This window comes from Mesorhizobium sp. P2_C7, from assembly GCF_056404515.1.
Window position 1 is genome coordinate 1 of sequence record NZ_JBFUDW010000013.1, and the last position, 55,277, is coordinate 55,277.

Below are 55,277 nucleotides of genomic sequence, written 5' to 3' on the forward strand. Positions count from 1 at the left end.
CGCAGCGCCTGCGGCGCCGGCAGCCGCACCGGCAGCCGCGGCGGCCGCGCCTGCGGAAACCGCGTTGCCGGTGGGCCAAAAGGCAATCTTCTATGAAGAGCGCACCAGCACCGCCCAGGGTTCGGCGGAGCCCGGCAGCATCGTCTGGTCGCTGGTGCAGGAATCGCCCGGTGGCGACCTGCCACCGGAACCGGCGATCCGTGCTGAGGCAACCATTCCCGGCAAGGACATCCAGTTGCGCATGACCATCCGTCGCAACACCGACCAGACACTGCCGGCCAGCCATATCATCGAGATGATCTTCCTGACGCCCGACGGCTTCGAAGGCGGCGGTGTCGACAACATCCTGCGCGTCGCGATGAAGAGTTCAGAACAGGATGCCGGCAGCCCGCTGATCGGCATTCCGGCCAAGATCGCCGACGGTTTCTTCCTCGTTGCGCTCAACGACACCAAGGCCGATGAGGACGCCAACATGACCTTGCTTCGCGGGCAGGACTGGATCGACGTGCCGGTCGTCTACAAGACCGGACGGCGGGCGCTGCTGACCATGGAAAAGGGCATCCCTGGCGAGAAGGTGTTCGACGAGGCGATCAAGGCCTGGCAGGCGAAGACGGCGGGCTGAGCAGGGTGTCGGGCGCGGCGCCCGCTGTCTCAAAAGCCCTGGAACAGCATGTCGAGCGCGGCGACGATGACGTCGTGGTGCATGGAAAGATTCCCCTCGGCACCCGGCAGTTCAGAGGCCGTCAAGGCTGACATGAACTGCGTGACCATCACATGATTTTTGCCATCGATAGCGAAGGTCGGGTTTAGCCGGCGGCCCGGAACCGGGGCTATGTTGGGCGGCATCAACGGAATGACGATTCTCGTGCTCAGCCCTTCAAGAAGGTCGGACTGAACATCGAGAAGGTAACCTTTGCCCTCGGTATTCCGATAGAAATCGTAACGTGCCATCAAAAGAGCCGGTGTCTGGCCAATGGCAGTCCGTTGCGCTCGACATATTCGTTGGAGCTTTTAATGGCTTCCTTGTTTTCTTCTTGCCATCGACGCGTCTTTTCCGCCGCAATCGCTTTCGCGATACCCGCCTCGGCGGCGCGGGAGATGTTAATACCCAGCGCCTTCGCGTCGTTGATCAACTGAGAGTCAATGGACGTGTTGACGGACTTGCGCTGAGGTTTTGACGTCGATTGGAGCATGGACATAGCCTCTTTTATGCGCATAATATAGGCGCATAAAAGCCCACAAGCAAGCGAAGGCGGCTTAACGCCTCCGTTGCGGTCCGGTGCTCCTCACCCTTCCATCTCCTCGCGCAGCATCTCCAGTTCCAGCCACTCTTCCTCCAATGCGGCCAGCGTCGCGCGCTCCTTGTCGAGGGCGGCAATGGTCTTCTGGAACGAGGCCGGATCGCGCTCGTAATAGGCCGGATCGGCAATGTTGTTCTCAAGCCTCGAGATCGACGCCATCACAGCCTCGATTTTCTTGGGCAGGGATTCCAGCGCAAATTTCTGCTTGAACGACAGTTTCTTCGCCGGCCCCTTTGGCGCGGCGGTGCCATTCTTGGTCGCGACCGGGGCTTCGCCGGCTTCGGCTTTCACCCGCGCCTTGCGGTCGTCGAGCCTGGTGCCGCCGCGCTGTGCGAGCATGTCGGAATAGCCGCCGGCATATTCGATCCAGCGCCCGCCGCCGTCCGGCGCAATGATGCTGGTTACGGTGCGGTCGAGGAAATCGCGGTCGTGGCTGACCAGGATGACGGTGCCGGCAAAGCCGGCAACCAGTTCCTGCAGCAATTCCAGCGTCTCCATGTCGAGATCGTTGGTCGGCTCATCGAGCACCAGAAGGTTTGCCGGCCGCGCCAGCACGCGCGCCAGCAAGAGCCGCGCCCGTTCGCCACCGGAAAGCTCGCGCACCGGCGTGCGTGCCTGCTCGGCCTTGAACAGGAAATCCTTCATGTAGGAGACGACATGGCGCTGCTCGCCATTGATGACGAGGTTCTCGCCGCGTCCGTCGGTGAGATATTGCGCCAGCGTCTCCTGTGGATCGACCGCTTCGCGCTTCTGGTCGAGCGTGGCGATCTCCAGATTGGTGCCGAGCCGTACCGACCCGGCGTCGGGCTTCAACTCACCGGTCAGCATCTTCAGCAGCGTCGTCTTGCCGGCGCCGTTCGGCCCGACGAGGCCGACGCGATCGCCGCGCTGGATGCGGGTCGAGAATCCCTTGACCACGGTGAGGTCGCCGAAGCTCTTCTCGATGTTTTTCGCCTCGATCACCAGCTTGCCGGATTCGGCGGCGTCGCTCGCCACCATGGTTGCCGAGCCTTCGGCGCCGCGATGGCCACGAAAGCGCTGGCGCATGGTCTGCAATTCGCCAAGGCGGCGCATGTTGCGCTTGCGCCGCGCCGTCACGCCGTAGCGCAGCCAGTGCTCCTCGCGCACGATCTGGCGGCCGAGCTTGTGCTGTTCGCGCTCTTCCTCTTCCAGCACGAGGTCGCGCCATTCCTCGAAATGGCCAAACCCCTTGTCCAGCCTGCGGGTCTGGCCGCGGTCGAGCCAGACGGTGGCGCGCGATACGCGCTCGAGGAAGCGGCGGTCGTGGGAGATGACGACGAGCGCCGAGGAGGTGCGGACGAGCTCCTCTTCCAGCCATTCGATCACCGAGAGATCGAGATGATTGGTCGGCTCATCAAGCAGGAGAATATCGGGCTCCGGCGCCATGACGCGGGCGAGTGCCGCGCGCCTTGCCTCACCGCCGGAAAGATCGTTTGGCCGCTCCTCGCCCGACAGGCCGAGATGCTCCATCAGATAGCTGGCGCGATATGGATCGTCGGCAGGCCCGAGTCCTGCTTCGACATAGGCGCGCACCGTCGCAAAACCCTCCATGTCGGGCATCTGCGGCAAATAGCGGATTGTCGCCGAAGGCTGGCGGAATACCTCGCCGTCCTGTGGCTCGATCAGGCCGGCGGCGATCTTCAGCAGCGTCGACTTGCCAGAGCCGTTGCGTCCGACCAGCGCGATCTTGTCGCCGGCAGAAGCGGTCAAGGCGGCGCCATCGAGCAGCGGCGTGCCACCGAAGGTCAGTTTTATCCCGTCGAGATTGAGAAGGGGCGGGGCCATGTCAGCTTTCAGGTAGTGGATAAGGGTGGGCGAGCAACAGCGCGCGGCCCTGGCCGAGTGTGATTTCGAGGCGGCCCTTGACCTCGTTGGAGATGGTCAATGACGACCCGAACGCCACCTTGACGCGGTCGAGCGGCCATTTGGCGCCGGCAACGGTCAGGCCGGAAAGATCGGAAAAGCCGAGCACAGAAAACAACGTGCCGTCGGCATAGTCGAAGCCAGCTTTGGCGTGCAGCAGCGGGACGCCTTCTTGCGCGCCACTGGTCAAAAGTATCGCTGTTCCGGCTTCGGCCAGCCGCAGGGCAAGTGCCAGATGCAGGAAGGCGTGGTCGGCGCGCTTGCCGCCGAATGCGCCGGCGAGCACCAGGCTGGTCGCGCCGCGCTCCAATGCGGCGGCGACCGCCAGTTCGCCATCGGTCTGGTCCTTCTCCGTCGGAAAGGTCCGGCGGGGCACGGCGGCGAGGTCATCCGGCAGGTTGGCCGGCACGGAATCGAAATCACCCACCCACAGTTCCGGGACAAGGCCCAGCAGACGCGCATGGCCGATGCCGGCGTCGGCGGCGATAACGCGGGAGCCTTCGACCTGGTGGTCGAGCCGCGGCGTGCGGACGAGATCGCCGCCAAGCAGGATGGTGAAAGTGCTCATATCGTGTGGCCCTTACCAGCCCGGCACGGGAAACGGAAGGCCGGCAAACTGCCACTTGCGTGAGGGATCGGCCCGGCCTATGTCTCGAAACGCTCTAACGGGGTGCCGGACGCGATCTTCGCGGACCGGCTGAGAGGCAATCTCGCCAACCCGCTGAACCTGATCCGGTTTGTACCGGCGGAGGGATTAGACGTTTCGGACAGTCCGGCGCCTCAATTCCTTTCAATTCGAACGAAGGAGGCGCCGATGCGCACGCTTTTCTACTCCCTTGCCTCAGCTATGGTTGTGGCCCTGTCCGGACCTGCCTTGGCCAAGGACAAGCTCACCGTCTACACCTATGAGAGTTTCACCGCCGACTGGGGTCCAGGTCCCGTGGTGAAGAAGGAATTCGAGGCCGAATGCGGCTGCGATGTCGAGTTCGTCTCCGTCGCCGATGGCGTCGCACTGCTCAACCGCGTCAGGCTGGAAGGGGTATCGACCAAGGCCGACATCGTGCTCGGCCTCGACACCAATCTCACCGCCGATGCTAAGGCCACGGGCCTGTTTGCACCGCATGGCGCGGTGTCCGACGTCAATGTGCCGGGCGGCTGGAGCGACGATACTTTCGTGCCTTTCGACTATGGCTATTTCGCCGTCGTCTATGACACTGAAAAGCTGAAGAGCCCGCCGAAGAGCCTGAAGGACCTGGTCGAAGGCAGCGCCGACGACAAGATCGTCATCCAGGATCCGCGCACCTCGACCCCGGGTCTCGGCCTGCTGTTGTGGGTCAAGTCGGTCTATGGCGACAAGGCGCCGGAAGCCTGGGCCAAGCTCAAGTCGAAAGTGCTGACCGTGACGCCGGGCTGGAGCGAGGCCTATGGCCTGTTCACCAAGGGCGAGGCGCCGATGGTGCTGTCCTACACCACCTCGCCGGCCTATCACATGGTCGCCGAGAACACCGAGCGCTACCAGGCAGCGTCGTTCGAAGAGGGCGAATATCTGCAGATCGAGGTTGCCGGCATCACCACGACTGGGGCGAAAAACCCGCTTGCGGAAAAGTTCCTGGCCTTCATGACCGGGCCGAAATTCCAGGATGCCATCCCCGAGACCAACTGGATGTTCCCGGCCGGCAAGACCGACAAGCCGCTCAACCCGGCCTTCGACAAATTGGTCAAGCCGACCAAGACCTTGCTGTTCAGCCCCGAGGAGGTCGCCGCCAACCGCAAGGCCTGGGTCGATGAATGGCTGGCGGCGATGAGCAAGTAGGATTCAAGCTTCGCCATATGTTTGTGCCAAGTCACCCCCCTCTGGCCTGCCGGCCATCTCCCCCGCAAGGAGGGAGATCGGCAGCTCTGTCGCCTCGCTCATTCCTGCCATTTTGGAAATTGGCCTGGGTGGCGAAACGAGCAATCTCCCCCCTCGCGGGGGAGATGTCCGGTAGGACAGAGGGGGGTGGGCGGGAACTAGACCTTAGCCAAGCATTTCAATCAATTGACACCCATAACAGTGTTGGGTAGCGCGACATGCCCAAGCGCCATCCAGCTGACCCCCGCATCACAGCCGGCATCATCGCGCTCGCCGCCATCGCGCTGCTGATCGGCGGCGCGTTTGCCGGGTTGCTTTTCGAAGGCGCTCACGACTTCTCCGGCGCCTGGGCAGCCTTCGATCCTTATCTGCTGCGCGTCGTTCGCTTCACGCTCTGGCAAGCGGCGCTCTCGACGCTGCTTTCGGTCGGGCCGGCGCTGTTGGTGGCGCGCGCGCTGTCGCGGCATCCGCGCTTCCCTGGCCGCGCCTTCATCCTGCAGCTGTTCGCCGTACCATTGGCGCTGCCGGCCATCGTCGCGGCACTCGGCATTCTCGCTCTCTATGGCCGTGCCAGCTATTTCGCCGGCGTGTTCGCGGTAATCGGCGGTGGGAGTTGGCCGGGCATCTATGGCCTGTCGGGCATCCTCGTCGCGCATGTCTTCTTCAACCTGCCGCTCAGCGTGCGGCTGTTCCTCGAGGCATTGCAGACCATTCCCGCCGATCAGTGGCGGTTGGCCAGCCAGCTCGGCATGGGCGCGCGGCCGGCGTTCCGGCTGATCGAATGGCCAACGCTGCGCGCGGCGTTGCCGGGTGTCGCCGGGCTTGTGTTCATGCTCTGCATCACATCCTTCACGATCGTGCTGACGCTCGGCGGCGGGCCGGCCGCGACGACGCTCGAGGTCGGCATCTACCAGGCGCTGCGCTTCGATTTCGATCCCGCGCGGGCCGTCACGCTGACCTTGCTGCAGATCGCCTTGACGTTTGTCGTCGTGCTGGCGCTGACGCGGCTTGGCGCCAATGTGGTCGGCGACACCAACCTGCCGGTGGCGCCGCGCCGCTACCTCTCCGTCAATGGGACCGAGACCTTGCTGAACGTCGTGCTCATCGTGCTGGCGTTGCTGTTTGTCGTCGGACCGATGGCGGCCACGGTGATGGCCGGGCTTGGCGCCGATCTCGGCCGGCTGGCCGGCGAGGCCGTCGTGCGGCAGGCGACGCTGACCAGCGCGGTGCTCGCCTTCCTGTCGGCACTGCTTTCCGTGACGCTGTCGCTGGCGCTGACCATGGCGCGCCGGGCGCTGGCGCTGAACCGCCGCTCCGGCACAAAGACGATGCTCGAACATGCCGCCGATACCGGCGCCGGTTTTGTCCTCGTCGTGCCGCCGATCGTCGTCGGCGCCGGCTGGTTCCTGTTGCTGCGCCATGTCGGCGATGTCTTTGCCATCGCCCCGGTCATGGTCGTCACCGTCAACGCGGTGATGGCAATGCCGTTCGCGCTGCGCGCTGTCCGTCCCGCCTATGATGCGGCGAGCGAGCGTCACGAACGGATCTGTGCGCAGCTCGGAATCACCGGCTGGAACCGGTTGATGCTGGTCGACTGGCCGTCGCTGCGGCGGCCGCTCGCCACCGCCTTTGCTTTCGCCATGGCGCTGTCGCTCGGCGATCTCGGCGTCATCGCGCTGTTCGGCAGTGATTCCGTGCAAACCTTGCCTTACCTTCTGTTGGCGCGCATGGGCAGCTACCGCACGCAGGACGCTGCCGGCCTCGCGCTGCTGCTCGGCCTCGTCTGCCTCGCGTTGATCATGGCGGCGCACTGGCTGGGAACGGAGAAGGACCGGGATGCCTGACGGGGTGGCCATCAGGACTGCAAAGGGCGCCCCGGTGCGGCTGGACCAGGTGTCGTTCAGCTATGGCGAGGCGCCGCTCGTTTTCGATGTCGATTTCGCCGCGGCGAAAATCACCGCCATCATGGGGCCTAGCGGTTCTGGCAAGTCGACGCTGCTCAACCTGGTGGCGGGGTTCGAGACGCCGCGGTCGGGCCGCGTGCTGATCGGCGGGGCCGATGTCAGCGCTGAGCCACCGTCCGCGCGGCCCGTGTCGATGGTGTTCCAGGAAAACAATCTCTTTGCCCATCTCTCAGTGGAGCAAAATGTCGGGCTTGGCCGCTCGCCATCCTTGCTGCTGACCGACACGGACCGCGCCGCGATCGCCGAGGCGCTCGAACGCACCGGCCTTGCCGGCAAGGAAAAGCGCCTGCCGCGCGAACTCTCCGGCGGTGAGCGCCAGCGCGTCGCCCTGGCCCGGGTCCTGGTGCGCGACCGGCCAGTGCTCCTGCTCGACGAACCCTTCGCCTCGCTCGGACCGGCGCTGCGCGACGACATGCTGGATCTGGTCGCCGCGGTGCATGCCCAACGAGGCATGACGGTGCTGTTCGTCACCCACCAGCCGGAGGATGCCCGCCGAATCGGCGAGCACGTGGTGTTTCTGGACAATGGCGTTGTCGCGGCAACCGGCAAGGCGGACGAATTCTTCACCGGGGCTGGCCCGGAAGTGTTCCGGCGCTATATCGGCACGGGTGCCGGGGATGCCGTATCACGAGATGTTGCCCGGAAGCGGACATAATTTACGGTCAAACCGGCTCCAGGCGATGCGGCGCTTGCTTGCCATGGCTGGAGGAGTGTGGCTAGGTCCGCCCTACTGGTCCGGCACAGGCCGTGATTTGCCTGCAGCATCCGCCGCTCGCCCCCGAGGGGACGCGCGACGGATGCTGCAGCAGTTTGAGATAGCGCATGACATTTTCCGAAGATCGCCCCCGATTTTCGTGGTCATGCGCCGGGACCCGAAAGGAAGCCGTTCTGGCGATCGGCGTTGACAAACTACGAATGAATCCGCTGGCGCGCTTTCTCACGCTGGCCGGCTTTGCCGTGGCGCTGGCGAGCTGTCAGATGTTCACGCCTCCCGAGGTTCAGGAATCCGGCTTCCAGCCTTCCGACAGGCCGATCACTGTCGACAATGTCGCTGCCAACAGCAAGCTCGCCGAACTGGCCAAGGCGCAGCATCCGCGCATCCTGGCCACCTATGGCGGCGAGTATTCCGATCCCAAGCTCGAGCGCATGGTCGCCAAGGTGGTCGGCAATCTGACCGTCGTGTCGGCCAATCCGACGCAGACCTATCGCATCACCATTTTGAATTCGCCCAACGTCAATGCCTTCGCGTTGCCGGGCGGTTATCTCTACATCACGCGCGGTCTGCTGGCGCTGGCCAATGATTCGGCCGAGCTCGCCGCGGTCATCGCGCATGAGATGGGCCACGTCACCGCCAACCATGGCTTGCAGCGCCAGCAGCTGGAAGCCGAGGAAGGCCTGGCGACCAAGGTGGTTTCGGATGTGCTCGGCGACAGCCCGACCGCCAAGGCGGCCTTGATCCGCGGCAAGCTCAGACTGGCGCAATTCTCGCGCAACCAGGAACTGGAGGCCGACGCCATCGGCATCAAGTCGATCGGCGAAGCCGGCTACGATCCTTTCGCCGCCGGCCGCTTCCTGCAGTCGATGTCGGCCTATACCGATTTCCGCTCGATCAGCGGCGCCACCGACGCCAGCCTCGACTTCCTGGCCACCCACCCCAACACGCCGCAGCGCATCGATCTGGCGCAGCGCCATGCCCGCCAGTTCGGCGCGCCCGGCTTCGGCACGCGCGACCGCGATTCGTTCCTCGCCGGCATAGACGGCCTGCTCTATGGCGACACGCCCGAGGAAGGCTATGTGCGCGGCGAAACCTTCCTGCATCCGGGCCTCGGCGTGTCTTTCTCGGTGCCTCAAGGCTTCATCATCGACAATTCGGCGGCGGCGGTGACGGCAACAGGGCCTGGTGACATGGCGATCCGCTTCGACGGTGTTTCGATCGACAAGAACCGGGCGCTCACCGACTATATCCGCAGCGGCTGGGTGGCTGGGCTGGACGACAGCACCGTCAAGCAGGAAACGATCAACGGCAACGAGGCGGCGACCGCGCATGCCGGTGCCGAAGGCTGGCAGTTCGATATCGCCGTGATCCGCGCCGGCGGCCAAGTCTACCGGCTGCTGACCGCGGCGCCGTCGGCCAGCACGTCGCTGGATGCGGTGGCGCGTTCGGTGAGCGGATCGTTCCGTATCCTCAGTGCCGCGGAAAAGGCGGCGCTGAAGCCGCTGCATATCCGCGTCGTCACCGTTCAGCCCGGCCAGACGATGGGTTCGCTTTCCGCCCAGATGGTTGGTGTCGATCGCAAGCTCGACCTGTTCCGCGTGCTGAATGCGCTGTCGCCAGGTGCCGCAGTCTCGGCCGGCGACAAGGTCAAGATCGTCACCGACAAGTAAGACGCCTGCCGCGGGTCAGGCGGCAGTCGCCAGAAATTCCGGATTCTGCTTCACCAGCGCCACCTTGAGCTTTTCCATGGCGCGCGCCTCGATCTGGCGGACGCGTTCCTTGGAGATGCCAAGCGTCTCGCCAAGCGCTTCCAGCGTTGCACCTTCGTCGCTCAACCGGCGTTCCTCGATGATCCGGAGCTCGCGGGCGTTGAGGGCGGCGAGCGCCGCTTTTAACCACACGGAGCGGCGCTCGACATCGATCGTGTCGCCGACGACCTCGTCGGGCAGAGGATCGTCCGAGACGAGGAAATCCATGCGCTCGTTCGAACCCCCGTCATCGGCAACCGGCATGTTGAGCGAGGAGTCGGGCGCCGACAGTCGCGAATCCATCATCGCCACGTCGGCCTCGGAGACGCCGAGCGCCTGCGATACCTCGCGATAGAGCGTTGCGTTGGACAGCGGTTCGGTGCCGTTGGCCAGCCGCGCGCGCAAGCGGCGCAGGTTGAAGAAAAGTGCCTTCTGCGCCGAGCTGGTGCCGCCGCGCACGATCGACCAGTTGCGCAGGATGTAGTCCTGCATCGAGGCGCGGATCCACCACGTCGCGTAAGTCGAAAACCGCACCTCGCGTTCAGGCTCGAAGCGGGCGGCCGCTTCAAGCAGGCCGACATGCCCTTCCTGGATCAGATCGCCGAGCGGCAGACCGTAGTGGCGGAATTTGGAAGCCATGGAAATGACCAGCCGCATATGCGCAACGGTGATGCTGTGCAGCGCGTTCTGGTCGTTGTCTTGTTTCCAGAGCAATGCGAGCCGGTGCTCTTCTTCACGTTCGAGGTAGGGAGCCCTCATTGCCGCGCGGACCATGATCCGTCCTGCAGTGTCTTCCATCATGAGGCGCTCCCTGGCTCAGGCGATGCGGATGACTTTGCAAACTTGGCAGGGCGCCCGGGTTGAAATCGCAGCGTCGTGCCCTAGAAATCCAGAACGTGCCATGCAGGAAAATGGTTCCGTAGCCATTGGCGGCCGGATTTGTTGCCGGAGGGATTTCGGCGATGATCGGCGACCCTGTCGATTGCGGCCAAAAGACACTATTTCGAGAATCTGATTTCAGAAGTTGGCTGTTTTTGAAATCCTGTTCCTTATTTTTTCGACTTGTATCTGTCAGTTTCCAACCCTCACAACATGCCGGACAGCCGGCCAAGGACGGGATCACAGAAAAATGAAATGGCTCAAGTCGCTTATCATCGCCGGAACGCTGCAGGCTCTGGCTGTCACGTCGGGCCATGCCGGCGCCAATCTCGACCAGATCAAGCAGGCGGGCGTCATCAAGATTGGTACGGAAGGCACCTATGCGCCGTTCACCTATCATGACACTTCGGGCGCGCTGGTCGGCTTCGACGTCGAAATCGCCAAGGCCATCGCCGGCAAGCTCGGCGTCAAGGCCGAGTTCCTCGAAGGCAAGTGGGACGGGCTGATCGCCGGTCTCGACGCCAATCGCTATGATACCGTCATCAACGAAGTCGGCATCACCGACGCGCGCAAGGCCAAATACGACTTCTCCGATCCCTACATCGCCTCCAAGGCAGTGCTGATCGTGCGCGGCGACAACACCGACATCAAGACCTTCGCCGATCTCAAGGGCAAGAAGTCGGCGCAGTCGCTTACCTCGAATTTTGGCAAGCTCGCAGAGACCAACGGCGCCGAACTCGTCGGCACCGACGGCTTCGACCAGTCGATCCAGCTGCTTCTGACCGGCCGTGCCGACGCCACCATCAATGACAGCCTGTCGTTCCTCGACTTCAAGAAGCACAAGCCCGACGCCAATGTGAAGATCGCCGCGCAAGAGGAAAACGCCGACTATTCCGGCGTCATCGTGCGCAAGGGCGATCCGGAACTGGTTGCGGCGATCAACAAGGCACTGGCCGACATCAAGGCCGACGGCACCTATAAGAAGATCGCCGACACCTATTTCGGCCAGGACGTTTCGAAGTAATCTACGCGGCGAGGCCGGTCACCGGCCCATGAGATATCAAGCGGCGAGCCGTCTTTGACGGTCCGCCGCTTTTGTCGTGACATGTCGAGCGCATTCGCGCCTGATCAAGCCGCCTCGACCATCTGGAGGGTCTTACGTGCCGCACTGGCTGCAACTGATGCTGGAGTCGCTGCCTTCGCTCTTGTGGGCGGCCCTGATCTTCACCGTGCCGTTGACACTGCTGTCCTTCGTTCTCGGCTTGACGGTCGGCCTCGGTGCAGCGCTTGCCCGGCTGTTCGGCCCGAAGCCGCTGGTCGCGCTTGTGCGCTTCTATGTCTGGATCTTCCGCGGCACGCCGTTGCTGGTGCAACTGTTCCTGATCTTCTACGGCCTGCCGTCGGTCGGCATCCTGCTCGACGCCTTTACCGCCGCGTTGATCGGCTTCACGCTCAACATCGGCGCCTACACGTCGGAAATCATCCGCGCCGCAATTGGCTCGGTGCCGAAAGGCCAGTGGGAGGCCGCCTATTCGATAGGCATGACCTGGAGCCAGGCGATGCGGCGCACCATACTGCCACAGGCCGGACGGGTCGCGGTGCCGCCGCTCTCCAACACCTTCATCTCGCTTGTCAAGGATACGTCGCTGGCCGCCGCCATCACCGTTCCGGAAATGTTCCAGGCCGCGCAGCGCATCGTCGCCACCACCTATGAGCCGCTGATACTCTATGTCGAGGCGGCGATCCTCTATCTGGCGATGAGCTCGGTGCTGTCGGCCTTGCAGACGCGGCTGGAAGAACGACTCAACCGCTATGGCGGCTTCCTGGAGGCGCGCTCATGATCGGCCTCACCAACATCGAAAAGCGCTTCGGCGACAATCTCGTGCTGAAGGGCGTGACGGTCACAATCGCCGAAGGCAGCGTCACGGCGCTGGTCGGCCCTTCGGGCGGCGGCAAGAGCACGCTGCTGCGCTGCATCAACCTGCTGGAGATCCCGACATCCGGCACGGTGCGGATCGGTGACGAGACGCTCGAATTCCGCCCCGGCGGCAAGGTTCCGGCCAGGGATATCCAGCGCCTGCGCCTGCAAACCGGCATGGTCTTCCAAAACTTCCAGCTGTTTCCGCATCGCACGGCGATCGAGAATGTCATGGAAGGGCTGGTGACGGTGCTGAAATGGCCAACGGAGCGGGCGCGCGAGCGAGCGCTCGCTTTGCTGGAAAAGGTCGGCATGGCACACAAGGCCGATGCCTGGCCGGCAACCCTGTCGGGCGGCCAGCAGCAGCGCGTGGCGATCGCTCGCGCGCTCGCCCCGTCGCCGAAAGTGTTGCTGTGCGACGAGCCGACCTCGGCGCTCGACCCGGAACTGGCGCAAGAGGTGGTCGACGTGCTCGGCAAGCTCGCCAGCGAAGGGACGACCATGGTGATGGCGACGCATGATCTGCGCCTCGCCTCCAAGATCGCCCAGGAGGTGGTCTTCCTCGATGCCGGCGTCATCGTCGAGAAAGGCCCGGCGGCCCTGCTGTTCGGCAATCCGGAACACCAGCGGACCAGGCGTTTCATTGCGACGCTGAAGCAAGAGGCGGAGAGGGAAGGCGGCGGCGAGGCGTAGGCGGCCACACGCTTCAGCCTATCGTCCCAGAAACAAAAAAACCCGGCGCGAGGCCGGGTTTTTCATGGATTCAAAGGTGAAAAAGTTCAGGCAGCTTCTTCCTGCTCGGCTTCCTCATTATCGGCCTTGGCGCCCCGCTTAGGGCCCTTGTTGAGGTTGACCTCGATCAGGCGCACGGCTTCGGTTTCCGACATCCGGTTGACGGCCGCGATCTCGCGGGCCATGCGGTCGAGTGCCGCCTCGTAGAGCTGGCGTTCGGAATAAGACTGCTCGGGCTGGTTGTCGGCGCGGTAGAGGTCGCGCACAACTTCCGAGATCGAGATCAGGTCGCCGGAATTGATCTTCGCATCATACTCCTGGGCGCGGCGCGACCACATGGTGCGCTTGACGCGGGCGCGGCCCTGCACGACTTTCAGTGCGCGCTCGACATAATCCTCTTCCGACAGCTTGCGCATGCCGATGGAGGTCGCCTTGGCGACCGGCACCTTCAGGCGCATCTTGTCCTTCTGGAAGTCGATCACGAACAGTTCCAGCTTGTGCCCAGCGACTTCCTGCTCGTCGATCGAGACGATCTGGCCGACGCCATGCGCCGGATAGACAATGTACTCGCCGGTCTTGAAACCGTGACGCGCAGCGGTGGACTTCTTCTGCGGGGTTATCGTTGCCATTGCGCCCTGAACTCCTTGTTGTGGTACCGGCGTCCTGCCGGCCCGAACTCGCGCGATCGGGGAAACCGATCGTTAGCCGCACAACAGATGAACCCATCCGGAAAAGCCGGGACCGGCAAACCGCAATAGTGCGACCGCCTGGCCCAGATCGCTCTGGTCCGGAATGAGATTTTCACCTTTCAGTGATTTGGGGCGTCTGCGCCATAAATCGACGTTGTGTCACCGGCATGTTTGGCTGATGTAACACAAAAAGTCGGAAGAATCAAGGTTTTGCTGCATGAGCGAAGGCCACAGTTAAGCGCCGCCTGTCAAGGCGCTTTATGTGACCTGTCTCTTACCCAACGTAATACCAGCCTTTGCGGACCTGTTGTCAATCGCCTTCGCCGGGCTCGGCCGAGAAGTATTTCTCGAACTTACCGGCCTCGCCGTCGAAGGATTTGGCGTCGGCCGGAGGTTCCTTCTTGGCAGTGATATTGGGCCATTTCTCGGCGTATTCGGTGTTGATCTGCAACCATTTGTCGAGCCCTGACTCAGTGTCGGGCTTGATCGCGTCGGCCGGGCATTCCGGCTCGCAGACGCCGCAGTCGATGCACTCGTCGGGGTGGATGACGAGCATGTTCTCGCCTTCGTAGAAACAATCGACCGGACAGACCTCGATGCAGTCCATATATTTGCATTTGATGCAATTGTCGGTCACGACATAGGTCATCGGTCGGCTCCGGGACGTCCCATTTTGTTGGGCTTTTTCCGTGAGGTAACGCCTTTGCCCGCCGCTTGCAAGGGCAGCCATGCCTGGTGGCATCGGCGTTTCCGAAATGGAATTCCAGACGGCAGGCCCGGTAGGGATCGGTCAGGTCGCGCGAAGTGCCTTGTTTGCCGGGTTCAGGGTTCGTTTTGTGCGTCTCGTTGCCCCAAAATCGTCACGCACTTTTTGGCCGACACATCAGTCATCACCAAGCAAGCGGTCGGTCTGGCGGCGTTCCTTCTTCGTCGGGCGGCCGCTGCCGGCCTCGCGCAGCGCCGGAATTGCATCGGGAGGGGCTTCGCCCGTCGGCGCGGGCGGCGGCGAGATATCCTCGTACAGCGTGCGTGCCTCCTCGGCCGGACCACGCCGCACGCCGGCGGTCAGCACCTTCCAGACGAAGATCCGACGATCAAGTGTGATGGTCAGGACGTCTCCAGGCTTGACCAGATCGGAGGCCTGCGCTGCTTTGTCGCGATTGATGCGAACCCGGCCGGCGACCACAAGTTTCGCCGCCAGCGAGCGCGATTTCACGGCGCGCGAGAAGAACAGCCATTTGTCGATGCGCTGGCGGTCTCGGGCAGCCGTTGGGGCAACCATCGACGCGAGCCCTGAGTCTACTTCTTCAACTGGTCGCGCAAAGCGGCGAGCTTGGCGAAGGGCGAGTCCGGATCGAAGCGCACCGGGCGCTCCTCGCGCGGCTTCGGCTGGAAGGTCGGCTTTCCGCCGCCCTTGCCTCGATCGGGGCCGCCACCCTTGCCATCCGGCCTGCCGCCCTTCCAGTCGGGCCGACCTTCGCGTCGGTCGGGGCGCTCGCCTTGTGGGCGGCCTTCACGACGCTGCTCGCCCTCGCCCTGCGGCTTGGGCTTGAACTTCGAGCGGTCGAAGCGCGGCTTGCCGGTGCCGTCGCGTCGCCCCTCGTGAGCAGGACGTTCTCCAGGCGTGGCTGGGGCCGGTGCTCCGGCAGCATCCGCCGGTGCATCGCTTCGGCCGCGCGCCTGTCCGTTGCGCGAGCGATTGTTGCGGCCGGGATGGCGGGGGCGCTGTTCGAAACGGCCCTGACGCCACAACAGGATCGGCTTTGGCGCCTCGGCTTCCGGAGCGGGCTCGCTGGCGGCTGCATCGGCCACCACGACAGGCTCGTCCGACGTCACTTCCGCCGCGGGCGCAGCTTCGGAAACTGCCTCTGCCGATGCGGTCGCGACAGGTTCGACTCCCGTCTTTGGCTCGGCAGCCAGCACGGGTTCGGCGACCACTTCGGCGACGGCCTCCGTTGCTGCTTCTTCCGTGGCTTCGGCAGGCGCTTCGGGTTGTTCTTCCGCGACCGGCTCGGCCGCCGCTTCCGCTATGGGTTCGACAGGAATTTCGGCGGTAGCCTCGACTGCGGCAGCCGGCTCCGAACCTTCGACCGGCGCCTCCGCGGCCGCGTCGACCGCCGCGGCTTCCGCTGCCTTGGCCTGCTCGGCCCGTGCGGCCTCTTCAGCCGCGGCCTTCGCCGCCGCCGCTTCGCGCGCGGCATTGTCCTGCGCCTCGAGCCGCGCCTTGACCTCGACGGCCGGCTTCGGCTCGGCACGGTAGCCGAGACCTTTCAGGATCTCTTCCATGTCGTCGGCGGTGGCGCCGAGGATCGACATCATGGGCGGCGTCACCATGAAGGACTGGCCGTCATAGGCGCCGTCCGGCCGTTGGCCGAGACCAGGCTTCCAGTTGGTCGCCGGGCGGATCAAATCCGCCAGCCGCTCCAGAATGTCGATGCGCACCGCGCGGCGGCCGAGATTGCGGTAGCCGGCAAGCTTGTAGAAGCTCTTGTCGAAAGTGGGATCGATGACCACCGAGGTGCGGCCAGAGGCGAGTGCATGGACCACGTCGCCAAAGCCCGGCTTGTCCTTGCCGTCGTTCTTCAGCGCCCACAGCAGCGTCACCAGTCCGGCTGGCGCCGGCTTGATCAGCGCCGGCACGAAGACATGGTAGGCGCCGAAGCGCACGCCGAGCCGTCGAAGGGCTGCACGGCCCTCCTGGTCGAGCGACTTCATCTCCTCGGCAATGTCGCGGCGGTTGATGAGGCCGAAATTCTCGACCAGCTGGAAGGCGATACCGCGGCCGATGCCGGCAATCTGATCGGCGTTCTTCAGGTCGACCAGCGGCTTCAGCAGCAACTCGATCTGGAAATTGACGAAACGTTCGGCACGCGCCGCGACCTTGTCGCGCGCCGGGCCGGTCAACTGTTCGTCGGCCAGCAGCACGAGGCGCGGCTTGAGCGTGTCTTCGCCGGCAACCAACGTGCCGATCGGCGCGCCGATCCAGCGCAGCGTGCCATCCGAGCCAAGTGCGATGTCGCCATTGGCGCTAGCACCGAAGCGTTCGGCGCGCGCTTCGAATTCGGCGGCCAGCGCCTTCTGGGCGGCGGTGCGCACAGCCTTGGCGTCTTCGCCGCCGGCGGTCTGGTCGGCGGTGAAGCGGAACCCTTGCAACTCGCCGACATGATGGCCTTCGACAAGGACGGTTCCGGTAGGACTAATTTCGGCTTCAGGCATGGTATTTTCTCTAAGGCGCCGCATGAGGACGGAAGTCCTGCGGTCTACGAAGCGTTTCGTCAACCGCTCATGCAGCGCATCCGACAATCTGTCTTCGATTTCGCGCGTCTTTTCCTGCCAGTGTGCCTGATCGGCCAGCCAGCCGGGCCGGTTCGACACGAATGTCCAGGTGCGGATCTGGGCAATGCGATGCGACAGCGTATCGATGTCGCCTTCGGTGGTGTCGGCGCGGCGCACCTGCTCGGCCATGTAATTTTCGTCGACATGGCCATGCCGGGCTAGGTCCGTATAGATCGAAGCAATGAGGTCGGCATGCTGGGCCGGCGCGATCTTACGGTAGTCGGGCAGCGCGCAGGCTTCCCACAGCAGCGCCACGCGTTTGGCATTGGTGGCGAGTGCGCGGATATCCTCGCCGCGCGACAGGTGCTCGAGCGCCTGCGCATCGACGGCAGGCAGTGCCCGTGTCAGCCCCTCGACCGGGGCGTTGGTCTCGATCGAGCGTTTCAGCGCGTCGAGGCTGGCGAAGTCGAAATGCGCGGTGCGCCACTGCAGCACCTTCACCGGGTCGAAGTCGTGGCCTTCGATCTTCTTGACCAGATCCTCGTCCAGCGGATCGACCTGGCCGGTGACGCCAAACGTGCCGTCGCGAAGATGCCGGCCGGCGCGGCCGGCGATCTGGCCAAGCTCGGCCGCCGTCAGGTTGCGATACTGATAGCCGTCGAACTTACGGTTCTGGGCGAAGGCGACATGATCGAGATCAAGGTTGAGACCCATGCCGATGGCGTCGGTGGCGATCAGATAGTCGACGTCGCCCGACTGGAACAGCGCCACCTGGGCGTTGCGGGTGCGAGGCGACAGCGCGCCGAGCACGACGGCGGCGCCGCCCTGCTGGCGACGGATCAGCTCGGCGATGGCATAGACCTCGTCGGCGGAGAAGGCGACGATCGCCGTGCGCCGCGGAAGCCGCGTCAGTTTCTTCGAGCCGGCATAGGCGAGATGCGACAGCCTTGGCCGCGTCACCACCGAGACACCCTTCAGCAAGCGCTGGAGGATGCCGTGCATGGTGGCCGCACCCAGCAGCAGCGTTTCCTGGCGGCCGCGCAGGTGCAGGATGCGGTCGGTGAAGATGTGGCCGCGCTCGAGATCTCCGGCCAACTGCACCTCGTCGATGGCGACGAAGGCGGCGTCGGTCTCGCGCGGCATGGCCTCGACGGTGCAGACCGAATATTTGGCGCCGGGCGGCTGGATCTTCTCCTCGCCGGTGATCAGCGCGACCTTGTGGGCGCCGACCTTTTCGCAGACGCGGCCATAGACCTCACGGGCAAGCAGCCTGAGTGGCAGGCCGATGATGCCGCTCTCGTGCGCCACCATGCGCTCGATGGCGAGATGGGTCTTGCCGGTGTTGGTCGGCCCAAGCACGGCGGTCACGTCACGGCCCGACAGGATCAGCGGCTCGGTATGTTTCGACTGGATGTTCATCGACCTGGAAATAAGGCTTTCTGGTCTCTCGTTGTCGGGAGCGTGCCTCAAGTGGCGCGTATGACAGGCGACACATAAGGATTTCGAGCGCGAAGCGAAAGCGGAATGTTCCACCGGTGGCTCGAAGTCGTCTCCTGTCAAGCTCCAGAATGGTTGCGGATTAACAGTTGGAACGAGTCTGGAACGAATCGGAGACGAATCAGTGACTCGACCAGATTCAGCTTTTGTTCACGGCTACATATGGATTTTGTGACCATGAGTCTCACCACATGCTGAATCAACGAACTGGCCCGTTTCATGCAGGGCGAGCTCTGTCGTTAACCTTTGCCGGCGAACGACTGGAATGCCTTGGCCAACCTCATCCAAGATTATGAAATTGTTGATCTTTCTTAAGCTCCGTTAAGGATTTGACGGGCGATTCCAGCTGTCGTCGTTAACACTCCGCTCAAAGCCGGAACGAATCGGCTACGAATCGGCGATGCCAGAATATTCCCGTTTTGTTCACCCCAATATCTTGTGTTGCGAACAGCTTATCCACCGAGAATCCACAGGTTGCAAAGCCACTTTTGCACTGGGCAGCCGGTGGTTGTTAACCTCTGCGTGCCGTAATGGGGCAGCAGCCGGCGTGGGGCAGGTCGAAGGCATAAACTCGCCGGCGAATGACGGACCGGTTTGCCGGTCCGTCGATCTCTCCACCCACACCGGCGCTTCTGCCGTGGACAGAAAACCGCTTCACACTTTCCTGGCATGCTTCAGGCGAAGTGAGATGCTTCAGGCGAAGTATTGGCCGCCATTGGCTGTGATGGTCGAGCCGGTGATGAAGCCTGCATCTTCGGATGCGAGGAAGACGACGCAGCGCGCGATCTCTTCCGGCTCGCCGAGGCGACCGATCGGGATCTGCGGGATGATGCGCTCGTTGAGCACCTTCTCGTCGATCGCCTTGACCATTTCGGTGGCGATATAGCCGGGGCAGATGACATTGACGGTGATGCCGGCGCGGGCCCCTTCCTGGGCGAGTGCCTTCGAAAAGCCGATGTCGCCGGCCTTGGCGGCGGAATAATTCACCTGCCCGGCCTGGCCCTTCTGGCCGTTGATCGAGGAGATGGTGATGACGCGGCCGAACTTGCGGTCGCGCATGCCGCTCCACAGCGGATGCGTCATGTTGAAGACGCCCGACAAATTGGTGTCGATGACCTCTTTCCACTGTTCGCGCGTGATCTTGTGGAACATGGCGTCGCGGGTGATGCCGGCATTGTTGACCAGCACCGAGACCGGACCGAGATCAGCCTCGACCTGCTTGATGCCGGCGGCACAGGAATCGTAGTCGGCGACCGACCATTTGTAGACCGGGATACCGGTCTCGGCCTTGAATTTCGCCGCCGCGTCGTCGTTGCCGGCGTAGTTGGCGGCAACCGAATAGCCGGCGTTCTTCAATGCGATCGAGATCGCCGCGCCGATGCCGCGCGATCCGCCTGTGACGATTGCTACCTTGGTCATGCGTTTCCCCTATTTTGATATCGCCCTGTTGTCGGGCTTGGCAGGCACTGCATACCGACCGGGCGGCTCGCGCCGCCCGTTCAGGTGATATCCCTAGAGCGCTTCCACGCACATGGCGACGCCCATGCCGCCGCCGATGCATAGGGTGGCGAGGCCTTTCTTGGCGCCGCGCCGGCGCATCTCGAAAACCAGCGTGTTGAAGATGCGGGCACCCGAAGCACCGATCGGATGGCCGATGGCAATGGCGCCGCCATTGACGTTGACGATCGAGGGATCCCAGCCCATGTCCTTGTTGACGGCGCAAGCCTGGGCGGCAAAGGCCTCGTTGGCCTCGATCAGGTCGAGATCGCCGACCGACCAGCCGGCCTTTTCCAATGCCTTGCGCGAGGCCGGTATCGGACCGGTGCCCATGATCTGCGGGTCGACGCCGGCGGTTGCCCAGGACACGATGCGCGCCAGCGGGGTGATGCCGCGCCTCACCGCTTCGGCTTCGCTCATCAGCACCGCACCGGCGGCGCCGTCATTGATGCCGGAGGCGTTGGCGGCGGTCACCGTGCCATCCTTGTCGAAAGCCGGCTTCAGCTTGGTCATGGCGTCGAGCGTGGCGCCGTGGCGGATGTACTCGTCCTGGTCGACAATGGTGTCGCCCTTCCTGCCCTTGATGGTGACGGCGACGATCTCGTCCTTGAACTTGCCGGCCTTCTGCGCCGCCTCGGCCTTGTTCTGCGAGGCGAGCGCGAACTGGTCCTGATCGTCGCGGGTGATCTGGAACTGACGAGCGACGTTTTCGGCGGTGTTGCCCATGTGGTAGCCGTTGAAGGCATCCCACAGTCCGTCCTTGATCATGGTGTCGATCAGCTTGAAGTCGCCCATCTTGACGCCGGTGCGCAGGTGCTGGGCATGCGCCGAAAGCGACATCGATTCCTGTCCGCCGGCGATGACAACCTTGGCATCGCCGGTGGCGATCTGCTGCATGCCGAGCGCAATGGCGCGCAGGCCCGAGCCGCAAACCTGATTGAGGCCCCAGGCCGTGGTTTCCTTGGGCAGACCGGCATTGATCGATGCCTGGCGGGCCGGGTTCTGACCCTGAGCGGCGGTCAGCACCTGGCCGAGGATGACCTCGTCGACCTCGCTTGGTTCGACACCGGCACGCGACAGCAGTTCCTTGATGACGATAGCACCGAGCTCATGCGCCGGGGTGGTGGCGAAAGCGCCGTTGAAGGAGCCGACCGGCGTACGCGCCGCACTGGCAATGACGATGGAAGCGGACATTTTCTTCTCCAGACTTCAAGGGTGTTGTTCTGTCGTTGAGGACTTTTCTTGCCCTTTCCAGAACCCAAGTCAAACCGGAAATGGGCATGGCGCCCATGCGCTGCAAGCACATCGCGCCTTGCGATGGCGCTACTCTGTCCGTTGCTGCGCAGCATATTTTGCCTGCTATGCAGCATTTAATGATGCCGCAGTGCACAAACTGCTTGGAATTGTGAGGCTTTTGCGCATATCCTCAAAAAAGGCACAATCGTTACCGGCGGCTTACTCGGGGGCGCCGGTGTCCCGGGGAGGATGCAGATGGCCGCGAAAGACGATCCGATCATCATCAAGAAATACGCCAATCGCCGCCTCTACAACACCGGCACCAGCACCTATGTGACGCTCGAGGACCTCGCCGAGATGGTCAAGAAGGGCGAGGAGTTCACCGTCCAGGACGCCAAGACTGGTGACGACATCACCCATCCGGTGCTGACCCAGATCATCTTCGAGCTGGAGAACAAGGATGGGCAGAACATGCTGCCGATCCCGTTCCTGCGCCAGCTGATCGCCTATTACGGCGACCAGATGCAGATGATCGTGCCAAGCTTCCTCGAACAATCCATGCTCGCCTTCTCCAAGGAGCAGGAACGCTTTCGCGAGCAGATGAAGGGTGCGCTCGGCAAGTCGCCGCTGGACATGATGAAGATCACCACGCCGATCAAGGCGCTGGAGGAGCAGACGCGCCGCAACATGGAAATGTTCCAGAATGCGATGCGGCTGTTCACTCCCTTCCCGCCGGCGGGTTCCGCGCCAACCGCGGCCCCGGCCGAGCCGGCCAGGAAGGAAACACCGGAAAAGCCCGACGACCTTCAGGATCTGAAGGACCAGATCGCCGCCATGCAGCGCAAGCTCGACACGATGTCGTGAGCGATTTCGGATCGAAAGATCCGCTAGCCGGCGCATAGTGCTATCGCGGCAGCAATCCCTCATAGCGGCCGCGTGGCCTGATGACACTTCCACTTGTCAATTGTTCGATCGTGTGCGCGGCCCAGCCGACGCTGCGTGCGAGTGCGAACAGGCGGAACGGTGCATCGCGCGGCAAGCTAAGGCCGCGTGTCAGCACGGCCAATGCGAAGTCGATGTTCGGGCGCGTGCCGGTCGCGGCAAGGGCCGCATCACGCAGCGATTGAGAGAGATCATCGATGTCGATCACGCTCAGCAATGCCGCCGCGCGGGGATCGCCGTCGGGATAGAGCGGATGGCCGAAGCTCGGCAGAGGCCGGTCATGGCTGAGCCAGCGCCGGATCGCCGCCTCGGCACCGTGCCGCCCCGCATCCTCGGCCAGTTGCATCACCGCTTCGCCGGCGCCGCCATGGCGAGGGCCTGACAATGTCGCCAACCCAGCGAGCAGGCAAGCGGCCATCGGCGCTCCGGTCGAGGCCGCGACACGGGCGGCGAAGGTCGATGCATTGAGTTCGTGGTCGGCGAGCAGGACGAGCGCGCGGCGGATCGCATCGGCTCCCGCTGCATCCACCGACCAGTCCCGCGCCAATCGCCGATGAACTGGGTCCGATCCCGCCGATGCGCCCAAGGCGCTGGCCAACACGCCGACCGCGTGCGCGGCATCGGCATGCAGCGAGGTGGCGCTGCGCCCGAGTGAAGGCCGCCCCTGGCCGGCAAGCACGGCAAGTTGCGCAAAGGCCGAGGCCCGGCCGGGTTGGTGGGCCGCATCCGGCGCCGGCGCTCGGAAGGCCACCGGTTCAGGCAGCGCCCAGAGCACTGCTGCTATTTCTTCCAGCGTGGCACTCGCTGAAAGCGCAACGGCGTCCTGGCCACGATAGACAAGATGACCGTGCAGGACGGTCGAGATCGAGGTGACGATCGACGGTTCGCCCCAGGCAATGGCGCTTTCGGCGATGGCCGACGGGCTGCGTCCTCGCGCCCTTCGCGTTGCCAGTGCCGCTATGTCGTCGGCACGATATTGGCTGCGGCGCGGATCGGCGCGGTCCGGTTGCATGCCGATGCGGCCACGGCTGACATAGGCGTAGAGCGTCTGGGGCCGCACCTTGAGCCTTTCCAGCGCCTCTTCCCGCGACAACCACTCGGACATATCGAACTCTGATATTGATTATATTGATCAAGATTGATCGGCAGATTGCCTAGCCTTATCTCTGATACGGAAATGGATCAAGGAGGCAGGCTATGGCGAATGGGCTCGACGACGTTGTGGCGGCTGAAACCGTCCTCTCCGACGTGGATGGTCTTGGCGGCCATCTGACCATCCGCGGCCATTCCCTGCGGGACCTGGCCGGACGCTGGAGCTACGCGCAGGTGGTCAGCCTGCTGCTCGATGGCTTCTTCGAAGATCTTCCCCGCGATGCCGAAATGGCGCGAGCGCTGGGCCATGCGCGCGCAGAAGTGTTCGAGCGGCTTTTGCCCTCATTGCCCTTGTTGACTCCGCTCGACGTCTACAGCGCCATGCGCGCCGGCATGGCGCTGCTGCCGGACGGCGAGACTTTGCCGGACGCGCTGCGGCTGGTTGCGGCGCCCGCGGTGCTGACGCCGGCCTTGCTTCGCCTACGGCGCGGTGAGGCGCCCATCGCGCCGGACAGCGTGTCCGATCATGCCGCCGACATGTTGAGGATGCTCAGCGGTCGTGCCGCCTCGCCGGCGCTGGCGAAGGCGCTCGAAACCTATCTGGTGACCGTCTGCGATCATGGCCTCAATGCCTCGACCTTCGCCACCCGCGTGGTCGCGTCGACGCAGGCCGGCCTGACATCGTCTGTGCTGGCCGGGCTCGGCGCGCTCAAGGGGCCGCTGCATGGCGGCGCGCCCGGTCCGGTGATCGAAATGCTGGATGCGATCGAGGCGCATGGCGATGCCGCCGGCTGGCTGCGCGACGAGGTCGCGCATGGCGAGCGCATCATGGGCTTCGGCCATCGCATCTACCGCGTGCGCGATCCGCGTGCCGACGTGCTGAAGGCGGTCGTGCGGCAACTCGGCGGCAAGAGCGAAACCGGTCGCCGGCTGGCCTTCGCGGAGACAGTGGAGCAAGCCGCGCTCGACGTGCTGCGGATCGCCAAGCCGTCGCGCTCGCTGCAGACCAACGTCGAGTTCTACACCGCGCTGGTGCTGGAGGCGGCGGGTTTCCCCAAGGAGGCATTCAGCAACGTCTTCGCCGCCGGGCGTGTCACCGGCTGGATTGCGCACGCCCGTGAACAGCAGACGACCGGACGGTTGATCCGGCCGCAGTCGCGCTACGTCGGGCCGGTGCCGGACCTCGTTGCCTGAGGCTGTCTGCCTGTTTCGATGGATGCCGCCTCCTCCGCTCCGAAGCGGCGAGGCGGTTCTCCATGACCGAAATTTCATGTGATCACGCGACCGTGTTCGTGTTCTTGCCTTGGTCAGGACTTATATGCTGCACTGCAACATAGGTCCGCTGTAACCGAACCGCCCCGATCCTCGGGCGTGATGAGGCCTGCAGCATCCAAAACGACAGGAACGCCATGACGAAAAACGGCAAGGCGGAGGAAACCAAGAAGATCAACATCGCGCTTCAGGGCGGCGGCTCGCACGGGGCCTTTTCATGGGGTGTGCTCGACCGGCTGCTGGAGGATGGCAGGCTGGAGATCGCAGCGGTGTCCGGGACCAGCGCTGGCGCCATGAACGCGGTGGCGCTAGCCGACGGCTTCGTGCGTGGCGGCGTTGAGGGAGCACGGCAAAAGCTCGATGATTTCTGGCGCGCGGTGGCGGCAAAGGGCCGGTTCAGCCCGGTGCAGCGCATGCCGTGGGATGTCGCCTGGGGCAATTGGTCGATCGAGAACACGCCGGGCTATGTCTTCTTCGACACCATGTCGCGGGTATTTTCGCCCTATGTCGCCAACCCACTGGGCCTCAACCCGCTGCGTGACGTCGTGCAGAAGGAGATTAATTTCGCCAATGTTCGCGCTTGCAAGTCGATGGAACTGTTCATTTCGGCGACCAATGTCGAAACCGGGCAGTTGCGCGTCTTTTCCGACGGCGAGATCGATCTCGACACGGTGATGGCCTCGGCTTGCCTGCCGCAACTGTTCCGCGCCGTCGAGATCAAGGGCGTGCCCTATTGGGATGGCGGCTATGGCGGCAATCCGGCGCTTTATCCGTTCTTCAAGACTGCAGCGACCGAGGACGTGCTTCTGGTGCAGATCAATCCGGTGGTGCGGGAAGGAACGCCAAGGAGCGCCAACGAGATCCAGAACCGCATCGACGAGATCACCTTCAACGCCGGGCTGTTGCGCGAATTCCGCTCGATCGCCTTTGTCAAGGAACTGATCGCCGCCGGCCGCCTGCCGCATGGCGAATACCGCGACATCCGTATGCACCGCATCGATGCCGACGAGGCGTTCAAGGACCTGTCGGCGTCGTCGAAGGTCAATGCCGAATGGGCGTTCCTGAGCTATATGCGCGATCTCGGCCGCACCGCCGCCAGCGACTGGCTGGAGGAGAATTACGATGCGGTCGGCAAGCGCCCGACGCTCGATCTGTCAGGCGAGCTCGATGACGGCTTCAAGCCGGTGCGTGGTCCCGCACCTGGCCGGCGGGTCAAGGAATTCCTCGCTGTGCGCAAGAACCCGGAGGCAGAGCGCCGTCGCGCCTGACCCGAAAATCGGCACAGCCTGGCTTCCTGTCTTCATCCAGCTTTTAGGGTCAGGTCGATCACCCTGATCAGGGCGGCAGCGGCCTGCCGCTGCCCGCTGGGATCGCTGATCCGCGCCTTCATGCCTTCCAGCCCGTCGAGCAGCATGTCGGCAAGCAGTTGCGCCGACAGGCCCTTGGCGGTGAGATCGGCGCCGTTCCTGGCAGCCTCGCCCTCGATCGCGGCGGCGATATGTTCGACAAGACCGCCGCGCCAGCAGCCGACCAGATCGCCAAGGCTCGATTTCATGTCCAGCAATTCGGCGCCGTGCGGCGAGGCAACGACCGCGCTCATCATCGAGATGAACGCCTCGTCGATGGCTCGCGTCATACGCTCAGTGAAAGCGCCATCGCCGGCCAGAGCCATTTTCGCCGACTCGACCGAGCGCGACAGCACCATCATGGCGATGGCGCGGAAAATGTCGGTCTTGTTCTTGAACAGGAGATAGAGCGCCGGCCGCGACATGTCGGCGGCGCGGGCGATGTCGTCCATGGTGGTGCGGGAGAAGCCATAAGCCAAAAACACCTTCATTGCGCCATCCAGGATACGGACGCGTTTGGGGTCAGCGGTGGCGATGTCTTCGATCTGATTCATGGGACAACATTATCCTGTAAAATCTTAATTGACAAAATGACGTAATTTGTCAATCTGTATAGAAATGAAGCGACCGAAGGGGACGCTTCGCCATTGGGCTGTGGACGACAACAAAAGGGTATCCCCATGCGCCTCATCGTCGATGGGCAGTCATTCGACATCAACGCCGATCCCGACATGCCGCTGCTGTGGGCGTTGCGCGATCTCATTGGCAAGACCGGACCGAAGTACGGCTGCGGCATCGCCGCCTGCGGCGCCTGCACCGTGCATGTCGACGGTCAGCCGGTGCGCTCCTGCTCGCTCCCGGTCGGCGAGGTCGGCGGCGCCGTCACCACCATCGAAGGCATCGGCACGGCGGACAAGCTCCATCCGGTGCAACAGGCATGGCTGGAGGAACAGGTCGCGCAATGCGGCTACTGCCAGGCCGGCCAGATCATGAGCGCGGTGGCACTGCTCGACGAGGTCGCAGATCCCAGCGACGCCGACATCGACAACGCCATGGGCGGCAATCTTTGCCGCTGCGGCACCTATCCGAGGATCCGCTCGGCCATCAAGAAGGCCGCCACGCTCAAGACGGCGGGGCTCTGACCATGGCCAGTGTCGGAAAGATTGCTCGCCGCACGTTCCTGATCGGCGCGGCTGCCGTGGCGGGCGGCGTGGCCGTCGGCTACTACTATTATCGCAAACCGTTTCCGAACCCGCTCGAGACCGACCTCGGCAAGGGCGAGGCGACGTTCAACCCTTATGTGAAGATCGGCGCCGACAACACCATCACCATCGTGGCGCCGCGCGCCGAGATGGGGCAAGGCATTTCGACGACGCTGGCCGTCATGGTCGCCGAAGAGCTCGATGTCGGTCTCGATCAGGTCAAGGTCGAGCCCGGCCCGGCCTCCTATGCCTATTACAACGCCGCGATCCTCGAAGAGGGCGGCCCGTTCGCCTTCTTCGACGAGAGCATGACCGCGCAGGCGGTGCGCTCAGGTCTCGGCGTGGTCGGCAAGCTCCTTGCTGTCCAGGCCACCGGCGGCTCGGCTTCGGTGCGCGACGGTTTCGACAAGATGCGCCAGGCGGGCGCCGCAGCCCGCCAATTGCTGATCGCCGCGGCGGCGCAGAAACTCGGCGTTGCCGCCGCCGATCTGGAAACGGCCAATGGGTCGATCCTGCATAAGGCATCTGGGAAGTCGCTGACCTATGGCGCGGTTGCCGCGGCTGCCGCCGCCATGGCGCCGCCGGCCGAAGTCAGGCTCAAGGACAGGGCCGACTGGAAACTGCTGGGAAAGCCGCAGAAGCGCATCGACATGCTGGCCAAGGTCACCGGGGCACCGATCTTCGGCATCGATGTCAGGCTGCCAGACATGCTCTACGGCACGGTCAAGATGAGCCCGCGCTTCTGGGCCAAGCCGGTCAAGGCTGATCTCGCCAAAGCCGAGAAAATGCCCGGCGTGATCAAGATCGTAGCGCTCGAGACGAATTACGGTCATGGCTTCGGCATCATCGCGGAAAATACCTGGGCGGCCTTCAAGGCGGCCGATGCCATCGACGCCCAGTGGGCGGATCCCGAATATCCGCTCAGCAGCGCCGCCATTTCCGACGTGCTCAAACAGGCGCTCGGCACCAAGGGTTCGGCGATGCGTGACAATGGCGATGTCGATACCGCCTTTGCCGACGCGCCACGCGAAAGGATGGTCGAGGCAGACTATGCGGTGCCCTATCTGGCGCATGCGACGATGGAGCCGATGAACGCCACGGCGCGGTTCAAGGATGGTGCCCTCGACATCTGGTGCGGCAACCAGGCGCCGACCCTGGTGCGGCAGCTTTGCGCCAACGCGGTCGGCATCGAGCAGGACAAGGTCATCGTGCACACCACCTTCATGGGCGGCGGTTTCGGCCGCCGCGTCGAGATGGACTACGCGCTGTGCGCCGCACTGATGGCGAAGGCGACAGACGGGCGTCCGGTCAAGGTGACGTGGACGCGTGAAGAAGACATGCGCCACGACGCCTACCGGCCGGCCGCGGTCGGCAAGTTCCAGGCGCGGCTCGGCGACGACGGCATGCCCATCGCCATCGACATGAAGATCGCCTCGCCATCCATGATAGCCAGCACCTTGCGCCGGCTGTTTCCCTCGATCTCGCCGCTTGGACCCGACAAAAGCATCGTCGACGGCGCCTATGACCAGCCCTACACCATCCCGAACTATCGGGTGAGTGGTGTTGCCGCCCCCGTCTCCATTCCCGTCGGCTCCTGGCGATCGGTCGGCAGTTCGATCAACGGCTTCTTCCATGAGAGCTTCATGGACGAGATTGCCACTGCCGGCAAAATCGATCCGGTCGAGATGCGCAAGAAGCTGATGGCCGCCTATCCCGCAGCGGTGAAGGTGGTGGAGAAAGTCGCAGCGATGGCGAAATGGGGTGAGGCGCTGCCCGCTGGCAAGGCCAAGGGCATGGCCTTCACGCTGTCCTTCGGCAGTTGGGTCGGCGAGATCATCCAGGTGGCGGATACGCCGGCCGGCATCCGCATCGAGAAGGTATGGATCGCGGCCGATGCCGGCACCGCGCTTGATCCGGGCATCATCGAGGCGCAGCTGATTTCCGCCGCCATCTACGGTCTTTCGGCGGCCATGGGACAGGAGATCACCTTCGCCGACGGTATGGTCGAACAGTCGAACTTCCACGATTTCGACGCCATGCGGATCTTCCAGTGCCCGGTCTTCGAAGTCGCCATCCTGGAAAATTTCCACAAGATGGGTGGCGTCGGCGAGGTTGGCACTCCGCCGGCCGCACCGGCGCTGGCCAATGCCATCTTCGCGCTCACCGGCAAGCGCATCCGCACGCTGCCTTTGTCGAAAACGGTGGCCTTCGCATGAAGAGGCTCCTCATCATGCTGACGCCTGCTGCCATGCTCGTCTTTGTGGCGTCGTTCGCAACCGCACAGGAGAGCCAAACATCACCGAGCCAGGCGGTCGACATGACCAAGGGCCTGTCCGAATGGGACAAGATTTATGCGGTGTTCTCACACCCGCGCTGCGCCGATTGTCATGTCGCGGACGGCCGACCGCGCTGGTCGGGTGCGCATTATGGCGGCACGCGCGTGCACGCCTTCAATGTCCAGCGCGGTGACGACGGATCGGGCTTCGGCAATCCTGGTCTGCGCTGCACGACTTGCCATTTCGCAAGCAATTCCAATGCATTGCATGGACCGCCCGGAGCCGAGAACTGGCGCCTGGCGCCGGCCGAGATGGCCTGGTTCGGGAAATCCTCCGCCGAAATCTGCGCCCAGATCAAGGATCCGGCGCGCAATGGCGGTCGCAGTTTGGACGATATCGCGCTGCATGTTCGCGACGACAGGTTGGTCGGCTGGGGCTGGGCGCCGGGGTCGAACCGTGAGCCGGCTCCGGGTTCGGCCGAAGCAACCTTTGAAGCGATCGAAAACTGGTTGGCGGTGGGTTCACCTTGCCCTGTGCCGTAATGGTCTTGCAACTTTAAGGCTATATCGCAGTGCAACTTTGATGTAGAAGCGCGCTTCGCCGATCACGGCAAATTGAAGATGGCCTGGCGCGCACCCATATCGGCGACGCGCCCGCGTTATGAGGACGCTGGCCGAATCCGCAGTGGAAAAAACGACGATGAGAATCAGGTTTCACAAGCTTGCAGCCGTTGTTGTGCTCATTGGTTTCGCGGCCTGGATGGCGACAGGCGAGTTTTCGTCGGTCGGCAGCGTCGCCGCCAACAAGGCCAAGGCTGCCGAAGTCGAGCAGGGCAAGGCACCGGACGCGAACAAGCCCAAGGCTGCTGAAGCCGAGCCGAAGGCACCGATGCGCACCGTCGCTGTGGTGACGCCGCCGCGCAAGACCTATGCGCGCGCCATCCGCGTTTCCGGGTTGACCGAAGCCGACAAGCGGGCCGTGCTGGGGACGCGCGTTGCCGGTGTCATCGACAAGTTGCCGGTCAAGCAGGGCCAGCACGTCAAGACCGGAGATCTGGTGCTGATGCTTGCGGCCGAAGAAAAGATCTCCATGGTCGACAACGCCAAGCAATTGGTAGTGCAGCGCCAGGCTGAGTTGGACGCAGCTCTGCGACTGATGAAGTCAGGCAATTTGCCGAAGCTGCAGCTCGATACAGCGCGCTCGAACCTGACTTCTGCGCAGTCGATGCTGGAAACGGCACAGGCCTTACTCGAGCGCAATGAGGTGAGGGCACCTTTCGACGGCGTTATCGACCGGGTGCCGGTGGAACTCGGCAGTTCCATCATGGAGGGCGGCGAGGTGGCAACCATCCTCAAGCTTGACCCGGTGATCGCCCGCGGCGAAATCAGCGAGCGCGACCTCGGCTACCTCAAGCTCGGCGACAAGGCCAATGTCCGGCTGGTCAGCGGCCAGACGGTCGAAGGCACCGTGCGCTACATCAGCCGCGACGCCTCGTCGGCGACCCGCACCTTCCGCGTCGAGGTGGCGATCCCCAATGGCGACGGCTCCGTGCCCGCCGGCATGACGGCGGAAATCGCGCTCAACGCTCAACCGACCGACGCGGTCGTGCTGCCGCGCTCGGTGGTGACGCTGGGCGACAAGGGCGACCTCGGCATCCGTGCCGTCGGTAAGGACAACAAAGTGGCGTTCTTCCCGATCGACCTCGTCGACGACACACCGACCGGCCTCGTTCTCGGCGGCATCCCGGCCGACGCGCGCATCATCGTCGCAGGCCAGGAACTGGTGAAGGAAGGCGATGAGGTCAACCCGGTCGAGGCCGACCAGGCGACCCTCCGGAAGCTGCTGGGCGAGGCGACCGCCGGGACGCAATAGAAGGGGTCGCGACGGACCGGCCCTGGGCGGGGAGAATCGGCTGCGACGCAGCTCCTGAAATTCGAAAACAGGCGTTAGCCATGGATATCGTCAGACTCGCAATCAACAATGCCCGCCTGACCATCTCGGTCCTGGTCTTCCTTCTGCTCGCAGGCTGGGTTGCTTATCAGTCAACGCCAAAGGAAGCGGAACCAGACGTTCCGATTCCGATGATGTATGTCAGCCTGATCTATCAGGGCATTTCGCCCGAGGATTCAGAGCGCCTTCTGTTGCGGCCGATGGAAAGCAAACTGAAGAGCCTGAAGGGCCTCAAGGAAATGCGCTCGGCCGCCTTCCAGGGCGGCGGCTACGTGCTGGTCGAGTTCCAGCCGCAGACCAACCTGGCGACGGCACTGCAGGACACGCGCAGCAAGGTGCAGGATGGCAAGGCCGACCTGCCGCAGGCGGCTGAAGAGCCTGTTGTTACCGAGGTCAATATCTCCGAATTTCCCGTCCTCGTCGTCACTCTGTCAGGCGAATTGCCCGAGCGTGTGCTGACCGCTGCCGCGCGCGAACTGCGCGACCGCATCGAGGAAGTGCCCGGCGTTCTCGAAGGCTCGCTGCAGGGCGCGCGCGACGACCTCGTCGAGGTCGTCATCGACCCGATGAAGCTGTCTTCCTACGGGCTGCAGCTCGATCAGCTGATCGGTGCGGTCGGCAACTCCAACAGCCTGGTCGCCGCCGGCAATATCGAGGGCTCGGAGGGCAAATACGCCGTCAAGGTGCCGTCACTGATCGAGACGCCCGAGGATGTGGCGGCGCTGCCGGTGGTCGCCGGCCCCAATGCCGTGGTTCAGGCCAAGGACATCGCGACGATCCGCTCCACTTTCAAGGATGCCGAGACGGTGACCCGCCTCAACGGCAAGCCGGCCATTGCCATCGAAGTGAAAAAGCGCATCGGCGCCAATTTGATCGACACGCTCGCCAAGGTCAGGGAGGTCTCCGACGCCTTCGTCAAGACCATGCCGCAAGGCATGAATGTCACCTACACGCAGGACAAGTCGGTCTTCGTCAACCAGCTGCTCGGCGATCTGCAGAACCATGTTATGATCGCCGTCATCCTGGTGTTCATCGTCATCCTCTACGCGCTGTCCGGCCGTGCCTCACTGTTGATCGGCCTGGCCATTCCATCATCGTTCCTGATCGGCATCCTGTTGCTTGCGATGATGGGCTACACGATCAACATGATCGTGCTGTTCAGCCTGATCCTGGCGGTTGGCATGCTTGTCGACGATGCCATCATCGTCACCGAATTCGCCGAGCGGCGCATGGGCGAGGGCATGCCGAAGGCGGAAGCTTTCGCGCTTGCTGCCAAGCGCATGGCCGGCCCGGTCATCGCCGCGACGATGACGCGCATCGCCGCCTTCTCGCCGCTGCTGTTCTGGCCGGGCATCATCGGCGACTTTATGAAATACATGCCGATCACGCTGATCGTCACGCTGTCGGCGTCGATGCTCTACGCGCTGGTGTTCGCGCCGACGCTGGGGGCGATCTTCGCCAAGGCACCCGAGCACCATGCGGATGACAATCGCGACGGCTGGTACATGGCCGTCGTCAAGCAGGCGGTGCGGTTCCCCATCACCGTGCTGGTGCTGACCGTGGCGCTGCTGTTCGGCGTCGGCTTTGCCTATTCGAAATATGGCGCCGGTGTCGAGTTCTTCCCCAGTGTCGAGCCAGACTACGGCCTGCTCTACGTGCACGCCCGCGGCAACCTTTCGCTGGCCGAAATGGATACCGCGACCAAGACCGCCGAAAACAGGCTGCTCGGCTGGCCCGGCATCAAATCGGTCTACACCCGCGTCGGCAAGACGCAAGGCGGCGGGCAGGATGTTCCGGAAGACGTGGTCGGCGTCATCCAGTATGAATTCATCGACTGGCGCGAGCGCAAGTCGGCGAACCAGATCCTGGACGAGTTGCGTGGCGTCATGGCCGGCATTCCCGGTGTCGATGTCGAGGTTCGTGTACCTGAAGCCGGTCCGCCAACCGGCAAGCCGATCCAGATCAGGCTTTCGGCGATCGATCCCAAGGGGCTCGACGACAAGGCGCGCGCCGTCGCGGCGCGCATTGCCAAGGTGCCCGGCGTCATCGATATTTCCGACGGCCTGCCGCCGCCCGGCGTCGACTGGGCGCTCGAGGTCGATCGCGCCAAGGCGGCGCAGTACGGCATCAGCCCGACTTCGGTCGGAACGGTGGTGCAGCTGGTGACCAATGGCCTGAAGCTCTCGGAATACCGGCCGGCAGGTGCTGACGATGCCGTCGACATCCGGCTGCGCCTGCCCGAAGACCGGCGCACACTGTCGACGCTCGACGAGTTGAGGGTGCAGACCTCGCAAGGCTCGGTGCCGATCTCGAATTTCGTCGTGCGCAAGCCCGAGCCGACGGTTGGTATCCTCAACCGCATCGATGGCGCCCGCACGGTGGTCGTCCAGGCAAACGTCGCCGCCGGCACCCAGGTCGCGGCCGTGCAGCAGGAGGTCACCAAGGCTGTCGCCGATATGGATCTCGGCAGCGGCATACGCTGGAAGCTGGCCGGTTCCAACGAGGACAGCGCGGAGGCCAGCGCCTTCCTCGGCAAGGCCTTCGGCGCGGCGATCTTCCTGATCTTCCTCGTGCTGCTGATGCAGTTCAACAAATTCACCAGTGTGCTGATGGTGCTGTCCTGCGTGGTGATGGCGACGATCGGCGTGTTCCTGGGACTGCTGTTGACGGGAGAGGCCTTCGGCATCGTCATGTCGGGCATCGGCGTCATCGCGCTGGCCGGTGTGGTGGTGAACAACAACATCGTGCTGATCGATACCTATGACCGGCTGCGTGAAGAAGGCTGGGACAAGATGGAAGCGGTGTTGCAGACCTGCCGCGAACGGGCCCGTCCGGTTGTGCTGACGGCGGTGTCGGCGATCCTCGGCGTGCTGCCGATCGCCTTTGGCCTCGGTCTCGAAATCTTCCATCATGAGACGACCATCAACGCGCCGTCGACGCAATGGTGGATCTCGCTGTCGTCGGCGATCGTCTTCGGCCTGTCCTTTGCCACCCTGCTGACGCTGGTGGTGACGCCGTCGATGCTGATGATCTTCACCCGCAGCAAGAACAGCCGCTTCTACGCATTTTTCCGTCGGCTATTCCGGCGCGACAAGGGAAAGGTCTCGTCGACCGCCACGCCGGATACGGATGTGGGCAGCGAGCCGGCTATCGCCTTTCCGAAGGCAGCCGAATAGAGCTGCCTGCGAACCTCCGACGCAAAGGCCGCCCGGAACAACCGGGCGGCCTTTTGCATTGGCCCTTGAGCAAAATGTCAGCGCGGGGCGTTCTTTATGCCGATCACCACCATCCTCATCATCGTCCTGATCCTTGTCCTCATTGGCGCGATACCGGCCTGGCCGCACTCGCGCTCCTGGGGTTATGGGCCGTCGGGCATTGTCGGTGTCGTGCTTGTGGTGCTTCTGGTGCTGCTGTTGATGGGGCGGCTCTGAGCCGCCCTCATTCGGTAGCGAGATGGTGTGGACAGACGGGCGGGCATAGCTGCGCCCGCCGACGTGCCTATCAGGCAGCTTTCGCAACGCCATTCACCGTGGCGATGCCGATGTCCTCGAGAGCCTCGGCGACCGCCTGATCCAACGGCGTGTGCGGAGTCTCGCCGATGATATGTTCCAGCCGCGTCGAGAGCAGCCGATGCGGCTCGAAGCGCAGATAGGACATCGAGACGATCTCGCGCCACATCGCCACGAACGGGCTGCCGGCACGCAGCACCCACCAAGGCATCGAGGTCATCTTGAGTGCTCTGCCAAGCGCCTTCTCTGACGCAGCCTTGAGTTCCAGATCGGTGATTGCATGGCCTGGAAAGTTTAGCGCCTCATAGAAGCCGAGCTTGTCGAGATTGCGCGCCAACGCGACGAACCCTACGGCGAAGTCCGGCAGGTAAGCCCATTCATGCACCAGATCGACCGGACCGGGCGCGGTATAGATGCCCTTGTTCATCTTGGCGGCGACGACCAAATCGAACCATGACCCGCTGCCGGTGCCGCCGAAGAAGTCGCCGGCCCGCAAGAGAATGGTGCGGACACGTCCGGCCTTCGCCTCGCGGCGGAATAGGTCTTCCATGGCACAGCGGATGCGGCCCTTTTCCGTCGTCGGGTGGAAGGGCGTGTCCTCGGTGATCACCGCCGGCATCGGCGAGCCGTAATTGTAGACGGTGCCGGGGAAGAGGTGCAGCGCGCCGTTCGCGTGGCAGGCGGCCATGACGTTCTCGGCCATCGGCAGGCACTTGCCCCAGTCGGTGTAGATCGGGTTGAGGCCGTTGAAGATGATGTCGACGCCTTGCGTGGCGCGGATCAGGGCTTCGCGGTCGAGCGCGTCGCCGGCAACGGCCGTGGCGCCCTTGAGTTCGGCCGGCACCTTACCGCTGCGGGTGATGGCGCGGACATCATAACCGGCATCGATGAAGGCCTTGGCGACCACGCGGCCGAGCCGGCCATTGGCACCGAGAATTGCGATCTTGGTCATTTTTCAACTCCGTGTCGATGTTTGCAGCTCGAATATGGTCCCCTCGCTCACGAATGGAAATTGACCATAAATTGGCTTCTGATATTCATAAATGAATGAATGAAATCGACTGGAACCTGATCAAGAGCTTTGTCACTGTGGCTGAGACCGGCAGCCTATCGGCCGCCGCTCGGAAGCTCTCGGCCAGCCAGCCGACGCTTGGCCGCCATATCACCGAGCTTGAGCAGGCGCTTGACATCACGCTGTTCCGGCGTGGGCGCCGCGGCTATGAACTGACGGAAGCCGGCAGCACTCTGTTCGAGCGCGGCAAGGCGGTGAGCGAGCAGGCAAGCGCCTTTTCCCTGCTGGCGCTGGGGTCGGTCGAGGCGATCGAAGGCACGGTGCGCATTGCCGCCAGCGAGGTGGTGGCGGCTTATGTGCTACCGGAGATAACGGCGCGGCTCGGCATCGAGGAGCCCGGCATCGAGGTCGAGATCGTTGCCTCGAACCAGGTCGAGAACCTGTTGCGCCGCGATGCCGACATCGCCATCCGCATGGTCAAGCCCGGGCAGAACGAGTTGCTGGCGCGCAAGGTCTGCGATATCAGGCTCTGCGCCTGCGCGGCCAAGTCCTATCTCGACAGGTGCGGCCGCCCGCTGCAGCCTGCCGACCTTGTCGAGCACGCCCTTGTCGGCTTCGACCGCAGCGATGAGATGATCAGGGGCTTCACCCAGTATGGCATCCCTGTCACCCGCAACAGCTTCCGCTTCAGGGCCGACAACCAGATCGTCTTGTGGGAAGCTGTGCGGGCGGGAAACGGCATTGGTCTCGGCCAGGAGCCGCTGGCCGACCGCGATCCATTGATGGAAAAGGTGCTGCCTGGCCTGCCGCTGCCAGTGCTGCCGGTATGGCTGGCCATGCATCGCGACGTGCGCACCAGCGTGCGCATTCGCCGCGTGGCGGATTTCCTCTACGAGGAACTCAAACGCTATTCGGCCGGCGTGGCGTCGGGAGCGAATTCGGCGCGGTGAGCAAGCCCGGCCATCAGCAGCACGACGACCAGCAGCGCCGACATGGCAATGAAGATCGGGCCGAAGCTGAAATGCTCGGCAACGAAACCGATCGCCGAAGGCGCTACCAATATGCCGGAATAGCCCATGGTGGTGACTACGCTCATGCCGGTGCCCGACGACATGCCTTCCTGGTTGCCGCCGGCCGAAAAGATGATCGGCACCATGTTGGCGATGCCGAAGCCGCACAAGGCGAAGGCCGCGATTGCAAGCCAGGGCGAGGGCGACAGTCCGGCGATCAGCATGCCGGCGGCAGCGACGAGCGCCGACGCGCGCAACGTCATCACCGCGCCGAGGCGGTTGCGAACGCCGTCGCCGAAGAAGCGCATGATCGCCATGACACCTGAGAAGGCGGCGTAGGCAAGACCGGCAACGGCAAGGTCTGCACCAAGTTCCAGCCTTAGATACAGTGCCGCCCAGTCGAGCACCGCGCCTTCGGAAATCATCGTCAGCAACGCCATCAGGCCGACGAGGTAGACCAGCGGATTTGCCGGCAGCGCGAATTTGTGATGCTCGGTCGCCTGCGGCCTGTCCTCGGCGACCAGATGGCGAACCGCCACCGCGATCACCGCGAAGGCGAGTGCCGTCACCACCGCCGCGTGGGCGAGGTGGCCGTAGTGCTGGATGGCAAAGCCGCCGAGGCCGCCGCCGGCGAAACCGCCAAGGCTCCAGAAGCCGTGCGAGGACGACATGATGGCGCGCGAGAGCCGCCGTTCGACCACTACCGCATTGGCATTCATGGCGACGTCCATGCCGCCGATCGAGCCGCCGAAGATGAACATGGCGATGGCCGCCAGCGGCACGTTGGGGGCCAGCGCCACCACCAGCAGGCCGAGGCTGCCGCAAAGGCCGAACCAGCGCAGCACGGTGCGCGAACCATGTTTCGAGATCAGGTGGCCGCACCAGGTCATCGCGGTGACAGCGCCGGCGCCGAACAGCAGGATCAGCAGGCCGAGCGTGAACTTCGTGATCTCCAGCCGGGTCAGAAACACCGGGATCTGCGGCGCCCAGCTGCCGGTCAGGAAGCCGTTGGCGAGGAAAATGGCTGCCACGGCCCATCGTCCGCGAATGGCAGTCTGGATGGCGTTTTGCGCGTCCATGCTCGAATCCGGTGAAGAAATAGCGTTGCGCGGCAAATTAGATCGATTCAATTTTCAGTCAAGCGGTCTTTCGGAAAAGCATTTGGGCCAAACACAGCCTTGGAAATGGCCGGGTTATGTCGAGGGCTAATTAGTGGTCCTTGGGCCGCCGCGCCTCGAATTCAGCCTTCTTGGCATCGGAGGCCTCGGTCTGGTTGAGCGCCTGCCATTCAGCATAGGGCATGCCGTAGACGATCTCGCGCGACTGGTCCTTGGACAGGTCGACGCCTTCGGCCTCGGCAGCTTCGCGATACCAGTTCGACAGGCAGTTGCGGCAGAAGCCGGCGAGGTTCATCAGGTCGATGTTCTGCACGTCGTTGCGCTCGCGCAGATGCTCGACCAGCCGGCGAAAGGCCGCAGCCTCGAAATCGCGCTTCTGCTCGTCGCTGAGTTCGGTCATCGAAACCTCCTTGCGGCTCTACAATGGCCCGGTTCGGGAGCCGAATTGCTTGACCACATGTATATCGGGACGGCGGTCGATTGCGTCAACGATCGGTGCCAGGCGCTGCGCCCAGGCGATCGCGCCCGTCTGGTCCGATATCAGGTCCTGGCGGATCTCGATCAGCGCATGGGCGAAGCCGTTGATGATGGCGTGCTTGTACATGGTGTCGCCGCGCAACGCGCCATCATAGGGTTCGTTGTCGCCAACCACGAGGCTCTTGTCGGCGGCCAGCATGTCGATCAGCGGCCGCGCCACCCGGTCATCCCGATCCCACAGGATGCCGACATGCCAGGGACGTTGGATCCCCTGCATGGCCGGGGTGAAGGAATGCACCGAGAAGATGAAGGGCGTCTGGGCAGAGGCCTGCGCGACCGAGGCAATCATGGCGCCGACGGCGTCGTGATAGGGCCGGTAGAAGGCGTCGAGCCGCCTTTCGCGCTCCTCGGCAGCAATCGGGTAGTTCCCGGGCACGACCGTGCCGTCATAGAGCTGGCGAATGAGCGTCGGATCGTCTTCTCCGCGATTGGGATCGATCAGCAGCCGCGAGAAATTGGCGAGCACCGCCGGCACGCCGAGCAAGGCAGCCAATTCGCGCGTCACCGCCTCGACGCCGATATCATAGGCGATGTGACGGTCAAACTCCGCCGCCGGCAGGCCGAGGCTGCCATAGTCCTCCGGCAGGTCGCGGCGGGCATGGTCGCCCAGAAGCACAATGCCTCGCTTGCGGTCGCCTTCGACGATGTCGAAAGGCGCGAAAACTGTGGATCGGGTCATTGGCGGGAAATGGTCTGTTCGCTGGCTTCCGGGGAGGGTGCTATCGTCATTCCACGAAGACGACGCTTGTGCAATGCCGTTGTTTGGCCAAGGTTTCCCGGGAAATCTGGCAGAAGTCGGCGAATTGTGCGCCGGAGCCTTTCTAAATCGATTGGAATTGGACAAAACGGCGCGTTGACATGCGCCCGGACTTTTCCGAAAAGGGGCGCAGAGAGATGCAGATGTGGTTCTTGAGGGGTTTTCGGATGGGTTCCGCCGGCAGGCAGCGCATGCGCTCCGCCTTTGCCATGCCGCTCCTGATCCTTGCCGTGGGCCTGTCGGCGATGGTCATGGCCTCGCCGGCGCGTGCCGATTTCCGTGTCTGCAACGCCACGCAGAACCTGGTCGGCGTCGGCATCGGCTATCGCGCCAAGGCCGGCTGGATCACCGAGGGCTGGTGGCACATCGAGGGATCGAGCTGCAAGACGCTGATCGAAGGACCGCTGTCATCAAGGTTTTACTATCTTTATGCAGAAGACGCCGAACGCGGTGGACGCTGGGACGGCCCGATCAACATGTGCGTGGCTGAAAAAGAGTTCAAGATCGCGGGCGTAACCGATTGCGTCGCACGGGGCTTTCAGCGCGCCGGATTCCAGGAATATGACACGGGCGAACAGGCAAGCTGGATGGTCCAGCTGACCGATGAGCCCGCAACGGGAGGCGCTCCAGCCACCCCGGGAACAAACAGTCAATGAGACGTAGCCGCAAGGTCAAGATCCTAGCCACCATCGGTCCGGCCTCCTCGTCGGAGGAGATGCTGAAGAAATTGTTCGAAGCGGGCGCCGATGTGTTCCGCATCAATATGAGCCATACCGATCACGAGCTGATGCGCACGCTGGTCGGACGCATCCGTACCGTCGAGGAAGCGGTCGGCCGGCCGATCGGTATTCTGGCCGACCTGCAAGGCCCCAAGCTGCGCGTCGGCAAGTTCGCCAATGGCAAGGAAGTGCTGACCGTCGGCCAGACCTTCACGCTCGACAACAATCCCGAGCCGGGCACATCAACCAGGGTCTACCTGCCGCATCCCGAAATCCTGAGCTCGGTAGAAGCTGGTCATCGCTTGCTGATCGATGACGGCAAGCTCGAATTGAAGGCGGTGAGAAGCGACGGCAAGTCGATCGTCTGCACGGTCATTGCCGGCACCACGATTTCCGACAAGAAAGGCGTCAGCCTGCCAGATACCGATCTGCCGGTCGGCGCGCTGACCGAGAAGGACCGCAAGGATCTCGATGCCGTTCTGTCGACGGGCGTCGACTGGGTTGCGCTGTCGTTCGTGCAGCGGCCGGAGGATCTGGCCGAAGCGCGCAAGATCGCGCGCGGCCGGGCACTGATCATGGCCAAGATCGAAAAGCCGCAGGCCGTTGCGCGGCTGGCCGAGATTATCGAACTGTCCGATGCCCTGATGGTCGCCCGCGGCGATCTCGGTGTCGAAATGCCGCTCGAGGCGGTGCCTGGCATCCAGAAGCAGATCACGCGCGCCGCGCGCCGCGCCGGCAAGCCGGTGGTGGTTGCAACGCAGATGCTGGAATCGATGATCACCGCCCCCGTGCCGACCCGCGCCGAGGTGTCCGATGTGTCGATCGCCGTCTTCGAAGGCGCCGATGCCATCATGCTGTCGGCGGAGTCCGCCGCAGGCGCCTATCCGGTCGAAGCGGTGGCGATGATGGACCGCATCGCCACCAAGGTCGAAACCGATCCGACCTATGCCGGCATCATCAACGCGCAGCGCTCCGAGCCGGAAGCAACCGGCGCCGACGCCATTTCGCTGGCCGCCCGCGAGATCGCCGAGACGCTGAAACTGTCGGCAATCATCACCTACACGGCGTCCGGCACCACCGGCCTGCGCGCCGCCCGCGAGCGTCCGCAGGTGCCGATCATCGCGCTGTCGCCGATCCTCAACACGGCGCGGCGGCTGTCGCTGCTGTGGGGCACGCATTGCGTCGTCTCGCCCGATGCCAGCGACCTCGACGACATGGTCAACCGCGCCTGCCGCATCGCCTTCGACGAAGGTTTCGGCAAGCCGGGCGACCGCGTCATCATCACCGCCGGCGTACCGCTGAGGACCCCCGGTTCGACCAACATGCTGCGTATCGCGTATGTCGGGTCGGACGTGCAAAGCACCCGTTAGATCGGTTCGCCTGGACCAGCAAGCGTGATCAGGTCGGCGCGAGTTCGGCCTGCGGCACCTTGAGGTCGGCGCATTTGCCGGCGCCATAGGCGTCGCCAGCAATACGCGCTTCCACGGTCCTGGCCATCGCCTGCAGGTCGATATCCTTGCCGGCGGCCTTCTCAATGGCGCCGACGACAAGGTCCGGGGCAATCCAGTCCGGCTTGTGGCCGAGATTGTGCACCCAGACCAGCTCGGCGCCGGCAATGTCGCGGACGAGGCCGACCGAGTGAATCTGCGCATAGACGACCTTGTCGCGATCGCCCGAAATGACCACGGTCGGCGCCTTGATCTCGGCGTAGTGGGGGGCGGCACCAAGGGCATAGCGATAGAGCCCGGCGACGTCGGTGGCGTTGGCACGAAAGGCCGGTGGCCGCAGCACCAGCGGGATCGAGGCGGTGGCGAGGTAATTGTCCGGCACCTTGTTGGGCGAGAAGACGCAGGTCGTGGCATCAGCCATCTGCAGCGTTCCCGCGGGATAGCTCAGCGTTTCGGTGAACAGCCGGCCGATCACCGGAATGGTCGTCAGATCATAGTACCAGGAGGTTGCACCGCCAGGCCAGGGATGGGTCGCCGGCGCAAGAAAGACCAGCCCAAGCGTCTTGTCGGCATGCTCGCGGCCAAACGCGGTGGTCGCGGCGGCGCCAAAGGAATGGCCGACGACGACAGCTTTCTTCATGCCGAGACGGTCCATCAGCGCGGCGATGGTGTTGGCCTGGGCCGACGGGCTTTCGTTGTTGCCCGGGCCACGCTCCGACCAGCCGAAACCCGGCCGGTCGATGAACAGCATTTCGGCGTGGCCTTCGAGCAGCGGCCGCAGCGGCAGCATCTGGTCCCTGAGATTGGCGCTGGCGCCATGAATGAAGACGATAGCCGGCAGCGAGGCATTCGCAGGCGCCGGAATATGCACATAGTGGATGCGGGCGCCATTGATGTCGGCGAAGTCGCCGATCGGCGGATTGCGCCGCTCGATAAGCCAAGAGCCGACGCGGGTGACGCCGACAAGGCCGAAGACAAGCGCCATCAGGAAGGCGAGGGCAGCGTAGATCAGGTTCATGCGGGGAAAATACGGGCTGGAGCGGAATTAGTTCTGGGGCATGCTGACGTTCAGGTGGGGCTGGCCTGCGAACGGCTGGGCTTGACCTGAATCTCAGCATACCCCGGCTGGGAGATCAGAGGCATCAAATGCCTTCGCCGGCAAGCTCTTCCGACAGTGAGGCGACCTGGTCCTGGGCGCTGCGCATCATTGGATAGATGGCCAGCACCTTTTGCCAGGCCTCGAGCGCCGATTGCTTGTGGCCCGTCAGGGCCATGATCTGCGCCAGGCCGGACAGCGCTCCGAAATGGCGCGGCTCGAGCTGCAGCGTATGGTCGATGTCGGACATCGACTTGCCGTAGTTCTTCATCATGAAATGCACGGTGGCGCGCCGGTTCCAGCCTTCGGCATATGTCGGCTGCAAGGTCACCACCTGATCGAGGAAATCGAGCGCGACATCGAATTTCTGGCCTTCGATGGCCTTTTGCGACCAAATCATCATCAGGTCGATCGAGGCGCTGCCGGATTGGAACCACTCGCTCCAGATGTTGCCGGCAATGCGCTCGGCAGCCTTTTCGTTGCGCTCCCGCTTCAGGTCGCTGAACAGCTGGTCGAGATGGGCCTGTTTCGTCATCACCGGCGGCGGGGCATCCGGGGCCGCCGGCGCAGCCGCCTGATCATCCGCCCGAGCCGGTAAGGCGACGGCACCGGAAACGAGAAAGATCGCCAGAAATGCAAAAAGAATCCGCATCGGCCGACTCTAATCCCGGGCGGCGGAACATCAAAGTGATTTTAGCGTGAGAAGGTCGGAGGACCGACGACAAGCATCAATTGGCGGAGGCACGAAGCCTCCGGCCGAAAGCTCAGCCCTGGCGTGCCTTGTAGCGCGGGGCGGTCTTGTTGATGATGTAGACGCGGCCCTTGCGGCGAACCAGCTGGTTGTCGCGATGACGCGCCTTCAGCGCCTTGAGCGAATTCTTGATCTTCATGGTCTTGCCTGTCGGTGTGGACCCGGTCCGGGTCGAAATTTTAAGGCGCGCCAGAAGACGCGCCTTTGAACTGTGGGTGGCTCATAAACGAGGAGCCTTGTCCGTGTCAACCGCAAGCGTGCTCTATAACAGGGCGAACCTGCCATATCATCAAATATCCGCCATGTCGGCCTGGCGGCATTGCGCGGCCTCCAGCCGGCTGGGATGATGCGGCCGCCATGAAGTGATTTGGGGATGAATATGCGCCGGATTTTCCTGTCCGCCTGCCTTGTCTTGCTGGCGGGAGCTTCGGCTGCCCGGGCGCAGGAATGCGACCGCAGCGACGACAGCCAGCAGATGATGAGCATCTGTGCCGGGGTGGACTACCAGGCAGCCGACGTCAGGCTGAACAAGGCCTACCAGGACCTCATCAGCTCGGACGATGCCGACAGCAAGAAGTTGCTGCAGGCGGCGCAACGCGCCTGGATCGCCTTCCGCGACGCCGAATGTGCTCACTCTACCGCGGCCAGCGCGGGCGGCTCGATCCATTCGATGGAAGTTTCGCAATGCCTGACCAGGCTGACCAATGACCGCACCAAGCAGCTCGCTGCCGCGGCCAATTGCGAGGAGGGTGACGCGAGTTGCGCCAGTCCTGACGAGGACCAGAGCGGTGACGTACAATAACGCGCGTTTGTGAAGTCAGGCGCGAAGGCTGACCCGGGTGAAATGGCCCATCTTGCGGCCGGGCCGGGCCTCGGCCTTGCCATAGAGATGCAGCATCAGATCGGGCTCGGCGAGCAATTCGGCGACGCGCAGCACATCGCCACCGATCAGGTTTTCCATCACGCAGTCAAAATGGCGTTTCGGGTCTCCCAGCGGTAAGCCGGCGACGGCGCGGATGTGCTGCTCAAACTGCGAGACGATGCAGGCGGCTTCCGTCCAATGGCCGGAATTGTGCACCCGCGGCGCGATCTCGTTGGCCAGCAGCGAACCGTCCGCCAGCACGAAGAACTCGACGCCGATGACGCCGACATAGTAGAGCGCCGACGATATCTTCGATGCTGCCGCCTGTGCCGCGGCGGCTGTCTCGGGCCTAATGGCGGCCGGCAAGGTCGATGTGTGGAGTATGCCTTTGCGGTGGACATTTTCGGCCGGATCGTAGGCGGCGACGGCGCCGTCCAGCCCTCGTGCCGCGATCACCGAAATCTCGCGCTCGAACGGCACGAAGCTCTCCAGGATCAGCGGTACATTGCCCATCGCCTCGCAAGTACCGGCGAAACCGCCAGCCTCCATGTTGCGGAAGACGCGCTGGCCCTTGCCGTCGTAGCCCATGCGGCGTGTCTTCAATATGCCACTGCCGCCGAATGCTTTCAGCGCCGCCGTCAGCTCGTCGTCATTGTCGACGGGGCGGAAATCCGCGGTGGCAATGCCGATGCCATTGAGGAATGTCTTCTCGCTCACCCGGTCCTGCGCGACTTCAAGCGCGCGAGCCGGCGGATAGACCGGAACCTTGGCGGCCAGTGCGCTCGCAGCCGCAACCGGCACGTTCTCAAACTCGTAGGTGATGACGGAACTCGCCGCCGCCAGCTCGGCAAGTGCGGCCGGGTCGTCATAGGCAGCCGTTATCTGCCGGTTGGCGACCTGTGCTGCCGGGCAATCCGCTTGCGGCTCCAGCACCACCGTGCGGTAGCCAAGGCGAGCAGCCGCCATCGCCAGCATGCGGCCGAGCTGGCCGCCGCCAATGATGCCGATGGTCGATCCGGCGGGCAGGCTCACGCTGCATCCGTCGGTTCGACCGCGACCTTGGCGGTCTGCGAGGCGCGCCAGGCATCCAGCCGTGTGGCCAGCTTGTCGTCGTAAAGCGCCAGCACGGCGGCAGCCAGAAGTGCAGCGTTGGTCGCACCGGCCTTGCCGATGGCCAGCGTTCCGACGGGAATGCCGGCCGGCATCTGGACGATCGAGAGCAGCGAATCCTGCCCGGAAAGCGCTTTCGATTCGACCGGCACGCCGAACACCGGCAGCGGTGTCATCGCCGCGGTCATGCCGGGCAGGTGCGCCGCGCCGCCGGCACCGGCGATGATCACCTTGTAGCCGGCAGCCTTGGCGCCCTTGGCGAAATCATAGAGACGGTCGGGTGTGCGATGCGCGGAGACGATCAGCCGCTTGTGCGGGATGCCGAGTGCCTCCAGCGTCTCAGCCGCATGGCGCATGGTTGCCCAGTCGGACTGGCTGCCCATGATGATGGCGACATCGGCGCGTTGATCGTCCAAGTCCTTGCTCCCCGGCGACAAAGGCGCGCCTTAGCGGAATTCGGGCGAAGCCGCAAGGATAGGCGGCCGCCGCTGCCGTTTGGCAAGACGGAAAGTGGGTCCTCCGGAGTCCAGACGTCAGATGCTGCCGCGCTCGGCCTCGGGTGTCGAAACCAGCAAGGCCGAAGCGGCGTTGGCCGCGGTGACGGCGGCCCGCATGGCCTCTCCACGGGCAAGTGCGGCGGCCAGCGCACCAACGAATTCATCGCCCGCGCCATGCGTGCTGACGACCTTGACCGGGATGGCCGGCAACGCGAAGGCGGCTCCGGTCCGGTCGCAACAAGCGACGCCCTCGCCGCCTGCCGTGACGATTACGGTTGGGCAGAGATCGACCAGAAGCCGCGCCGCTTGCGCGGCTCCTTCCAGTATTTCAACCACCTTTAGGCCGGCAAGGAATTCCGCCTCGATGGCGTTGACCACCAGGATGTCCACGAGCGCGATCAAATCGCCTGAGAGTTTGCGCGCGGGGGCGGCGTTGAGCAGGACGCGGCCGCCATGTCTCTTCACCTCGCGCGCGGCGGCAATGTTGGCGGCTTCCGGTATCTCGTTCTGCAAAAGCAGCACGGACGTTTGTGCCACTACCTCGGACGCAGCCGCGATGTCCCTGTCGCCGAGCGTCAGATTACTGCCCGAAACGATCACCGCGCCGTAGTCGCCGCTTTCGTCGAAGATCGCCACGCTCATGCCGGAGCCGGCGCCCGGCGCCACCCGAACGAAGCGACCGTCGACGCCGGTACGATCGAGATTGGCCAGCAGCGCCGTGCCGAAATCGTCGTCACCGACGGCGCCGATCATCGCCACGCGCATACCGGCCCTTGCCACTGAAACCGCCTGGTTGCCGCCCTTGCCACCGCATTTCGGGTGCCAGGCATGGCCGGTCACCGTCTCGCCCTTACGCGGGCGGTCGGGCGCGTCGACCATGATGTCATAGTGCAGGCTGCCGAACACGGTGACCAGCGGCGTTGTCCTCATGAGCCCCGGTCTTTTCTTTTCGATGCCACCGCCGAAATGGTGCGGCCGAGATTGCGTTCCGCCGCCTGGTAGTCGCGCTGCGCCACCGCCACGAACAACGCGTCGAGGATGTTGAGCTGGGCGATGCGGGCCGCCGCGTTCTCCCCCATCAGCGGCGAGCCCTGCGCGGTGGAGCACAGCACGACGTCGGCAACCGCGGCCAACGGCGAATTGTTGTAGTTGGTGATAGCGAGCGAGCGGGCGCCGTTCCTGCGGGCAAGCTGGATGGCGTCGATGACAGCCGACGTGTTGCCGGAGTGTGAGAAGCCGACGGCGATGTCGTCTGAGCCGAGCAGCGAGGCCGACATCAGCATCATGTGCGAGTCGTCGAAGACATTCGTGCGGATGCCGATCCGCAGGAATTTGTGCGAGACGTCACGCGCGATTTGCGCCGAACCGCCGACGCCGTAGAAGTCACGATTTCCGGCGCGGTAGAGCAGATCGGCAGCGCGGTCGAAATCCTCGATGTCGAGGATGGCCAGCGTCTCCTCCAGCGCCTGGATGGAGGTGCGGAACACCTTCTGCACGATCTCGGCCGAACTGTCGTCCGACGACAGTTCCTGGTGCATCTCCGCGGTCGGCAGGCGGCTGTATTCATAGACGGCGGTGCGGAAGTCGCGATAGCCGGAGAAGCCGAGCTTCTTGGCGATCTTGACGACCATCGCTTCCGACACGCCGGATTCCTCGGCGATCCGCTTCAGCGGAATGCTCTCGTCGAAGCCGCGTCGGCCAAAAACCGTTTCCACCACCTTCGCCTCCAGCGGTGTGAGATGCGGCATCATCATGCGGATGCGCGGTCCCACCGCTTTCAGGTCCAGCCCGCTCAAGGTCATCCACGCCCCCTCGTCATACGTCAGGCCCGAGCATGATTTCCTGGATGATGGCCTGCGACGTCACCGCGTCCTGGCGCTCGATGGCGGCGGACAGCCGGTTGTCCTGGTCGATCCGGTCGACGACCCGCAGCATGCGCTTGACGGTGGCAATATTGACCTCGCACTCATGCACAGGATCGAGACCCGTCATGTCGGGGAAGGTGTCGAAATAGATAGCGCCGGCGTAGCCGTCCCTGCGGATCCGCTGGAGCAGTTCGATTGTCTGCAGCGTATGCACGGCGCCGACCATCAGGCCGTCGTCGCGTTTGGCGTAGCCGTCATTGAGATGCACGCCGAGCAGCTTGCTGTGGCGCGCCACCAGAGCGGCGGCGAAGGCCGGCTGCTCGTCGGCATAGAGCACATGGGCGAAATCGAGCGTGACGCCGAGATTGGGCAGGCCGACATCGCGGATTGCCAGCAAGGTCGTCGCCGCATCCGGCATCAGGCTGTATGAGCGCGGCTCGTTGGGCTTGTACTCCAGGCTGATCTGACAGCCGGGGTCATGCGCGGCTACTTCACGAATTCCGTCGATCTCGTGCTGCCAGAGTGTCGCATAGTCGGCCTGGAAGGCGTAGTCGAAGCCATCCTGTCCGAGCCACAGCGTCATCAGGCTGGCGCCGGCCTCGCGCACGGCGTCGATGCCGGCCTTGGTCAGGTCGATGGCTTCGCGGCGCACTGCCGGATCCGGGTTGGTGAAGGCGCCGAGCTTGAAGGCCGGGTTGGAGTAGTAGCGCATGGCGAAGCCATTAATGGAAAGGCCAAGGTTGCCCAAGTTTCGCGCGATTTCAGCCGGTCTTTCGCTGACATGGTCGGGGAAATTCAAATCGAGGTCGGTCAGCCCGRCAACCCTGGCAGCGCGCGCTGCCATCTGCATCAGTGACGGCTTGCCGGTGAGATCCGGCCATTCGGCCTGCGGCTGCGAGGCAAAGGAATTCAGGCGCGTGGCGAAACGATTGGCTGTCATGATTGGCCCTTCAACGTTCATAACTTCACACAACCAAAGATATTTGTAAAGTTATTGGTGCCAGGGCGTTAGATCAACGGTCAGGCCGCAATCCCGGCCCGGCCGAGCCGCACAAACGCGCGCCGGCAAGCGGCGACTTCTTGACTGGCGCCGTGGGTCGGAGAATCTGTCAGGGCGGCGGCGGGATCAGTGACGACGCTGGATCTCCTCACACCGCCGCCTTGCGGAATCGAGCAACGAAGTCGTCGAGTTCGGGCCGCTCCATGTCGGAGATCGCCCAGTAGGAGAACGCGCCGTCGCTCCAGTGCACCAGCGAGAAGCCGCCTGACGAGAGATCGTCAGGTGCTATGATGCCGCCGCCTTGCTGCGGTTCGGCGACCAGTGTGATCAGATGCTCGCGGTGGCGGTAGACCAGCGCCGGTACCGGCCGGTCGGCGATCACCTCGACCCGGCCGCCGATCAATGCGTAGCCATCGTGGGCGAGGTCCGGCGCCGGCGGCGACACGCCGATCCGGGCATCTAGCCACGGCTTGACCGTGTGGCGGTCGGACGAGACGATGTCGATCGGGCTCGCCGCAAGCAGGCTGCGGCGATGGCCGCTTGCGACCGCCGCGGCAAAGCCGTCGGACGCGCTGTTGACCATCACCCATTGCGTCGCGCCGCTTGCCAGCACGGCGCTGATCATGATCGACGCTGCCATGGCACGCCAGTCGAACGAGCCGAAGCGGCGTGGCCTAGGCAGGACCCGCGTCTGCGACGGGCGTGTCTCGGCGTTTCGCCTCTGGCCTGCACCGGTCGGGATAATCAACCCCGGTTGCGCCGGCGGCGCGCCCTGCTGCGGCTCCGCTGGCTCGTCTTGCGTCTGTTGTGCCGTGGCTGCAACGCCGATCGCCGCGATGCGGGCCTGAAAGGCATCGCTGACATCGGGGCGCGGCAAGCGGTTCACCGCCGCATGCAAGGCGACGATGCGAGCGTGTTCGGCGGCAAGCTGCGGGTCGGCGGCGATGCGCCGCTCCACCGCCAGTGCCGCAGCCGCGTCGAGCTCGCCATCAACGAGGGCATGGATCATCAGCCTGATACCTTCGGGATCGTTGGGCAGTCCGTCGTCATGGTTGGTCATGGCGCTCTCCCCAGTTCAGACACAAGCAGGCCGCGGGCACGGGCCAGCCGCGACATGACGGTGCCCATCGGCACGCCGAGCATCGCCGCTATCTCGCGATAGCTGAGGCCGTTGATATCGCGCAGCACCAGCGTCTCGCGAAACGGCTGCGGCAGTGCCGCGATCGACGCCTCCAGTGCCGCCGTGTCGGCCTTGGCGATCAGGCTCGCCTCCGGACCGTCTTCGTCCGGCAGCCTGGTACCGTGCGCCGCTGCCATCTCGTCGAGATCGCCGAGGTCGCCGACGGCCAGCATGGCGCGCGGCCGGTTGCGCGACATCCAGGTGTAGGCGGTGTTGCGCACGATGGTCAGCAGCCAGGCGCGGGCATTGCCGCCGGCATAACCGGCAATGCCGGCATGTGCTTTCACGCAGGCTTCCTGCACAACATCCTCGGCATCGGCGGCATTGCCGGTCAGCCAGCGGGCGAGCGCAAGCGCATCGCCGAGATGGGGCAGCACCACCTCACCGAAGCGCTCGGCCAGGGCCTTCTCGCTCAACACCGCAGCATGATCCGGCACTCCGGGAAGGTTCTGCCATGCGCCCTCAAGGCGCGACGGTGATCTTGCCCTGCATGTGCGGGTGGAGCCCGCAGAAATAGGCAAAGTCGCCTGCTTTGGTGAAGGTGAATTCATATGTGTCACCGGTGTCAAGCGCCTTGGGGGAGGGACTGGCGACGATCATGCACTCCGGCGCGAGACGACAGCTGGTGCCATGGTCGCTGTCATCCTTGCAATGATGGGACATGTCGGGCTCCTCAACGCCTGCAATGGCGTATGTCGAGGAGACTTGTTCCAGTGACGGTTTATTCCCGCCGCATGCAAATGCGGCCGTTCACAGTCGCGTGATCAGCCGGTCGTAGCCGGTGCATTTTTGGAGTATGTCGGTTTGGCGCTCAATCCGGCCAGCGCAATGAGCCGGAGGAATCCTTGCGGGCTGGCTTCATGGCGTCGATGGGCCGGTCGGCCGCGGTCAATACGGCTCGCAGACGTTCGGCGACGATCTCCGCTTCGCCGGGGTGAAGATTGCACGGGTCGAGGAAGAAATGGCCGCGCTCCACCTCGTGGTTGCGTACGATGATGGGCGGCGGGCCTGCGGCCAGGGCCGAGGCGAGGCCGGCGGCGGTGAACCGGCTCTCGGCCGACACGAAGATCTGCAGCCGGTCTAGCGGATTGGCGGTCGGATCAGGGATGATCTGCGCGACGATGCCAGGCAGTCCCTGCAACGTGTCCTTCCACAGGTTGAGGGCCGCTTCTTCGCGTCGGCGGATGCCGGCATGGTCACGCTTTTCCCAGGCTTCCAGTGCCGCCATGGTGCCGGCGATGCTTTCCTTGCCGACCTTCATGGCGCGTGCGACGCCGCGGTTCTGCAGATAGGCGGCGCGCACCAGATCCTTGCGCCCGGTGACGATGCCGCTGGTCGGCCCGCTGAGGAATTTGTGACCGCTGTAGATGACGATGTCGGCGCCGCGCTCCAGGAAGCCGCGCAGGTCATATTCGGAAGCGGCGTCGACAATCACCGGCACGCCCCTGGCGTGGCAGATTTCGCAGAATTCCTCCAGCGACAGCATACCGTACTGAACGGTGTGGTGCGCGACGACATAGAGGCCCGCCGCCGTGCGGTCGCTGATCGCGTCGCGCACATGATAGTCCTGGGTCACGCTGACCGTGCCGGCGGGAATGGTCTTTGCTCCGGCCAGCCGGATCGACTGGTCGATCGGCGCGCCGTAATTGACGATATGACCGAGTTGGACGATGACTTCCGACTTGAGGTCCTCGGTGTCGTCCGGCAGGCGCTCGATGGCGAGCAGGTTGGTTCCGGTCATCGCGCCGGCGATCGCCATGGTGATGCCGCTGGCACAGCAGGCGGTGATGAAACCGGCCTCTCCGCCGGTGAGGCGGGCAACGACCGTGCTTGCGGCGCGCTGCAGATCGTCCATCTCCACCCATTGCGAGGCCATTTCAGCCATGGCGCTGATCGCTTCCGGGACGATGATCGATGCGCCAAGCGCAGTCATAGTGCCGGAAACATTGATGATCGGGCGAAGGCCGAGCCGTTCGCGGATGGTGGTGTTGGAGCCGTCGGCGGAATAGGTGTTCATCTCTCGGATTCCATTTCTAAAGGTCAGGCGGCGATCTCGACAACCGCCTCGATTTCAACTGTGATATTTCCGGGCAAGGAGCCGACCCCGATCGCCGAGCGGGCATGACCGCCGATATTGTCGAAGACATCGGCGAACAGGTCGGAACAACCGTTGACCACCTTTGGGTGATCACTGAAGGTCGGTATCGCGTTGACGAAGCCGAGCAGCTTGACGATGCGCACGATGCGACCGAGGTCGCCGGCGGCTGCGTGCATGACGGCGAGGAGATTGAGGCCGGTGAGGCGGGCATGCTGATAGGCCTCCTCGACGGTGACATCGTCTCCCACCTTGCCGGTGAACAGCGTGCCGTCGGCCCGCAGCGGTCCTTGACCGGACAGGAAAATCAACCGCCCGCTTTCGGCATGGGTGACGAAGTTGGCGATCGGGGTCGGCGGCTCGGGCAGCGTCAAGCCGAGTTCGGCGAGCCGGATGTAGGGCGTCATCAAATGCTCCTTGCGAACAGCTTTCGCTGTCCAGTGTCAGAAATGCGAGGCGCGGAAGCGCGCCAGGAAAGTGCGGAGGCGCTCGTTGGTGGTCTCTGCCGCGAGAATCTCCTTCGGTGGGCCGACGGCGCTGACGCCCCCATCGGCCATGAAGACGATGCGGCTCGAAGCATCGCGGGCGAAGGCCATCTCATGCGTCACCATCAGCATGGTCATGCCGTCCTCCGCGAGGCTGCGCACGACGGCCAGCACTTCGCCGACGAGTTCAGGATCGAGCGCCGAGGTTATCTCGTCAAGCAACAGGATCTTCGGCTCCATAGCCACGGCCCGCGCAATACCGACGCGCTGCTGCTGGCCGCCTGACAGTTCGGCGGGGAGGCTGTCGGCCTTGTGGGCGAGGCCGACGCGGCCGAGCCAGTGCTCGGCGATCGAGCGCGCCTCGGCTTCGCTTTTTCCACGCACCTTGCGCAGCCCGAGCATGATGTTGCCGGCCGCCGTCAGGTGCGGAAACAGGTTGAAGCTCTGGAACACCATCCCGGTTTCGGCACGCATCGCGGCGAGATCGCGTTCGCTGCGGCGCTGACGGGTTCCCGGGTCGCGAAAGCCCACCTCCTTGCCGTCGATGCGGATCGAGCCGCTGTCGTAGCTCTCCAGGAAGTTGACGCAACGCAGCAGCGTCGTCTTGCCGCTGCCCGACGGGCCGATGACCGTCACCACCTCGCCGCGCGCCACCTGCAAGCTGACCGAACGCAGGACCTGGACGGCGCCAAAGGATTTGGAAACGTCGCGGACGTCGAGAAGGGCCGGGGTGTCGTTCGAACTTGTGGACATTGCTATTCCCGGATGAAGGAGAAACGCCGTTCGAGCCGCCGGCTGGCGAGCGAAAGGGCATAGTTGACCGCGAAGTAGATGAGCGCACCGAGGATGTAGAGCGGCATGGCCTCGTAGGTGCGGCCGATGACCTGGTTGATGGCCTGCATCAGGTCGGTGATGCCGAGCAGCGACACCAGTGCGCTGCCCTTGACCGCATCGGTGACGCCGTTGATCCAGGGTGGCAGAAAGCGCCTGAACGCCTGCGGGAAGATGACGTAAGCCAAGCGCTGGCGAAAGGTCAGCCCGATCGCCATCGCCGCTTCCGACTGCCCTTTCGGGATCGAGCCGACCGCACCCCTGAGATACTCGATGACCTGCGCCGTTTTGAACAAAGTGAGAGCAAGCACGGCGGCCCAGAACGACGGCAGATGAAGCCCGATCGCGGGCAGGCCGTAATAGACGAAGAACATCAGCACCAGGATTGGAATGCCGCGGATCGTGTCGCTGAAGATGCGCACCGCCAAGCGCAGCGGCGCGGGACCATAAACCAGGCCGACGCCGAGCAGGACGCCGGCGATGAGCGACAGGACCACGACCAGCAGCGACACCCACAAGGTCAAGGCGAAGCCCTGGGCGAGGAACGGTAAGGCATAGGCGATCTGGGTGAGCATGTCAGCGCGCCGCCCGGAATCGGCGCTCGACGAGTCGTAACCCGAAAAGCAGCGCATAGCCGGTCAACAGGTACATCGCCGTCGTCACCAGGTAGACCTCGACGATGCGGAAGGTGTTGAAATTGATCCACTGGGCGCCGTAGGTGAGCTCCGGCACCGAAATGACCGAGGCTATCGAAGTGTCCTTGAACAGCGAGATGAAGGTGTTGGACAGCGCCGGCAAGGTGATGCGCAGCATGGTCGGCAGGCGCACATGGACCAGTCGCTGCCATGGCGTCAGGCCAATCGCCTTGCCGGCGTCAAGCTGCCCACGTGGGACGGCTTCGAGCCCGGAGCGGAACACCTCGACCAGATACGCGCCGCTATACACCGACAGCGTCAAGATGAACGAGGTCGGGGCGCTGTAGGCAAGATCGACCACCGTCGGCAGGCCGTAGAACACCAGATAGACGAGCAGGATCAGCGGCACATTGCGGATGAATTCGACGTAGGCGGCGATGATTGTACGCACCACGCGCCCGGCCGAAACGTACCAGACCGCCAGAACCAGGCCGATGACGATGCCGATGGCAATCGAGATGATGGCCAGTTCGAGGCTGAGCAGCAGTCCGCCCCACAGCTTGTCGAAATGCCGCCAGATCAGGTTGAAATTCAGGGCATAGCCCATGCGTCAGCCTCAGTGCGAAGGGCCGTCGAGGAGAAGCTGGCGGAAGGGCGCTGAATGCCGCCCTTCCGCCAAATGGATCAGATAACCGGAAAACCGGGATGGCGAGCCGGCGGCTCCTGTCCGAAGTAATCCTTGAACGCTGCGTCGTAGAGCGCCGTTTCGTGACCGAACATGGCGATGGTGAAAGTCTGATTGACGAAGGTCAGCCAGTCGAGATCGCCTTGCCGGAGTGCCGCACCGTACAGCATCGAGAACCAGCTCTTGCCGGCGTCGAAGTATTTGTCCGGATTGCGCGAGGCAAGCCAACGCACGGTCGAAAGATCGACCGCGGCAGCGTCGACGCGCTTGGCTTCCAGTGCTTGCAACACGTTGGCCTGGGTGTCGATCTGCATCACTTGCGACTGCGGCAGAGCTATGTGCACCGATGCTTCGGCATCGACGTTCTGCAAGATGGAGACGCGTGTCGCCGAACCAGCGGCAAGCAATTTGTCGAAAGTCTTGTTCTCGGCGGTGGGAAGGGTCAGCAGCGCGACGCCTTCGACATAGTAAGGCCGGGAAAAGTTGATGAGCTGCGAGCGCTGGGCGCTCATCGTCATGAACTGGATGGTGATGTCGACCTTGTTGGTAGTGACGTTCGGAATGCGCTGCGCCGGATCCTGCATGACGAACTCGACCTTGGTCGGATCGTCGAAAAGGCCCTTGGCAAGGATACGTCCCATGGTGATGTCCATGCCGACCAGTTCGCCGGCATCGTTTTCGAAGTGCCAGGGCGCATTGGTGCTGCCAGTGCCGACAATCAGCTTGCCGCGGTCGAGCACGGTGCGCAGCAGGCTGTCGGATGCTGCCTGAGCGGCAGCCTTCTGGGCATCGACGGTTGCAAGCACG

54 protein-coding genes, 1 pseudogene and 1 riboswitch (1 of these 56 running past the window's edge) are annotated in these 55,277 nt (G+C 63.8%); of the genes and pseudogenes, 21 read left to right on the top strand and 34 right to left on the bottom strand.

Translation table 11 applies throughout. From position 1 onward, the window contains the following. A pseudogene (locus AC1D2G_RS24315) lies at nucleotides 1–622 on the top strand (hypothetical protein); the annotation flags it as partial. Between the two features lie 29 nt (nucleotides 623–651). Here AC1D2G_RS24315 and AC1D2G_RS24320 read toward each other — a convergent pair. The 4 genes from AC1D2G_RS24320 to AC1D2G_RS24335 all read right to left on the bottom strand — a co-directional run bounded on the left by AC1D2G_RS24320 (nucleotide 652) and on the right by AC1D2G_RS24335 (nucleotide 3,753). Beyond that, entirely contained in the window at nucleotides 652–951 is a 300-nt protein-coding gene (locus AC1D2G_RS24320; RefSeq protein ID WP_477417164.1) for a CcdB family protein, read from the bottom strand. Next, on the bottom strand, nucleotides 951–1,193 hold the full coding sequence (locus AC1D2G_RS24325) for a type II toxin-antitoxin system CcdA family antitoxin (protein ID WP_477396293.1): 243 nt from the start codon (nucleotides 1,191–1,193) through the stop codon (nucleotides 951–953). Before AC1D2G_RS24325 ends, AC1D2G_RS24320 begins: the two co-directional genes overlap by 1 nt. A 93-nt stretch (nucleotides 1,194–1,286) precedes the next feature. After that, complete coding sequence (locus AC1D2G_RS24330; protein WP_477417166.1) at nucleotides 1,287–3,107, bottom strand: ABC-F family ATP-binding cassette domain-containing protein; 1,821 nt, start codon at nucleotides 3,105–3,107, stop codon at nucleotides 1,287–1,289. Between the two features lies 1 nt (nucleotide 3,108). Continuing rightward, entirely contained in the window at nucleotides 3,109–3,753 is a 645-nt protein-coding gene (locus AC1D2G_RS24335; protein ID WP_477417168.1) for a thiamine diphosphokinase, read from the bottom strand. Between the two features lie 88 nt (nucleotides 3,754–3,841). Further along, nucleotides 3,842–3,956: riboswitch (TPP riboswitch) on the top strand. Between the two features lie 43 nt (nucleotides 3,957–3,999). Between AC1D2G_RS24335 and thiB the strand changes: the two genes are divergently transcribed. From thiB to AC1D2G_RS24355, 4 genes are all read left to right on the top strand, one after another. Then, a complete protein-coding gene (thiB, locus tag AC1D2G_RS24340) occupies nucleotides 4,000–4,998 on the top strand; it encodes a thiamine ABC transporter substrate binding subunit (protein ID WP_477417170.1) in 999 nt (332 codons plus the stop codon). Nucleotides 4,999–5,255: 257 nt separating this feature from the next. Then, nucleotides 5,256–6,881, top strand: a complete 1,626-nt coding sequence (gene thiP / locus AC1D2G_RS24345; protein WP_477417172.1) for a thiamine/thiamine pyrophosphate ABC transporter permease — start codon at nucleotides 5,256–5,258, stop codon at nucleotides 6,879–6,881. Then, a complete protein-coding gene (gene thiQ, locus AC1D2G_RS24350; protein WP_477417174.1) occupies nucleotides 6,874–7,656 on the top strand; it encodes a thiamine ABC transporter ATP-binding protein in 783 nt (260 codons plus the stop codon). The genes thiP and thiQ overlap by 8 nt, the downstream gene beginning before the upstream one ends. Nucleotides 7,657–7,916: 260 nt before the next feature. Next, a complete protein-coding gene (locus AC1D2G_RS24355; RefSeq protein ID WP_477417176.1) occupies nucleotides 7,917–9,386 on the top strand; it encodes a M48 family metalloprotease in 1,470 nt (489 codons plus the stop codon). 15 nt (nucleotides 9,387–9,401) lie between these two features. Here AC1D2G_RS24355 and AC1D2G_RS24360 read toward each other — a convergent pair whose 3' ends face one another. Further along, the gene (locus AC1D2G_RS24360; RefSeq protein ID WP_457153255.1) at nucleotides 9,402–10,265 is read right to left on the bottom strand and encodes an RNA polymerase factor sigma-32; all 864 of its coding nucleotides are present in this window, start codon (nucleotides 10,263–10,265) and stop codon (nucleotides 9,402–9,404) included. Between the two features lie 328 nt (nucleotides 10,266–10,593). Between AC1D2G_RS24360 and AC1D2G_RS24365 the strand changes: the two genes are divergently transcribed. From AC1D2G_RS24365 to AC1D2G_RS24375, 3 genes are all read left to right on the top strand, one after another. Further along, nucleotides 10,594–11,367, top strand: a complete 774-nt coding sequence (locus AC1D2G_RS24365) for an amino acid ABC transporter substrate-binding protein (protein WP_477417177.1) — start codon at nucleotides 10,594–10,596, stop codon at nucleotides 11,365–11,367. 136 nt (nucleotides 11,368–11,503) lie between these two features. Then, nucleotides 11,504–12,184 (top strand): amino acid ABC transporter permease, encoded by a 681-nt coding sequence (locus AC1D2G_RS24370; protein ID WP_095089467.1) that lies wholly within the window; start codon nucleotides 11,504–11,506, stop codon nucleotides 12,182–12,184. Next, nucleotides 12,181–12,954: an amino acid ABC transporter ATP-binding protein gene (locus tag AC1D2G_RS24375; RefSeq protein ID WP_477417179.1), complete on the top strand. Its 774-nt coding sequence runs from the start codon at nucleotides 12,181–12,183 to the stop codon at nucleotides 12,952–12,954. The genes AC1D2G_RS24370 and AC1D2G_RS24375 overlap by 4 nt, the downstream gene beginning before the upstream one ends. Before the next feature lie 86 nt (nucleotides 12,955–13,040). Here the strand turns inward: AC1D2G_RS24375 and AC1D2G_RS24380 are convergent, their stop codons facing one another. The 6 genes from AC1D2G_RS24380 to AC1D2G_RS24405 all read right to left on the bottom strand — a co-directional run bounded on the left by AC1D2G_RS24380 (nucleotide 13,041) and on the right by AC1D2G_RS24405 (nucleotide 21,146). After that, nucleotides 13,041–13,622, bottom strand: coding sequence for a CarD family transcriptional regulator (locus AC1D2G_RS24380; RefSeq protein ID WP_006327799.1), 582 nt, complete (start codon nucleotides 13,620–13,622; stop codon nucleotides 13,041–13,043). 370 nt (nucleotides 13,623–13,992) lie between these two features. Then, nucleotides 13,993–14,331 (bottom strand): ferredoxin FdxA, encoded by a 339-nt coding sequence (gene fdxA, locus AC1D2G_RS24385; protein WP_095089463.1) that lies wholly within the window; start codon nucleotides 14,329–14,331, stop codon nucleotides 13,993–13,995. A 234-nt stretch (nucleotides 14,332–14,565) separates the two neighbouring features. After that, on the bottom strand, nucleotides 14,566–14,964 hold the full coding sequence (locus AC1D2G_RS24390) for an RNA-binding S4 domain-containing protein (protein ID WP_095089461.1): 399 nt from the start codon (nucleotides 14,962–14,964) through the stop codon (nucleotides 14,566–14,568). 17 nt (nucleotides 14,965–14,981) lie between these two features. Then, the gene (locus AC1D2G_RS24395; protein WP_477417181.1) at nucleotides 14,982–18,377 is read right to left on the bottom strand and encodes a helicase-related protein; all 3,396 of its coding nucleotides are present in this window, start codon (nucleotides 18,375–18,377) and stop codon (nucleotides 14,982–14,984) included. 771 nt (nucleotides 18,378–19,148) lie between these two features. Then, on the bottom strand, nucleotides 19,149–19,874 hold the full coding sequence (phbB, locus tag AC1D2G_RS24400) for an acetoacetyl-CoA reductase (protein WP_095089455.1): 726 nt from the start codon (nucleotides 19,872–19,874) through the stop codon (nucleotides 19,149–19,151). A 93-nt stretch (nucleotides 19,875–19,967) separates the two neighbouring features. Continuing rightward, nucleotides 19,968–21,146, bottom strand: coding sequence for an acetyl-CoA C-acetyltransferase (locus AC1D2G_RS24405; RefSeq protein WP_477417183.1), 1,179 nt, complete (start codon nucleotides 21,144–21,146; stop codon nucleotides 19,968–19,970). A gap of 297 nt (nucleotides 21,147–21,443) precedes the next feature. On the opposite strand from AC1D2G_RS24405, the gene phaR reads away from it, so the two are divergent. Then, complete coding sequence (phaR, locus tag AC1D2G_RS24410; RefSeq protein ID WP_477417185.1) at nucleotides 21,444–22,052, top strand: polyhydroxyalkanoate synthesis repressor PhaR; 609 nt, start codon at nucleotides 21,444–21,446, stop codon at nucleotides 22,050–22,052. Between the two features lie 40 nt (nucleotides 22,053–22,092). Here the strand turns inward: phaR and AC1D2G_RS24415 are convergent, their stop codons facing one another. Next, on the bottom strand, nucleotides 22,093–23,235 hold the full coding sequence (locus AC1D2G_RS24415; protein ID WP_477417187.1) for a citrate/2-methylcitrate synthase: 1,143 nt from the start codon (nucleotides 23,233–23,235) through the stop codon (nucleotides 22,093–22,095). A gap of 92 nt (nucleotides 23,236–23,327) precedes the next feature. On the opposite strand from AC1D2G_RS24415, the gene AC1D2G_RS24420 reads away from it, so the two are divergent. After that, nucleotides 23,328–24,416, top strand: a complete 1,089-nt coding sequence (locus tag AC1D2G_RS24420) for a citrate synthase/methylcitrate synthase (RefSeq protein WP_477417189.1) — start codon at nucleotides 23,328–23,330, stop codon at nucleotides 24,414–24,416. A 215-nt stretch (nucleotides 24,417–24,631) separates the two neighbouring features. Further along, on the top strand, nucleotides 24,632–25,762 hold the full coding sequence (locus AC1D2G_RS24425; RefSeq protein WP_095089447.1) for a patatin-like phospholipase family protein: 1,131 nt from the start codon (nucleotides 24,632–24,634) through the stop codon (nucleotides 25,760–25,762). 32 nt (nucleotides 25,763–25,794) lie between these two features. Here the strand turns inward: AC1D2G_RS24425 and AC1D2G_RS24430 are convergent, their stop codons facing one another. Further along, nucleotides 25,795–26,394 carry a TetR/AcrR family transcriptional regulator gene (locus AC1D2G_RS24430; RefSeq protein WP_477417191.1) on the bottom strand — a complete coding sequence of 200 codons (600 nt, stop codon included), beginning with the start codon at nucleotides 26,392–26,394 and terminating at the stop codon, nucleotides 25,795–25,797. A gap of 126 nt (nucleotides 26,395–26,520) precedes the next feature. Here AC1D2G_RS24430 and AC1D2G_RS24435 point away from each other — a divergent pair, with 126 nt between their 5' ends. The 6 genes from AC1D2G_RS24435 to AC1D2G_RS24460 all read left to right on the top strand — a co-directional run bounded on the left by AC1D2G_RS24435 (nucleotide 26,521) and on the right by AC1D2G_RS24460 (nucleotide 34,699). Next, nucleotides 26,521–26,982, top strand: a complete 462-nt coding sequence (locus AC1D2G_RS24435) for a (2Fe-2S)-binding protein (RefSeq protein ID WP_477417193.1) — start codon at nucleotides 26,521–26,523, stop codon at nucleotides 26,980–26,982. A gap of 2 nt (nucleotides 26,983–26,984) precedes the next feature. Continuing rightward, on the top strand, nucleotides 26,985–29,258 hold the full coding sequence (locus AC1D2G_RS24440; protein ID WP_477417194.1) for a xanthine dehydrogenase family protein molybdopterin-binding subunit: 2,274 nt from the start codon (nucleotides 26,985–26,987) through the stop codon (nucleotides 29,256–29,258). Then, nucleotides 29,255–29,860, top strand: a complete 606-nt coding sequence (locus tag AC1D2G_RS24445) for a hypothetical protein (protein ID WP_477417196.1) — start codon at nucleotides 29,255–29,257, stop codon at nucleotides 29,858–29,860. The genes AC1D2G_RS24440 and AC1D2G_RS24445 overlap by 4 nt, the downstream gene beginning before the upstream one ends. 157 nt (nucleotides 29,861–30,017) lie before the next feature. Then, the gene (locus tag AC1D2G_RS24450) at nucleotides 30,018–31,190 is read left to right on the top strand and encodes an efflux RND transporter periplasmic adaptor subunit (protein ID WP_477417198.1); all 1,173 of its coding nucleotides are present in this window, start codon (nucleotides 30,018–30,020) and stop codon (nucleotides 31,188–31,190) included. Between the two features lie 80 nt (nucleotides 31,191–31,270). Further along, entirely contained in the window at nucleotides 31,271–34,444 is a 3,174-nt protein-coding gene (locus tag AC1D2G_RS24455; RefSeq protein ID WP_477417200.1) for an efflux RND transporter permease subunit, read from the top strand. A 96-nt stretch (nucleotides 34,445–34,540) separates the two neighbouring features. Next, nucleotides 34,541–34,699, top strand: a complete 159-nt coding sequence (locus AC1D2G_RS24460; RefSeq protein WP_095089435.1) for a DUF3309 family protein — start codon at nucleotides 34,541–34,543, stop codon at nucleotides 34,697–34,699. Nucleotides 34,700–34,769: 70 nt separating this feature from the next. Here the strand turns inward: AC1D2G_RS24460 and AC1D2G_RS24465 are convergent, their stop codons facing one another. Further along, nucleotides 34,770–35,729, bottom strand: a complete 960-nt coding sequence (locus AC1D2G_RS24465) for an SDR family oxidoreductase (RefSeq protein ID WP_477417202.1) — start codon at nucleotides 35,727–35,729, stop codon at nucleotides 34,770–34,772. A 95-nt stretch (nucleotides 35,730–35,824) separates the two neighbouring features. Between AC1D2G_RS24465 and AC1D2G_RS24470 the strand changes: the two genes are divergently transcribed. Beyond that, the gene (locus AC1D2G_RS24470; RefSeq protein WP_477417204.1) at nucleotides 35,825–36,739 is read left to right on the top strand and encodes a LysR family transcriptional regulator; all 915 of its coding nucleotides are present in this window, start codon (nucleotides 35,825–35,827) and stop codon (nucleotides 36,737–36,739) included. On the opposite strand, the gene AC1D2G_RS24475 is transcribed toward AC1D2G_RS24470, so the two are convergent. From AC1D2G_RS24475 to AC1D2G_RS24485, 3 genes are all read right to left on the bottom strand, one after another. Then, the gene (locus tag AC1D2G_RS24475; RefSeq protein WP_477417206.1) at nucleotides 36,697–37,878 is read right to left on the bottom strand and encodes an MFS transporter; all 1,182 of its coding nucleotides are present in this window, start codon (nucleotides 37,876–37,878) and stop codon (nucleotides 36,697–36,699) included. The genes AC1D2G_RS24470 and AC1D2G_RS24475 overlap by 43 nt on opposite strands. A gap of 130 nt (nucleotides 37,879–38,008) precedes the next feature. Further along, entirely contained in the window at nucleotides 38,009–38,317 is a 309-nt protein-coding gene (locus tag AC1D2G_RS24480; RefSeq protein ID WP_477417208.1) for a DUF1244 domain-containing protein, read from the bottom strand. Between the two features lie 18 nt (nucleotides 38,318–38,335). Further along, nucleotides 38,336–39,133, bottom strand: a complete 798-nt coding sequence (locus tag AC1D2G_RS24485) for an N-formylglutamate amidohydrolase (protein ID WP_477299972.1) — start codon at nucleotides 39,131–39,133, stop codon at nucleotides 38,336–38,338. Between the two features lie 287 nt (nucleotides 39,134–39,420). On the opposite strand from AC1D2G_RS24485, the gene AC1D2G_RS24490 reads away from it, so the two are divergent. Beyond that, the gene (locus tag AC1D2G_RS24490; RefSeq protein ID WP_477300185.1) at nucleotides 39,421–39,867 is read left to right on the top strand and encodes a DUF1036 domain-containing protein; all 447 of its coding nucleotides are present in this window, start codon (nucleotides 39,421–39,423) and stop codon (nucleotides 39,865–39,867) included. Further along, a complete protein-coding gene (gene pyk, locus AC1D2G_RS24495) occupies nucleotides 39,864–41,300 on the top strand; it encodes a pyruvate kinase (RefSeq protein WP_095089422.1) in 1,437 nt (478 codons plus the stop codon). The genes AC1D2G_RS24490 and pyk overlap by 4 nt, the downstream gene beginning before the upstream one ends. Before the next feature lie 28 nt (nucleotides 41,301–41,328). Here pyk and AC1D2G_RS24500 read toward each other — a convergent pair whose 3' ends face one another. The 3 genes from AC1D2G_RS24500 to ykgO all read right to left on the bottom strand — a co-directional run bounded on the left by AC1D2G_RS24500 (nucleotide 41,329) and on the right by ykgO (nucleotide 43,364). Next, complete coding sequence (locus AC1D2G_RS24500; RefSeq protein ID WP_477417210.1) at nucleotides 41,329–42,396, bottom strand: alpha/beta fold hydrolase; 1,068 nt, start codon at nucleotides 42,394–42,396, stop codon at nucleotides 41,329–41,331. A 124-nt stretch (nucleotides 42,397–42,520) separates the two neighbouring features. Continuing rightward, the gene (locus AC1D2G_RS24505; RefSeq protein ID WP_477396772.1) at nucleotides 42,521–43,126 is read right to left on the bottom strand and encodes a tetratricopeptide repeat protein; all 606 of its coding nucleotides are present in this window, start codon (nucleotides 43,124–43,126) and stop codon (nucleotides 42,521–42,523) included. Between the two features lie 112 nt (nucleotides 43,127–43,238). Beyond that, nucleotides 43,239–43,364 (bottom strand): type B 50S ribosomal protein L36, encoded by a 126-nt coding sequence (ykgO, locus tag AC1D2G_RS24510; RefSeq protein ID WP_006327841.1) that lies wholly within the window; start codon nucleotides 43,362–43,364, stop codon nucleotides 43,239–43,241. Nucleotides 43,365–43,604: 240 nt separating this feature from the next. Here ykgO and AC1D2G_RS24515 point away from each other — a divergent pair, with 240 nt between their 5' ends. Beyond that, nucleotides 43,605–44,027, top strand: a complete 423-nt coding sequence (locus AC1D2G_RS24515) for a lysozyme inhibitor LprI family protein (protein ID WP_477417212.1) — start codon at nucleotides 43,605–43,607, stop codon at nucleotides 44,025–44,027. A gap of 15 nt (nucleotides 44,028–44,042) precedes the next feature. Here AC1D2G_RS24515 and AC1D2G_RS24520 read toward each other — a convergent pair whose 3' ends face one another. The 14 genes from AC1D2G_RS24520 to AC1D2G_RS24585 form a co-directional block, all read right to left on the bottom strand. Continuing rightward, nucleotides 44,043–45,119: a 5-(carboxyamino)imidazole ribonucleotide synthase gene (locus tag AC1D2G_RS24520; RefSeq protein ID WP_477417214.1), complete on the bottom strand. Its 1,077-nt coding sequence runs from the start codon at nucleotides 45,117–45,119 to the stop codon at nucleotides 44,043–44,045. Beyond that, nucleotides 45,116–45,613, bottom strand: coding sequence for a 5-(carboxyamino)imidazole ribonucleotide mutase (purE, locus tag AC1D2G_RS24525; protein WP_477396766.1), 498 nt, complete (start codon nucleotides 45,611–45,613; stop codon nucleotides 45,116–45,118). Before purE ends, AC1D2G_RS24520 begins: the two co-directional genes overlap by 4 nt. Before the next feature lie 117 nt (nucleotides 45,614–45,730). Further along, complete coding sequence (locus AC1D2G_RS24530; protein ID WP_477227716.1) at nucleotides 45,731–46,624, bottom strand: ribokinase; 894 nt, start codon at nucleotides 46,622–46,624, stop codon at nucleotides 45,731–45,733. Further along, nucleotides 46,621–47,496, bottom strand: a complete 876-nt coding sequence (locus AC1D2G_RS24535) for a MurR/RpiR family transcriptional regulator (protein ID WP_477417216.1) — start codon at nucleotides 47,494–47,496, stop codon at nucleotides 46,621–46,623. The genes AC1D2G_RS24530 and AC1D2G_RS24535 overlap by 4 nt, the downstream gene beginning before the upstream one ends. Nucleotides 47,497–47,509: 13 nt before the next feature. After that, on the bottom strand, nucleotides 47,510–48,499 hold the full coding sequence (locus tag AC1D2G_RS24540; RefSeq protein ID WP_477417218.1) for a sugar phosphate isomerase/epimerase family protein: 990 nt from the start codon (nucleotides 48,497–48,499) through the stop codon (nucleotides 47,510–47,512). Nucleotides 48,500–48,707: 208 nt separating this feature from the next. Continuing rightward, on the bottom strand, nucleotides 48,708–49,619 hold the full coding sequence (locus tag AC1D2G_RS24545; protein ID WP_477417220.1) for an anti-sigma factor family protein: 912 nt from the start codon (nucleotides 49,617–49,619) through the stop codon (nucleotides 48,708–48,710). Beyond that, nucleotides 49,616–50,155, bottom strand: coding sequence for a sigma-70 family RNA polymerase sigma factor (locus AC1D2G_RS24550; protein ID WP_477417222.1), 540 nt, complete (start codon nucleotides 50,153–50,155; stop codon nucleotides 49,616–49,618). The genes AC1D2G_RS24545 and AC1D2G_RS24550 overlap by 4 nt, the downstream gene beginning before the upstream one ends. 46 nt (nucleotides 50,156–50,201) lie before the next feature. Continuing rightward, nucleotides 50,202–50,402, bottom strand: a complete 201-nt coding sequence (locus tag AC1D2G_RS24555; RefSeq protein WP_477417224.1) for a plastocyanin/azurin family copper-binding protein — start codon at nucleotides 50,400–50,402, stop codon at nucleotides 50,202–50,204. Nucleotides 50,403–50,550: 148 nt separating this feature from the next. Next, on the bottom strand, nucleotides 50,551–51,756 hold the full coding sequence (locus AC1D2G_RS24560) for an aminotransferase class V-fold PLP-dependent enzyme (RefSeq protein ID WP_477417226.1): 1,206 nt from the start codon (nucleotides 51,754–51,756) through the stop codon (nucleotides 50,551–50,553). A gap of 23 nt (nucleotides 51,757–51,779) precedes the next feature. Next, complete coding sequence (locus AC1D2G_RS24565) at nucleotides 51,780–52,241, bottom strand: RidA family protein (protein ID WP_095089405.1); 462 nt, start codon at nucleotides 52,239–52,241, stop codon at nucleotides 51,780–51,782. A gap of 36 nt (nucleotides 52,242–52,277) precedes the next feature. Next, a complete protein-coding gene (locus AC1D2G_RS24570) occupies nucleotides 52,278–53,072 on the bottom strand; it encodes an amino acid ABC transporter ATP-binding protein (protein ID WP_477417228.1) in 795 nt (264 codons plus the stop codon). A gap of 2 nt (nucleotides 53,073–53,074) precedes the next feature. Then, a complete protein-coding gene (locus AC1D2G_RS24575; RefSeq protein WP_457152375.1) occupies nucleotides 53,075–53,725 on the bottom strand; it encodes an amino acid ABC transporter permease in 651 nt (216 codons plus the stop codon). A 1-nt stretch (nucleotide 53,726) separates the two neighbouring features. Continuing rightward, nucleotides 53,727–54,392: an amino acid ABC transporter permease gene (locus AC1D2G_RS24580; protein ID WP_095089401.1), complete on the bottom strand. Its 666-nt coding sequence runs from the start codon at nucleotides 54,390–54,392 to the stop codon at nucleotides 53,727–53,729. A gap of 77 nt (nucleotides 54,393–54,469) precedes the next feature. Then, nucleotides 54,470–55,277 carry the 3' portion of a transporter substrate-binding domain-containing protein gene (locus AC1D2G_RS24585; RefSeq protein ID WP_095089400.1) on the bottom strand. 65 nt of this gene lie beyond the right edge of the window, so 808 of the gene's 873 nt are visible here — the last part of the coding sequence; the start codon falls outside the window, past its right edge; the stop codon is at nucleotides 54,470–54,472.

Coding starts and splice junctions, on each gene's coding strand:
- AC1D2G_RS24565 (WP_095089405.1), bottom strand. CDS start 52,241: ATGACGCCCTACATCCGGCTCGCCGAACTCGGCTTGACGCTGCCCGAG.
- AC1D2G_RS24430 (WP_477417191.1), bottom strand. CDS start 26,394: ATGAATCAGATCGAAGACATCGCCACCGCTGACCCCAAACGCGTCCGT.
- thiQ (WP_477417174.1), top strand. CDS start 6,874: ATGCCTGACGGGGTGGCCATCAGGACTGCAAAGGGCGCCCCGGTGCGG.
- AC1D2G_RS24335 (WP_477417168.1), bottom strand. CDS start 3,753: ATGAGCACTTTCACCATCCTGCTTGGCGGCGATCTCGTCCGCACGCCG.
- AC1D2G_RS24500 (WP_477417210.1), bottom strand. CDS start 42,396: ATGAACCTGATCTACGCTGCCCTCGCCTTCCTGATGGCGCTTGTCTTC.
- AC1D2G_RS24455 (WP_477417200.1), top strand. CDS start 31,271: ATGGATATCGTCAGACTCGCAATCAACAATGCCCGCCTGACCATCTCG.
- AC1D2G_RS24545 (WP_477417220.1), bottom strand. CDS start 49,619: ATGACCAACCATGACGACGGACTGCCCAACGATCCCGAAGGTATCAGG.
- AC1D2G_RS24475 (WP_477417206.1), bottom strand. CDS start 37,878: ATGGACGCGCAAAACGCCATCCAGACTGCCATTCGCGGACGATGGGCC.
- AC1D2G_RS24505 (WP_477396772.1), bottom strand. CDS start 43,126: ATGCGGATTCTTTTTGCATTTCTGGCGATCTTTCTCGTTTCCGGTGCC.
- AC1D2G_RS24330 (WP_477417166.1), bottom strand. CDS start 3,107: ATGGCCCCGCCCCTTCTCAATCTCGACGGGATAAAACTGACCTTCGGT.
- AC1D2G_RS24480 (WP_477417208.1), bottom strand. CDS start 38,317: ATGACCGAACTCAGCGACGAGCAGAAGCGCGATTTCGAGGCTGCGGCC.
- AC1D2G_RS24425 (WP_095089447.1), top strand. CDS start 24,632: ATGACGAAAAACGGCAAGGCGGAGGAAACCAAGAAGATCAACATCGCG.
- AC1D2G_RS24575 (WP_457152375.1), bottom strand. CDS start 53,725: ATGCTCACCCAGATCGCCTATGCCTTACCGTTCCTCGCCCAGGGCTTC.
- AC1D2G_RS24470 (WP_477417204.1), top strand. CDS start 35,825: ATGAATGAAATCGACTGGAACCTGATCAAGAGCTTTGTCACTGTGGCT.
- AC1D2G_RS24405 (WP_477417183.1), bottom strand. CDS start 21,146: ATGTCCGCTTCCATCGTCATTGCCAGTGCGGCGCGTACGCCGGTCGGC.
- AC1D2G_RS24415 (WP_477417187.1), bottom strand. CDS start 23,235: ATGTCCGAGTGGTTGTCGCGGGAAGAGGCGCTGGAAAGGCTCAAGGTG.
- AC1D2G_RS24420 (WP_477417189.1), top strand. CDS start 23,328: ATGGCGAATGGGCTCGACGACGTTGTGGCGGCTGAAACCGTCCTCTCC.
- AC1D2G_RS24380 (WP_006327799.1), bottom strand. CDS start 13,622: ATGGCAACGATAACCCCGCAGAAGAAGTCCACCGCTGCGCGTCACGGT.
- AC1D2G_RS24375 (WP_477417179.1), top strand. CDS start 12,181: ATGATCGGCCTCACCAACATCGAAAAGCGCTTCGGCGACAATCTCGTG.
- phbB (WP_095089455.1), bottom strand. CDS start 19,874: ATGACCAAGGTAGCAATCGTCACAGGCGGATCGCGCGGCATCGGCGCG.
- AC1D2G_RS24435 (WP_477417193.1), top strand. CDS start 26,521: ATGCGCCTCATCGTCGATGGGCAGTCATTCGACATCAACGCCGATCCC.
- AC1D2G_RS24515 (WP_477417212.1), top strand. CDS start 43,605: ATGCGCCGGATTTTCCTGTCCGCCTGCCTTGTCTTGCTGGCGGGAGCT.
- AC1D2G_RS24450 (WP_477417198.1), top strand. CDS start 30,018: ATGAGAATCAGGTTTCACAAGCTTGCAGCCGTTGTTGTGCTCATTGGT.
- thiB (WP_477417170.1), top strand. CDS start 4,000: ATGCGCACGCTTTTCTACTCCCTTGCCTCAGCTATGGTTGTGGCCCTG.
- AC1D2G_RS24395 (WP_477417181.1), bottom strand. CDS start 18,377: ATGAACATCCAGTCGAAACATACCGAGCCGCTGATCCTGTCGGGCCGT.
- thiP (WP_477417172.1), top strand. CDS start 5,256: ATGCCCAAGCGCCATCCAGCTGACCCCCGCATCACAGCCGGCATCATC.
- AC1D2G_RS24570 (WP_477417228.1), bottom strand. CDS start 53,072: ATGTCCACAAGTTCGAACGACACCCCGGCCCTTCTCGACGTCCGCGAC.
- AC1D2G_RS24560 (WP_477417226.1), bottom strand. CDS start 51,756: ATGAACACCTATTCCGCCGACGGCTCCAACACCACCATCCGCGAACGG.
- fdxA (WP_095089463.1), bottom strand. CDS start 14,331: ATGACCTATGTCGTGACCGACAATTGCATCAAATGCAAATATATGGAC.
- AC1D2G_RS24555 (WP_477417224.1), bottom strand. CDS start 50,402: ATGTCCCATCATTGCAAGGATGACAGCGACCATGGCACCAGCTGTCGT.
- AC1D2G_RS24365 (WP_477417177.1), top strand. CDS start 10,594: ATGAAATGGCTCAAGTCGCTTATCATCGCCGGAACGCTGCAGGCTCTG.
- AC1D2G_RS24490 (WP_477300185.1), top strand. CDS start 39,421: ATGCCGCTCCTGATCCTTGCCGTGGGCCTGTCGGCGATGGTCATGGCC.
- AC1D2G_RS24465 (WP_477417202.1), bottom strand. CDS start 35,729: ATGACCAAGATCGCAATTCTCGGTGCCAATGGCCGGCTCGGCCGCGTG.
- pyk (WP_095089422.1), top strand. CDS start 39,864: ATGAGACGTAGCCGCAAGGTCAAGATCCTAGCCACCATCGGTCCGGCC.
- AC1D2G_RS24535 (WP_477417216.1), bottom strand. CDS start 47,496: ATGACCTTGAGCGGGCTGGACCTGAAAGCGGTGGGACCGCGCATCCGC.
- AC1D2G_RS24355 (WP_477417176.1), top strand. CDS start 7,917: ATGAATCCGCTGGCGCGCTTTCTCACGCTGGCCGGCTTTGCCGTGGCG.
- AC1D2G_RS24360 (WP_457153255.1), bottom strand. CDS start 10,265: ATGATGGAAGACACTGCAGGACGGATCATGGTCCGCGCGGCAATGAGG.
- AC1D2G_RS24440 (WP_477417194.1), top strand. CDS start 26,985: ATGGCCAGTGTCGGAAAGATTGCTCGCCGCACGTTCCTGATCGGCGCG.
- AC1D2G_RS24390 (WP_095089461.1), bottom strand. CDS start 14,964: ATGGTTGCCCCAACGGCTGCCCGAGACCGCCAGCGCATCGACAAATGG.
- AC1D2G_RS24325 (WP_477396293.1), bottom strand. CDS start 1,193: ATGCTCCAATCGACGTCAAAACCTCAGCGCAAGTCCGTCAACACGTCC.
- phaR (WP_477417185.1), top strand. CDS start 21,444: ATGGCCGCGAAAGACGATCCGATCATCATCAAGAAATACGCCAATCGC.
- AC1D2G_RS24580 (WP_095089401.1), bottom strand. CDS start 54,392: ATGGGCTATGCCCTGAATTTCAACCTGATCTGGCGGCATTTCGACAAG.
- AC1D2G_RS24460 (WP_095089435.1), top strand. CDS start 34,541: ATGCCGATCACCACCATCCTCATCATCGTCCTGATCCTTGTCCTCATT.
- AC1D2G_RS24530 (WP_477227716.1), bottom strand. CDS start 46,624: ATGAGGACAACGCCGCTGGTCACCGTGTTCGGCAGCCTGCACTATGAC.
- AC1D2G_RS24320 (WP_477417164.1), bottom strand. CDS start 951: ATGGCACGTTACGATTTCTATCGGAATACCGAGGGCAAAGGTTACCTT.
- AC1D2G_RS24485 (WP_477299972.1), bottom strand. CDS start 39,133: ATGACCCGATCCACAGTTTTCGCGCCTTTCGACATCGTCGAAGGCGAC.
- ykgO (WP_006327841.1), bottom strand. CDS start 43,364: ATGAAGATCAAGAATTCGCTCAAGGCGCTGAAGGCGCGTCATCGCGAC.
- AC1D2G_RS24445 (WP_477417196.1), top strand. CDS start 29,255: ATGAAGAGGCTCCTCATCATGCTGACGCCTGCTGCCATGCTCGTCTTT.